Raw genomic sequence first — 54,576 nt, forward strand, 5'->3', positions numbered from 1 at the left:
GAATTGTTAGAATTTTCAGGGTTTGTGTATTATTCAGTCTTTAATTCTCAAGGTACTTGCAACTTGCGTTGCCAACGCAGAAGGAGGGATTTGAACCCTCGCGCCGCTACTAACGACCTACTCCCTTTCCAGGGGAGCCCCTTCAACCACTTGGGTACTTCTGCTTGGTTGATCTTTTAATCTTTATTCTGTTCAAGACAAATCTCAATGTTTGTCCCAAGCGGAGAGAGTGGGATTCGAACCCACGCGCCCTTTCGGACAAACGGTTTTCAAGACCGCCTCGTTATGACCACTTCGATATCTCTCCAAACGTGCTTTTCTATTTTACAAGATGAAAAGCATTTTGTCAAGAGTTTTTTTTGATTTTTTCAAAAGTTTATTTTCTCTTGTGTGTTGCATCTGCCGTATCAGCGACAGCTCAGTTATAATACCACGCCATTCGACAGATGTCAACACTTTTTTACAATTATTTTTCATTTTTTATATTGAGTCAAAATAGCCTCTGCAACAGCCAGGTCTTCCGGGGTTGTAATCTTAATATTGGTATAGCCGCCTTCAGTCATATGCACCTTAACACCCATCTGGTTTTCCACTATCATACTGTCATCCGTAACACGTCTGCAGTCCTGGGACAGCTGCCGCTGAAATGCCTCCACAATAAGGGGAACCGAAAAAACCTGAGGTGTCTGCGCCTGCCAGATTCTGCTGCGATCCGGAGTATCCAGAATCACACCATTTTCATCCGTCTGCTTAATGGTATCCTTAACCGGCATTCCCACTACACAGGCATCCCATTTTTCTGTATCCTTATATACTCTCTCAATTATATCCTCCGTAATAAAAGGCCTGGCCCCGTCATGAATGAAAACATAACCGTCTCCGGCCGAAGCCCCAGCTTCATTCCGCGAATTTTTCCCGCAAAGAAGACAGAGAGCCTTCCATACACTTTCATAGCGTTCCTTTCCTCCCGGAGCAACTGCTGTTACCTTGGTAATCCCATATGGATGAACCAATTTTTCCCAGCAATATTCAATATGGTCTTTATCAGTAATAAGAATAATCTCATCTATAACAGGAGATGCCTGAAAGGCTTCTAACGAATAGACCACAACAGGCTTATCTCCCAATGTCAGATACTGCTTCGCCACTGCAGTTCCCATTCGGCTGCCTCTTCCTGCCGCCAGTACAACTGCTGTACAGAATTTTTTCATCTATCTCTCCCCCAGTTTCAAATTGGGTACGGCATTAAGATCCCAGCCAGATCTGTTTCCTCGAATATATTCATAATAAGCAGCCGCACCGATCATAGCCGCATTATCTGTACAAAAAACAGGAGATGGATGATAAAATGCAATTCCATTCTCTTCACAGGCCTTTTTCATTGCTGCGCGAAGTGCTGTATTTGATGCCACTCCTCCTGCAATAGCAAGCTTGCTGTATCCGTATTCCTTTGCCGCATGAATAGCACGGCTTACCAGGGAATCCACTACCGAATTCTGGAAAGATGCCACAAGATCCGGTACACAAATCTCTTCACCCGTCATTTTTGCATGATTGATGTGATTCAAAACAGCCGACTTTAAACCACTGAAGCTAAAATCATAGGGTGAATCTGCCACTTTACCCCTTGGGAATTCAATAGCATGGGGATTTCCTTCTTTTGCTACCTTATCAATCTTTGGGCCACCAGGATACCCCAGTCCCACTGCACGGGCCACTTTATCAAAAGCTTCCCCAGCAGCATCATCTCTGGTATGGCCAATAATTTCAAATTCCCCATAATCCTTTACAACTACAAGATGGGTATGTCCTCCTGACACAATCAGACAGATAAATGGTGGTTCCAGATCTTTATTTTCAATAAAATTGGCCGATACATGGCCTTCAATATGGTGAACACCTATAAGTGGCTTTCGGGCTGCATAAGCAATAGCTTTAGCCTCTGCCACTCCTACCAAAAGAGCCCCCACCAGACCTGGACCATATGTCACTCCAATTGCTGTAATATCATCCAGTGTTGTTTCTGCCTCTGCCAATGCCCGCTCTATCACATAATTAATTGCCTTAATATGTTCTCTGGAGGCAATCTCCGGCACCACACCCCCATATACCGTATGGGTTGCTATCTGAGAGGAAATCACATTGGACAGCACTGTACGCCCGTTTTTTACCACGGAAGCTGCCGTTTCATCGCAGGAACTCTCAATTGCAAGTATCAGTACATCTTCTGTATGATTCACGTTCATTTTTCACTCCTCATCAAATTCCAGTTCCATGGTCCACCCGTCTCTTGCAGCCTTAGCCCGCGGAAAAATCTTGCGGACCTCGTCCATATAATCATCCGGACGGGTAAGAGACGGGCTGTAATGGGTCAGCCAGAGCTGTCCCGGTTTCGCCTCTTTCGCCAGAGCAGCTGCCTCATAAAAGGTCATGTGCTTATATTCTCTGGCTTTGGAAGCCTTTTCCTTTTCTCCGTACATGCCCTCACAGATAAAGAGATCTGAACCGGCGGCGTACTCTGCAATCACAGGAACAGGGCGCGTATCCGTACAGTACGTTACCTTGAGTCCCCTGCGGTCGGGCCCCAGAACCATATCCGGTGTAAGCAGGCGGCCTTCGCACTCAATCTCTTCGCCCTTCTGAAGACGGTTCCAGAATTTCTGTGGGATCTGCTGCTCCTTTGCACGTTCTACATCAAAACGGCCTTTTCTGGGAATGCGAATCGTATACCCATAGCAGAGAACATTGTGGTTAACCTTATATGCATCAATGATATAAGGGCCGGCTGTAAGCTGCTGCCTGTTTTCTGTCAGTTCAATCATCCGAAGCTCAAAGGGAAGCTCTGGAGCTATCATACGCAGTGCATTTACTACTCTTTCCAGTCCTCTGGGGCCAATCAGGGTCAGAGGCTCTGTACGCTCTGCGTTACCCATAGTTAAAAGCAGACCCGGAAGACCACTGATATGATCCGCATGGTAATGTGTAAAGCAGATAGTATCAATGGGTTTAGGGCTCCAGCCCTTTTCTTTTAACGCAACCTGTGTTCCCTCTCCGCAGTCAATAAGAAGATTACTGCCGCCGCATCTGGCCATCATGGATGTAAGCCATCGATAGGGCAGGGGCATCATCCCCCCCGTTCCCAGCAAACATATATCAAGCATATTATTTTCCTCATTTTCTATGTCAAGTCGCACCGTTTCGGAACATTTTCACCGTTCCGCAAAACCGGCTTTTTCAAATCATAACACAGATGCAGCCCAATAATCAAGAGCCCTGAGAAAAACGCCCGTCCGGCTTCCTTTTACAGATATTCTGTCTGTTCCTCTATGGAAACAGGAATCCGAAACCTATTTATCACCTGGTCATAACATTCCTCACACAGATCAAAATGATGAACCTGCCCGTCCTTTTCGGAAAAATAATCCCACACATGGTCTATGGATATGGCTCCCTCTCGTATAATCCCTTGGCTCACTGCCAGTTTCTTCCCGCAGCCGTTACAGATCAGTGTCTCTAACTGTCCATTCTTATTGTACTTTTTCATCAATATACCTCGCCTTTCTCTTTCATGATCCTCGCTTCCTTCTTCCGGCCATAATACGCAAAACGGAGAGGAATGTTCGATTCCTCTCCATTATATACACAGGATTCTGTAATTTTAAGTGGGAATTGCTGTATATTTTCCTCCGCAATTCCAAAAGACCAGTCACAAACTGCGGTTCCACATGATCACTGCATCTTCCTCCGGCTCCTGGTAATACTTTTTGCGGACTGCCTCCTGACAGAAACCGTATTCTTCGTAAAGACGCATGGCTCCTACATTACTTTCTCTGACCTCCAGGGAAACAGAGGATGCGCCCTCTTCCCTTGCGGCTGCTAACATGGCTTCCATCAGTTTCCTGCCGACTCCCTGCCTGCGGTATTCTGAAAACACCGCAATCCTCTGCAGTTCTCCCTCATCTGCCAGGACACGCAGAACGCAGTAGCCCGCGATTTCATTTTCACAGGTACATACAAAATATGTATCCAGAGGACTGTTTAAGCCCTCTGCAAGCAGCTTTTCAGACCAGGGCTGAGAAAAACTGCTCTGCTCCAGTGCCGCTGCCCGTAAAAGGTCTCCGGCTTCCATCCGGCGTACCCTCAGATTCTGATTCATAACGACTCCTTTGCTAGCAGAAATGATATTTTTAATAATCTCCCGGAAGCTTTCCGGCAGCGCCCTCTGGCGACAGTTCAGCCTCCCTCTGGCGTTCTGCCTGTGATTTTCTCAGATAATCGGGATTGAATTCTCCGGCAGACACTAAAAACGCACTATGGTATCCGCAGCCGTCGCCCTCTTCCTTCAGAGCAAGGCTTCCAAGCGCTGCCACACTGGCTGCCCTCTGGCGGTTCATCTGAGCCGGAGCAAATTCAAAGGGAACCTTTACCATTTCCTGTATCATTTCCCTATAGGCCGGAACTCCGTCTCCCAGAAAAATCACACGTTCTCCCCTGCGGTTTAATTCTTCCGCCAGATCTCCCATATCCATAGGCTGCTGTTCCATCTGAACATGAATCCCCTGTTCCATCTGATACAGACCCGTATAGACCTGACGGCGTCTGGCATCCATAATCGGGCAGATCAGGCCAGAGGCTCCCCACATATTATATGCCAGAGCATCGACGGTAGGAACATGGATCAGAGGCTTTTTTAATGCCAGTCCAAGGCCCTTGGCAGTGGCCGCACCAATTCTTAAGCCTGTAAATGAACCCGGTCCTCCTGCCACAGCAATGGCGTCAACGGTATTAAGATCCAGCTCCAGAAGCTTTGCCAGCTCATCCAGCATGGGAAGCAGAGTCTGAGAATGGGTCTTTTTAAAGTTGGCCGTATATTCTCCTGTAAGAATATCATCGGTCACAAGAGCCACGCTGGCTACCAGAGATGAACTTTCGATTCCTAACACTCTCATTCTTTCTCCTCCACACGGATTCGTCTGTAGTCGAATCCTTTTTCCATATCCTTTTCTATGGTCACTTCCGTCACATGTTCCGGCAGGATTTCCCGGATCAGCTCCGACCACTCGATCAGTGTCACTCCCTGACCGTAAAAGCAGTCTTCATAGCCGATCTCATCCATTTCGCTGATATCACCAATCCGATATACGTCAAAATGATACAGCGGCAGACGCCCGTCCTCATACTGCTGCACAATGGTAAATGTAGGGCTGTTTACAGGCCCTGCGATGCCAAGACCGGCTGCAAACCCCTGAGTAAACACAGTTTTTCCCACACCCAGGTCACCGTTTAAGCAGATTACCTGTCCGGCCCGGGCCTGCTCTCCCATTTTCACGCCAAGATCATAGGTTTCCTTTGGATCAAATGTTTCAATTACCATCCTTTACCCCTTTCATGGTGAGAGAAATCCGTTTTTTCTCCAGATCCACTGCCAGAATCTTTACATCAACCACATCTCCTACGCTCACTGCGTCCATAGGGTGACGGATGTAGCGGTCTGTCATCTGTGAAATGTGCACCAGCCCGTCCTGATGGACACCGATATCCACAAAGGCTCCAAAATCAATTACATTGCGTACTGTTCCCTTTAATACCATGCCGGCTTTTAAATCCTTCATTTCCAGAATATCGCTGCGCAGAACCGGCCTTGGCATCTCATCTCTGGGATCTCTGGCCGGTTTTTCCAGCTCGCCCGCAATGTCTCTGAGCGTGATTTCTCCAACTCCCACTTCCTCTGCCATTTTCTTATAGTCACGGATTTTTCGGCTGATACCGGGAATTCCTCCACGCGCCAGCTCCTCTTCCCTGTATCCAAGGCTCTGTAAAATGGCCTTAGCTGCGCCATAGCTTTCCGGATGGACACTGGTACCGTCTAAGGGTTCCGCTCCCCCTGTAATACGCATAAAGCCTGCGCACTGTTCAAAAGCCTTAGGCCCCAGCTTGGCTACCTTTAAAAGCTGCTTTCTGCTCTTAAATGCGCCGTTTTCCTCACGGTACGCCACAATGTTTTTTGCCAGCGTCTTATTGATGCCTGAAACGTATTCCAAAAGGGAGGCAGATGCGGTATTTATGTCCACACCTACCCTGTTTACACAGTCTTCTACCACACCCTCTAAGGCAGCTCCCAGCTTTTTCTGATTCATATCATGCTGATACTGGCCTACGCCAATGGATTTGGGGTCAATCTTTACCAGCTCCGCCAGAGGATCCTGCAGGCGGCGGGCAATGGACACTGCACTTCTCTGGCCCACATCAAATGCCGGAAATTCCTCTGTGGCAAGTTTGCTGGCAGAATATACGGAAGCTCCGGCCTCATTTACGATCACATACTTCACCGGCTCCTTGATTTCCTTTAACAGTTCCACTATTACCTGCTCCGATTCTCTGGAAGCTGTACCGTTTCCTACCGATATCAGGGAAATGTTGTATTTGTGGATCATTTCCTTTAAAATCTTCTTTGATTCCTCTACCTTATTCTGAGGCGCTGTGGGATAGATTACAATGGTATCCAACACCTTTCCCGTGCTGTCTACAACTGCCAGCTTGCAGCCTGTACGGAAGGCCGGATCCCAGCCTAAAACCACACGGCCTGTAATGGGAGGCTGCATCAGAAGCTGCTCTAAATTCTTTCCAAAAACACGGATTGCTCCGTCCTCTGCCTTTTCTGTGATCTCACTGCGGATTTCACGCTCTATGGAAGGTCCTGTCAGACGGTCATAGCTGTCCTTCACCACCGCCTTTAACACCGGAGTGGTATATGGATTATTCTTTACGATCACCTGCTTTTCCAGATATCCCATGATCTGATCCACAGGAGGAATCACCTTTACTGTAAGGATTTTTTCGCTTTCTCCCCGGTTTAACGCCAGAATTCTATGGCCCGCAGCCTTTTTTACAGGCTCCTCATAATTATAATAGGTCTCATAAACGGACTTTACCTTCTCATCCTTTGCACTGGACTGAAGAAGTCCCTTATTCATCGTTATATTACGGATCCAGGTGCGGTACCCCGGATGATCGGAAATCCGCTCCGCCAGAATATCCATGGCACCCTGAATGGCAGCTTCCGGCGATTCCACTCCCTTTTCCTCTGAAACATAGGAAGCCGCTGTCTCTTCAAGAGGTTCCTTCGCCTCCTGTAAAAAAATCAGGTCTGCCAACGGCTCCAGCCCCTTCTCACGGGCAATCATCGCTCTTGTGCGACGCTTTGGCTTATAGGGGCGGTATAAATCCTCCACTGCTACCAGGGTAGCTGCACTGCGGATCTGCTGCTCCAGTCCAGGCGTCATCTTTCCCTGATCTGTAATCGTGGCGATCACCTGGTTTTTGCGGTCTTCCAGTCCCCGCAGATATCTTAAACGTTCATCCAGAGCACGCAGGATCTCATCATTTAAGGAACCTGTGGCCTCCTTGCGGTATCTGGCAATAAACGGAATGGTATTTCCTTCATCGATCAGCTTTACGGCAGCCTCTGCCTGATGGCGGCCGATCTGTAATTCTTCGGCCAGTGTTTTTATAATATCCATTAATTTTCCTCGCTGTCTTTATTCTCTCAGTAACTGTTTTATTATAATTCATCCTGCCTTCTTATGCAAGACTCACCAGGATGTGACACTGGACAGGATGATTTTTTCATGTTAGAATAAGCCATGTTGACTATCACTATCTCAAAGAAAGGCTATTGCATTTAATATCATGAACAATATCTATAAAAAACAAAAGAATGCACCTGCTCCCTCGGAGAAATTTGCCGTATGCTCTCTGATCTGCGGTATCATCGGCGTTGTCTTAAGCCTGTTTTATCTGCCTGTTTCTCTTTTAATCGGCGGTAATTATCCTGCAGGCCTGATCTGCGGCGCAGGCGGCATTGTCCTGGCCCTTATGGCCCGGAATGCAGATCCCAGCCCCCGCAAAACCCTTCCGCCCAAGGCCATTGCCGGAATCCTTTTAAGCGGTTTTGCTATTATGCTGACCTTTTTCTTTTTCTCTCAGCTGATCCAGTTTTATGATCTGCTGCGCGATCCGGTGAAGGGTCCACAGATCAATCAGTTCCTCTACCAGTTCCAGCAGCGCCTTATGGAACAGCTCCAACAGGCACAGCCTCCGGTACACTGATTTTTAAAAATGTTTAAAAAAACTTCTGCCGTTTTCACATTGGCAGAAGTTTTTATTATCTGTATTCAACTCTACATCATAGCCCGGATGGTCTGTTTGATTCCAAAATCCGAGTGTGCCTCTGCAAGCGCATCATAGGCCGCTACAGCCTGTCGGAACGCGCCCTCCTCCATCTCCGGGGTGAGAACGGCAAATTCATCCATTCCGTAAAGCTCGATGACTTCCGTATGGCCGAAAATACGCCTGATATCCTGTTCCTTATTGCGGAAGGAACCTGCCAAACGGACAAAGTAACGAAAACGCATATTCTCCATTGGCTCTATGGTCTGCTTTTCATTTCCCCATCCCATAGGAACATTTTTCTTCAGGTTCTGAGCAGCCTCAATGATATCTGCAATCACTGCGCTGGCTGTAGGGAGCTTTCCCGCTCCGCTGCCGTAAAACATAGACACGCCAAGCATATTTCCGCGGACCATAATACCGTTAAATACGTCTCTTACTCCATATAGAGGATGACTGCTGTTTATCATTACCGGAGCCACATAGGCACTTACCTTTCCGTCTCTGATGCGGCTGGTGCCGAACAGCTTTATGGAAACGCCCATTTTCTCCGCATATTTAAAATCAACATCTGTGATCTTTGTAATTCCTTCTGTGTAGATATCCTGATAATCCACCTCTTTGCCTGCAGCCATGGCTGTAAGAATGGCAATCTTGCGGCAGGTGTCATAGCCTTCTACGTCCGCCTCCGGATTGCGCTCCGCATATCCCAGATTTTGAGCCTCTCTTAAAGCATTTTCAAAAGTATCTCCCTCTTTATCCATCTTTGTGAGAATATAGTTGGTCGTACCGTTTAAAATGCCCGTAATCTCCTCAATGCGTTCTCCCATCAGACAATGATACAGAGGACGGATAATAGGGATTCCGCCTCCCACGCTGGCCTCAAAAAAGAAATTTACCTTCTTTTTTCGCGCAATGGCAAGAAGTTCTGTGCCGTGAGCAGCTACCAGAGCCTTATTGGAAGTAACAACATGCTTTCCTGCCATCAGGCAGGCCTTTACAAACGGATACGCCGGATTTAGACCTCCCATGGTTTCCACCACGATCTGAATCTCCGGATCCTCTTCAATGAGCTTAAACTCATGGATCACCTTATCTGCGATGGGGCTGTCGGGAAACTCCCGCAGATCCAGCACATACTTCAGCTCTATCTCCTGCCCTGCCTGTGCAGCGATCACATCCCGATTTTCTGCCAGAATCTCCGTCACACCGGAGCCAATAGTTCCATATCCCATTACTGCTGTCTTAATCATAATCCTCTGCTCCCTGCCTTTTTATACTTCTCCCTGAAAATACAGGCCTATTCTCTTGCCAATATTTTTACATAATGGATTCCATTTAGATTTTCAAGCTCCTCGATCATACCGGAAACATTTCCCGTATTCTCGCGGATCTCTACACTAAGCGTCAGCGTAGCCACTCCATTTACAGGAATACTCTGATGGATTGTCAGAATATTGGCCCGGTAAACAGCAACTACATGAAGAAGGTCGCTTAAAAGCCCCTGTTCATCATCCATCTGTACCACCAGAGTGATGGTCTTTCCCTTCGTATTATCATAAAAAGGAAAAATATCATCCTTGTACTTGTAGAAGGAGCTGCGGCTGATCCCCACCTTGTCTGTGGCCTCCTGAACTGTAATCGCGCGTTCGCTTTCAAGGAGCTTCTTCGCCTCCACCACCTTTAAAAGTACCTCAGGAACAGCTTTCTGCTTCACCACAAAATACTTGCTTTTGTCTTCCATGTACTCTTGTCTTCCTTCCTTTTTTGTGTCCGCATCAGATGTACATATGTACCCACGTGGAAGATGGTATCATATTTTCCATAGAAATGCAACTGTTTTTCTCCGGAATTTAAATGAAGTCAGAAAAAAGCCGGACTATTGCCCGGCTTTTCCAGTATTATTCTCTGTTTTTAATCTTCTGTGCGTGAATTCCGATCTGGACATCCCAGACTCATCCAGCGCAGGTAAGCACTGATAAAGGGATCCAGTCCACCGTCCAGCACGGCGTCTACGTTGCCCGTTTCCTCTCCGGTGCGCAGATCCTTTACCATGGTATAAGGCTGGAGCACATAGGAACGGATCTGGCTTCCCCAACCGTTGTCCTTTACGTCTCCGCGGATACCTGCAGCCTTAGCTGCCTGCTCCTCCTGGCGCAGCATATACAGCTTTGCCTTTAACATCTGCATAGCCTTATCCTTATTCTGGAACTGGGAACGCTCATTCTGACAGGTTACCACAATTCCGGTGGGATAATGAGTAATACGGATAGCTGAAGATGTTTTATTGATATGCTGTCCGCCGGCACCGCTGGAACGGTAGGTATCGATACGGATATCATCGGGATTGATCTCAATATCAATATCTTCTTTGATATCCGGCATCACATCACAGGATACAAAGGATGTCTGGCGTTTTCCCGCCGCATTGAAGGGAGAAATGCGCACTAAGCGGTGGACTCCGTGCTCGGAACGCAGATAACCGTAGGCATTGTCTCCGCTGATCTGGATGGTAACAGACTTAATGCCCGCCTCATCGCCGTCCAGATAATCCAGAACTTCTAACTTAAATCCCTTTTTCTCTGCCCAGCGGCAGTACATACGGTACAGCATACTGCACCAGTCACAAGACTCTGTGCCTCCGGCTCCCGCATTCAGACGCAGGATCGCGTCATAGCTGTCATACTCGCCAGAAAGAAGGAGCTTCATCCGCATTTTTTCCAGAGTTTCTGTAAAATGATCCAGCATCTCCTGGATATCCGGGATCACAGAAGGGTCATTTTCCTCATACCCCATCTGGATCATAACCTGAATATCCTCATACTCCTGCTCCAGCTCGCGGAAGGTTCCCACCTCATCCTTTAAATTCTTTGCTTCTCTCACCAGTCTGGTGGAACGGTCGGGATCATCCCAGAACCCCGGCTCCTCCATCGACCGGTCTAATTCGTTGATTCGTCTGACCTTGTTATCCAGGTCAAAGTGAATCCCTCACTTCCACTAATGGTTTGTCATACGTTGATAACGTATATTTGAAATTATCTAACTCAACCACAGCTTCACCCGCTTTCTTTTTATATTTTAATGGCAACTATTCAGTTCTCCCATCGGAGGAATAGTTACTTTTGATCATTTATAAATGACTGCGCACTATTTAATGCGTCCGCAGCACTGCTTATACTTCTTGCCGGAGCCGCAGGGACAGGGATCATTCGGATAGATCTTCTGCTCAGCTCTCTTCTGGGGCGCTACAGGAACCGCATCCTTATTGGTACCTGTCACCTTGGCAGCAGGCTCGCGCTCTACCTTCTGCTCTACGCGGATATGGAACAGGATGCGAACAGTCTCCTCCTGAATGGAAGCCATCATAGCTTCATACATTTCATAGCCCTGCATCTTATATTCAACCACCGGATCTCTCTGACCGTATGCCTGAAGGCCGATGCCCTCGCGGAGAGCGTCCATGTCATCCAGATGAGCCATCCACTTATTGTCAATTACCTTTAAAAGGACTACGCGCTCGATCTCACGGATCTGCTCGGCATCCGGATACTCTGCCTCCTTTGTTTCATACAGCTTAATGGCAGCTTCCTTGATGCTGTGCTTTAATTCATTTTTCTTCATGGACTTCTTCTGCTCATCCGTAAGCACCACCGGCTTTAAGGGAATCACAGGGAGAAGAAGGCTGTTTAATTCCTTTAAATCCCACTTATCCGGAGTCTGATCATCTGCAATGGACATATCCACGGCATTTTCTACGATCTCTGTGATCATCTTAAGAATCAGATCGCGCATATTGTCGCCGTCCAGCACCTTACGGCGCTCCTGATAAATAACCTCTCGCTGCTCATTGTTCACCTCATCGAACTTTAAGAGCTGCTCACGGATACCGTAGTTATTGCCCTCGATCTTCATCTGTGCCTTCTCAATGGCATTTGACAGCATCTTGTGCTCAATCTGCTCGCCCTCCGGCACGCCCATGGCCTCAAACATATGCATCAGACGGTCTGAACCGAAGAGACGCAGCAGGTCATCCTCCAGAGACAGATAGAATCTGGACTCACCCGGATCGCCCTGACGGCCGGAACGGCCGCGGAGCTGATTATCAATACGGCGGGACTCATGGCGCTCGGTACCGATGATCTTTAAGCCGCCCAGAGCCTTTGACTCGTCATCCAGCTTAATATCCGTACCACGGCCAGCCATATTCGTAGCAATAGTAACGGAGCCGTGGATACCTGCATCTGCCACGATCTCGGCCTCAAGCTCATGGAATTTAGCGTTAAGGACTTTATGAGGAATGCCTCTCTTTGTGAGCATCTTGCTTAAAAGCTCAGAAGTTTCAATGGTAATGGTACCAACCAATACAGGCTGTCCCTTTTCATGGGCTTTTACCACCTCATCTACAACTGCTTTGTATTTTTCCTTCTTTGTCTTGTATACCGCATCATCCAGATCCTTACGCTGAACGGGACGGTTAGTTGGAATAGCAATGGCATCCATGCCATAGGTATTGCGGAATTCTTTCTCCTCCGTAAGAGCAGTACCGGTCATACCTGCCTTCTTATTGAACTTGTTGAAGAAATTCTGGAAGGTGATGGTAGCCAGTGTACGGCTTTCACGGCGCACATTTACATGCTCCTTTGCCTCGATTGCCTGATGAAGTCCGTCGGAATAGCGGCGGCCCGGCATGATACGTCCTGTAAACTCATCTACGATCAGTACCTCATCGTCCTTTACCACGTAATCCTTATCTCTGAACATCAGGTTATTGGCGCGCAGAGCCAGAATGATATTGTGCTGGATCTCCAGATTTTCCGGATCTGCAAGGTTATCAATGTGGAAATATTCCTCTACCTTTTTCACACCCTGCTCCGTAAGGTTTACTACCTTATCCTTCTCATCAACTACGAAATCGCCGGTCTCCTCAATCTCCTCACCCATAATGGCATCAATCTTGGAAAATTCCTTGGAAACCGTTCCGCGCTCCAGCTGACGGGCCAGTACATCGCAGACCTCATAAAGCTTTGTGGATTTTCCGCTCTGTCCGGAAATGATCAGAGGGGTTCTCGCCTCGTCGATCAGCACAGAGTCCACCTCATCGATAATACAGTAGTCCAGATCGCGGAGCACCAGCTGCTCCTTGTAAATGGCCATATTGTCACGAAGGTAGTCAAATCCCAGCTCGTTATTTGTCACATAGGTAATGTCGCAGGCGTATGCCTCCTTGCGCTGGGCGCTGTTCATGTCATTTAAAACCACGCCTACACTCAGTCCCAGGAAACGATGTACCTGGCCCATCCACTCTGCATCTCGCTTTGCCAGATAGTCATTAACGGTTACGATCTGTACACCTTTTCCGGCCAGCGCATTTAAATAAGCAGGACAGGTGGATACCAGCGTCTTTCCCTCTCCTGTACGCATCTCGGCAATACGGCCCTGATGAAGTACAATACCACCGATGAGCTGTACAGGGAAATGCTCCATATTCAGCGTTCTTCTTGCAGCCTCCCGCACAGTAGCAAATGCCTCCGGCAGAAGATCATCCAGTGTTTCGCCCTTTGCCAGTCTTTCTTTAAAAATCCGGGTCTGGTCGCGCAGCTCTTCGTCTGACTTTGCCATCATCTCAGAACGCAGTCCCTCAATCTTGGCAACGATCGGCCGGATCATCTTAAGTTCTCTTTCACTATGAGTCCCGAACAGTTTCTCAATTACGTTCATGGTCTACTCTCCTAACTTCTTCCTTATATAAAAGTCTATACTCTCCCAAACTGCGGCTGTCGTGCCGGGAAAGCTGCTGTCTGTTTATAATCTGTCTGAAAATACTCTCTATTCCCTGATAAATGCACGCAGTATGCTATGATATAATCCAATATATTGTATCACCAGACGCTGATTTATTCAACTCATTCATAAAAAATTTACATTTCCCGGCAATCAGCCTCCCCGGTACTGCGAAGCATCCTGTTTTCCCCTCCGTTCCTGTACATTCCTGCCCTTTTAACAATATGCACAAACCACACGTTCGTTCCTTCTTCTATCCACATTATCCACAGTTATCCACACACATTTCCCCCAAAGTTATCCACACCTCATTTTCCTTTTATTTTCGTTGTTTTTTACTTATGCACCGACTTATCCACATTATCCACAAGTTTATAAGTCCCCGCTTTTACCAATTTTCTTTCCATTTCAGATCCTGTTTTTTTGTACACATCTGATAAATTTACACGTTTTTTACATTTTTTCTGCTTTTCCTCTTGACATTTATAAGCCTGCCCTATTAGTAATTCAATATTCTGCTTATGAATCCCAAAAACAATTTTTATAAAAAATTTATAGTAATTATTAGTCAATTTATCGTATTATGATTGTAATTTCACAACAAATATGTTATAATATGCATATCTCAGAAAAAGGAGTTGATTTTATGCGTTATACCATTACAGGAAGAAACATCGAGGTAACTCCAGGCTTGAAAGCTGCCGTTGAAAAGAAGATCGGCAAGCTGGAACATTTCTTTACTCCCGACACAGAAGTGTTCGTTGCGCTCAGCGCCCAAAAGGATATCCAGAAAATTGAGGTCACTATCCCTGTAAAGGGAAATACCATCCGTGCGGAAGAATCCAGCACTGATATGTATGTATCCATCGATCTGGTAGAGGAGATCATTGAACGCCAGATCCGCAGATATAGGAAGAAACTCATTGACAAAAAGCAGGCGGCCCTGTCCTTCTCTCAGAATTTCATTGAAGAAGAAGAGGAAGTTCCATATGACGATGAGATCCAGATTGTTAAAACAAAGAAATTTGCCGTAAAACCTGTCAATCCCGAAGAAGCCTGCCTCCAGATGGAAATGCTGGGACATAACTTCTATGTTTTCTTAAATTCCGAAACCGATCAGGTAAACGTAGTGTACAAACGTAAAAATGGTACATATGGCCTGATTGAACCAGAGTTTTAAATGCAATAAAAGGCCGGTCCTTCCAACGCGGAGGATCGGCCTTTTATTATGCTGCAAGATATTCCTGTCTAATTTTAAAATCTATGGATCAGTCAAAAAAGCTCACTGCCTTGCAGGGGGTTCTGTAGTTAGCAGACGCATAGCAGATACCTGTAGCGGGATTGCTGGAATGGATGATCTTTCCATCTCCCACATAAATCCCCACATGATTGATATAATCGCCGCTTGCATAGAACAAAAGATCTCCCGGCTGCACCTGATCGACCGGAATCGTCTTTCCCTTGCCAGCCTGTTCTCTGGAACTTCTGCCTGTATTGATACCGAAATGAGAAAATACACTCATGACAAAGCCAGAGCAGTCTGCACCGTTTGTAAGGCTTGTACCGCCATAAACATAGGGGTTTCCAAGAAACTGCTTGGCATAGGCAACTACTGCGTTGCGGGAGGCAGATACGACCTTGGAACTGTCCTTTTCTCCCGGACTGTCAGGTTCTTTATTGGAAGACTCCTCAGGTTTTGCAATCGTAGGCGCCGCCACATTCTGCTGAGTTCCCTTTTCTGGATTCGCCTCAATAATCGGGATCCCGGAACCATTTTTAGAAGCAGAAGCAAACTGTGCGGACTTCTGCTCTGTTTTCGCTTCCTCCAACGCCTGAATGGCAGCATCCGCTTCTTTCTGAGCCTGGGCCTTTTCCTCTGCCTGGGCCTTTTCTTCCTCCGAAGAAACAGCTTCCTTAAATTCCACCTCTGTCTCTATGTACTCGCTGGATACATAGCCTTCCAGATCCGTATCCACTGCCACCTTTACAAAGCTTCCCTCCTGTCCCACAACAGAGCATCTGGCGCCTTCTCCCAGAAGAGTTAAGGTCTTTCCATTTAAATCCGGTGTTGCCCGCAGACGGACGGTAGCAGCGCCTTTTATAATTCCATAGGTATGTCCCACTTCCTTTGCCCTGGCAGCTGCAGCCTCGCCGGTAACAAAATACTCTGCCTTGATATAACCGGTAACGGAGCCGGAACGGATCTTATACCATTTTCCGCCCTCACCGTCTACCGTTTCCAGAATCTCGGCGGCACAGTCATTTTGTATCTTTCCCGTGACAGCGCTGGTTGTATTGGCCTCTGTGCGGATATTTACCGATCCGCTTACCTTTGATACCGCAATATTGTCATAATTGGGTGCGGCAAGGACGGTAAATGCCCCTGCCAGCGTACACAGGCTGCTGATGATCAGTACCTTCTTCCATTTTTTCATCTGAATACATCCTCCTAATGCGCCGTAAGATAGCGCTCTGCACTGGTCACCGCGTTTGCTCCGTCTGCTGCAGCTGTGACGATCTGCCTTAACAGTTTGGTTCTCACATCTCCTGCTGCGAAAATGCCGGGAACAGACGTAACTCCGTCCTCTCCCGCCTTAATATAACCGTGATCCATGTCCACCAGACCTTCAAATGCACGGCTTTCCGGTGAAATACCCACAGCAATAAATACACCCTGAAGGGCAAGCTCGCTCTTCTCTCCGGTCTTTACATTGGTTATCTTCAGACATTCTACAGAGCCTTCTCCCTCAATGGAATCGGCTACTGTATCCCAGAGGATCTCTACATTTTCCTGCGCAAACAAACTTTCCTGAAGGCTCTTTGCTGCTCTGAGTTCATTTCTTCTGTGAATGAGATACACCTTGCTGCACATACGCGCCAGAAAAATAGCGTCCTCTACTGCCACATCGCCTCCGCCGATAACTGCTGTTACCTTATTGCGGAAAAAAGCCCCGTCACAGGTTGCGCAGTAAGATACACCCGCTCCTCCAAGCTCCTCCTCTCCGGGAATCCCAAGTTTTCTGTGAATGGCTCCTGTAGCCAATATCACTGCCCTTGCCTCATAGATGCCGCCAGAGCAGACTACTCTTTTAACCGGGCCATCCTCTACGGAAATCACCTCATCCTCCTTAAACAGAGCTCCCAGGCGGTCTGCATGCTCTCTGAACTTCAGTCCCAGATCGTAGCCGCCGATTCCGGGAAGGCCGGGATAATTATCTACTTCATAGGTAGTAAGCACCTGTCCACCGCTTACCATGGCTTTTTCCAAAATCAATGTGTTCAGCCGTGCTCTCTGCGCGTATACAGCTGCTGCCAGCCCTGCGGGGCCGGAGCCGATGATGATCAGATCGTATAATTGAGTCATATTTTCTATTCCTTATCTTATTAATTGGTCTACAGTTGGACATTTTTTTACATATTACCTATTATTATAACACAAATTACAAATCTGTTACAGAAAAAATTTCTTACAATTCCTGTACACGCATCTGATGATGTTAAAATGGCGTTATCCCATTGGAAACTAAAATGGGATACATGGTTTTCCCTGCCAAAATATGATATAATAGGGTAAGATTTGGAAAGGATGGTTTTGCGTATGGCAAGAAAAACAGTACTGGTCACCGGAGCATCCCGTGGCATCGGGAAAGCAATCGCAGTCAAATTTGCAAAAAAGGGATATAATGTAGCCATAAGCTGTGTGCACAGCAAAGAACGTCTTTTGCAGACGCAAAAGGAAATCCAGAGCTATCAGGTGCCCTGTCTGGCCTATATGGGAGATATGGGCGATATGAAATGCTGTGAAGAATGGTTTGAACAGGTAAAAAAACAGTTTGGAGGAGCAGACATTCTGATCAACAATGCCGGTATCGCCTATATCGGTCTCCTTCAGGATATGAGTACAGAGGACTGGGAAAAAATGCTCCATGTCAATCTGACCTCTGTCTTTAACTGCTGTAAACTGGCAATTCCTTATATGGTCCGTCAAAAACAGGGTAAAATAGTAAACATTTCTTCTGTATGGGGTCTTGCAGGGGCTTCCTGCGAAACCGCCTACTCAGCTACAAAAGGTGGAGTCAACGCATTTACAAAGGCGCTCGCCAAGGAGCTGGCCCCCAGCGGTATCCAGGTCAATGCCGTAGCCTGCGGAGCCATTGACACAGAGATGAACCAGTGGCTGGAAGAAGAGGAGCTGATTTCCCTGGTAGAAGAAATCCCGGCCGGCCGCCTGGGACGGGCAGAAGAGGTAGCTGACCTGGTGTACCATCTCAGCTATAAAGACTCCTATCTTACCGGACAGGTAATCGGTTTGGACGGCGGCTGGATTTAGAAGCCTTACATTTTCTCCTATTTCATTTTCCTTACAAAAGCTTACAAAAGGCTTACATGCATTGACCTTGGAGTTACTCCAGGGTATAAACTCTTGGTATAAGGAATTAATCCTCAGTCCCGATGTGAAATCGGAGATTGTAATCATAAGAAACAGGAGGAATGAATTTTATGAAGAAGCGTTTCGCTATTGTAACTCTGTCTCTTGCCCTTGCAGCAGGCAGCGCCATGACATCTTTTGCAGCAGGTTTTGTAGGAACAAAAGATGGTGTAAAATACCAGTGGGGCGACGGAGCCTACTGCACTAATAACTGGGTACAGTACAAAAACCACTGGTTCTTTTTCGGCAACGATCAGTTGATGCGTACCGGATGGATCCAGAGAGACGGTACCTGGTATTATGCAGCCGATACCGGCGAGCTTCAGGGCGGCATCATGAAAATCAATGGAAATGTATATTACTTTGACAACAACAGCTGTAAAATGCAGACAGGTGTACGCAATTACAACGGCGTAAACCATGAGTTTACTGAAAACGGCACAACTGACGGCGGCCCATACGTTTATACCGAGTGGAACAGCAATGGTACCATCCGCAGAGGAACTAAGTTTGGGGTGCGCTGATCGGCTTAAAATGAATCATATGAATGCAGGAACCGCTGGAGATCGATTTTGATTTCTGGCGGTTTGTTTTATTATATAATCCTGTCTTTGACAGTTGTTAGAAGAAAAAAATCGCTGTATCCCTTGATTTTACGCTGATAAGGAAGTATTCACAACAACTTATCACTAACGCTGACAGACAGGTTTCTGGTACAGTTCCTCTCTCGTTCTTGCATATAAGGAAACCTGCCGTCCCTCTTGATGCTTTCATTATTGTGGATTCATCAATCCCACGCATCTGCCCCTTACTTACCCGCCCAAGATAGCGGATCACGCATACCTTGTCGCAGGTGTCGAGCTGTTCTGCCAATACCATAGAAGATTTTGCCAGTCCCTTTGCTTTACAGAGGAAGAAATGCGTTGGCTGCTTTCGCTTCTTCTCAATTTTCGATGTCAGCGGAGCAATCGTGATCGTCGGCGCATAATAATTGCCGACATCGTTCTGAAGAACCACAACAGGACGAACACCGCTCTGCTTTGATCCAACCGGAACACCGAGATTGGCGAGATATAAATCACCTCGCCGATAAAACCAGTTTTCTTTTATTTGCTGTTTTCTCCAATCTCCATACACTGATATGGATAAAGCCTGCCAGGTATCATACTGATACAGCACCCAGCAGTGCTTTCTGAAAATATGGTTTATCTGTACTTTTTCTTATCCCCCCAGAGATGTAGAATTTCTCACAGGCGGCAAGTGTGCTTCACTGCTCCATTGGAATTTGACCATCCCGCCTTCCTTATGGCCGGACCGCGAATTACGGAAGTATCATTGTCCCTGTCTGGTTTTAACACCACCGCCGGTTGCAATCCGGCATTTGCTTCTGCGAAACCGCTATCGCCCCGAAGGGCTTCATGGCGTGCAGTCGAAGGTTCGACCAAACAGGAATGTATCTGAAGAATGAGTATTCAGTTTTCAAGGGACATCCGGACTTTTGTCCTTACAAAGTAAGTTTAACAAGAATCCTCCGATTTCGTGTTGGCCTTGTAGGCGCACTTTGGTTGTCCTTGCAGGACTACCTGCGGTTCGTTTTGACTTTTCAGTGTTCTATACAGCCGGATTGAGGCAAAAAAATACCCCGTTGGTTTCCCAACGAGTCACATGATTGTTGCTGCTCTCTAACCTGTTTCCAAAGTCATCTAAAACAAAAACGGACAGCGTATCATGTGATTCATTCCACACAATACGCTGGCTATTCGTTTCTCTTACTGCTTGTACCGCAGCATACCATTTTTTAGTTCAATAAATTTTCCGTCAAAGATTTCCTGCAACACCTGCCTGCATGGTATCCGTTGCAATCTTCTGACCTCAGACGCTTCCATTACGCGGAAAGTGGTTTGATGATGATCCTGATAAAATGCAATGAGTGATTCAATGTACGGCTCGGCATCGGCAAGTGTCCAGTTTGATTCTTCTTTTAAGCGTGAGAATACTGATACCAGACTGATGCACCTTCTGAACGACCCCCTCGCGTTTCGTTAGGGGGCCTCTGCAATGGCGTTTCACTGCGGCGTAGGAATTCACATACCCCAACGCTTTTGCCACGTCACTTGCACAGAAGAATGTCTTGCCCGCCTCCTGCAACACGCGGATCGAACCAAACTCCTGGTTCTCAAACACCTCCATCATCTGCCTCGACAGTCCGCCATGACTGCCCACATCGGTGTCATGGGTCTTCTGATTGAAATCCGTCATACCTGTTTACCTCCTACTCAAATTTGTCTCGCCGGCTTTCGGGCGAAAAAAATAGAGCCTCGACCCATTCTCGTTTTCAAAGAATGAGCCAAGGTTCTATGTAACAGGATACCTGATATTATTTTTTTGCAGAATTCGTCAGAACTCGCCAAACGACCCTGACACTGTTTTTCATTCCATTTCAGCCGGATTTTTACCAAAAATCCGTCAAGGATATGGGGCTAATTTCCCCTCCAAAATGGCCTTCTGTAAACCCATCAAAATGGGCTAATTTGAAGTCAAATTTCCTCAAATTTCACCATCGGAATCAGGTGATTTCAGGCATAGAAAAAGCCCGGAAAATAGCGTATTCCCGGGCTTTTTTAGCATTTTTAAGTTGTAGATTATCGCTTGCTGAACTGAGGAGCGCGACGTGCAGCCTTTAAGCCGTACTTCTTTCTTTCCTTCATTCTTGGGTCTCTTGTTAAGTAGCCTGCTTTCTTCAGAACAGGTCTGTAATCAGCGTCAGCCTGAAGAAGAGCTCTGGAGATGCCGTGACGGATTGCACCAGCCTGTCCGGTTGTACCGCCGCCGCGAACGTTTACTAATACGTCAAACTTATCAGTAGTCTCTGTAGCTACTAATGGCTGACGAACGATCAGCTTTAAGGTCTCAAGACCAAGATACTCATCGATATCTCTCTTGTTGATAGTGATCTTACCAGTACCTGGTACTAAATATACTCTGGCGATGGATTTCTTTCTTCTGCCTGTTCCGTAAAATTTTGCGCTAGCCATGATACTTTCTTCCTCCAATCCTCATTAAAATGTTAAAACTTCTGGTTTCTGTGCTGCCTGCTCGTGGTTCGGGCCTGCATATACATGAAGCTTTGTGATCATGCTTCTTCCCAGAGGTCCCTTTGGAAGCATACCCTTAACTGCTAACTCTACAACCTTCTCAGGCTTCTTAGCCATCATCTCGCGAAGAGTAGTCTCTCTCATGCCGCCTACATAATCAGAGTGATTGTAGTAGATCTTCTGATCTAACTTCTTGCCTGTAACCTTTACCTTGTCAGCGTTTACAACAATTACGTAATCGCCGCAGTCCATGTGTGGAGTAAAGATCGGCTTGTTCTTTCCTCTTAAAACCTTAGCAATCTCAGATGATAAACGTCCTAATGTATATCCTGTAGCGTCAACTACATACCATTTTCTCTCAATTGTCGCTGGACTAGCCATAAAACTCTTCATTGGTCAACCTCCTGTTAATCTCAACCTGTTATATATGGGGTGCTTGTACCCCTGCTATATGTGATAAATATGGGAAGTATTTATCAATGAAATGCTCCGCTCCGGGGCTTTGGATGAGCATTTACCCTCAATGTCACAGTTTCTTATTATATAATATCTGAATGTTTGTGTCAACCGCTTTTTTGCAGGTTTTCCGCGGTTTTCAGGCTTTTCCTGCGTTTTCTTCATATTCCATCCCAATCAATGTAAGTCCTCTGGCCGGAGCAGTCGGACCTGCCGCAGCCCGGTCTCTGGCGTTTAGGATATCCTCGATCTGATCTGGCGGAATATGTCCCATTCCCACACTGATAAGTGTTCCCGCAATAATGCGTACCATATTGTAAAGGAAACCGTTTCCACAGATGCGGATAGTGATCATTCCATCCTCTGTACGGCTTAGGCTGATCTCATAGATGGTCCGGACAGTGTCCTTTACCTGGGTTCTTACATTGCAGAAGCTTTTAAAATCATGTTCTCCCACTAACAGGACAGCTGCCTGCTGCATTTTTTCAAGATCCAGATCAAAATAACAGAAATGGGAATACAGGCGTTCTGTTGGAAGCTCTATTTTCCTGTTTAAGATCTTATATTCATATGTCTTTACACAGCTGCATCGTCTGGGATGCCAGTCTGGCGCTACCGTCTCAGAAGACTGAACACGTATATCCTCCGGCAGCCGCTGGTTTAAGGCAAAGCAGATCTTATCCGCAGGCATCCTGTGGCTTGTGTCAAAAACAGCCACATTTCCTCTGGCATGGACGCCAGAGTCGGTCCGGCTGGCTCCGATAACCTGAATGGGTTCGCCCAAAAGCTCTGTCAGTGTTTCATTTAATACCTGTTCAATGGTAACGGCTCCCGGCTGCAGCTGCCAGCCGTGATAAGCGGTTCCGTCATATGCCACCCGAAGGCGGACACGCTTTGTCATAGTATTTTCCTCCTACAGATAGACCCGTGATGCGATCATTACCACAAAATAAAGGGCAAAAATCATGTAAGCGTCATGATCTCTCTGGCTGTACTGCAAGGGCTTCATCTTGGTTCGTCCCTCACCGCCCTGATAGCATCTGGCTTCCATGGCCATGGCCAGATCAGTGGCCCTGCGGAAGGCAGATATAAACAGAGGCACTAACAGCGGCACCATAGCCTTTGCCTTCCGAATTATGTTACCGGTTTCAAAATCAGCGCCTCTGGCCATCTGGGCCTTCATGATCTTATCGGTTTCCTCCACCAAAATAGGGATAAAGCGAAGGGCAATGGACATCATCATGGCAATTTCATGCACTGGGATCTTAAGGGCCTTTAAACAGCCCAGTCCCTTTTCCAGACCATCTGTAAGCTGATTGGGAGTGGTCGTCAGGGTCATCAGAGACGAACCGATCACCAGATAGATCAGACGCACTGCCATAAAGGCTGCCAGCCGCACACCTTCCTTTGTAATCTTGAAAATCCAAAACCGGAAAATCTCTTCTCCCGGTGTCAGAAACAAATTAAAGCTGACGCTGATCAACAGCAGGATCACAATGGCCTTTAGGCCTTTAAGGATAAAGCGGACTGGTACCTGGGTAAGACGGATTATGGCAGCCAGCACAAAAGTGGCAATCAGATATCCCCAGATATTATCTGCAATAAAAAGGGAAGCGATAAACACCATAGTAGCAAACAGCTTTGTTCTTGGATCCAGCCTGTGGACAATGGAATCCGCAGGATAATACTGTCCCAGTGTAAGTTCTCTCAGCATTTTCCTGTCCCCTCTTTCGTTTTATTTCTCCACAGAGTCAAAATGGCTTCTCTGGCCTCCTCCACGGTAGTAATGCTCTCGTCAATGGCAATTCCCTGCGCTTTCAGATCGTGAACAAGATAAGTCACCTGAGGAGCCGCCAGTCCCATTGCTTCCAGCTCCTTATAATGGGAAAATACTTCTCTGGGCGTTCCGTCAAAGACCTTCTTGCCATGGTTCATAACAAGAAGACGATCCGCATACCGGGCTACATCCTCCATACTGTGAGACACCAGAATAATTGTCATATGGCGTTCTCTGTGAAGTCTGGAAATCTGATCCAGAATCTCATCCCTTCCTCTGGGATCCAGACCTGCTGTGGGCTCGTCCAGGATCAGCACCTCCGGCTCCATGGCAAGTACACCGGCAATAGCCACCCGGCGCTTCTGACCGCCGGAGAGTTCAAAGGGTGATCGCTTATAGTAGCTTTCATCCAGTCCTGCCAGGCGCAGAGCCTCCTTTGCCCGGATCAGAGCCTCCTCCTTCGTAAGTCCCTGATTCTGAGGGCCAAAACACACGTCGGTCAGCACGTCGATTTCAAAAAGTTGATGCTCCGGGTACTGAAACACCAGACCTACCCGAGTACGCAGCTTCTTCATATCATAGCCGTCCTCGTAAATATTTTCTCCATTGTAATAGAGAGCGCCTGAACTGGCACGAATCAACCCATTTAAATGCTGGATCAACGTTGATTTGCCGGAGCCCGTGTGACCGATAATCCCCACAAATTCCCCATCTTTAATTTCAAAGTTTACATCAAAAAGTGCGTGCTGCTCAAAGGCAGTCCCGCCTCCGTATACATAATTTAAGTCAACTGCTTTTATTGACATGGTCTATTCTCCTAACCGTTATCTGACAGCGCTCAAACAGCTCGTAAAACCGTCCGGCGCACCTGTTCGTTATAAAAGGGGTAATAGCTCCTTAACCAGTTCCTCACGGCTCAGTATCCCATCTGATAACGGCATACCCGCTTCTTTTAATTCAAATGCCAGTTCTGTAGCCTGGGGAACATCCAGCCCATACGTCTTTAACTCTCTTACTCTGGAAAATATTTCCTTGGGCTTCCCATCCATCACGATTTTCCCATCGTCCATCACGATAATACGGTCTGCATCAATGGCTTCTTCCATATAATGGGTGATCAAAAGCACAGTGATTCCTTCAGCCTGATTTAACTGGCGAATGGTACGGATTACCTCTTTTCTGCCGTTTGGATCCAGCATGGCCGTAGGCTCATCCAGAATAATGCACCTGGGTCGCATAGCCATGACTCCGGCGATGGCTACCCGCTGCTTCTGGCCACCGGAAAGCTTATTTGGCGACTGCTTCCTGTATGCCGTCATCCCGACAGCCTTTAAGCTCTCATCCACCCGCTTCCAGATCTCATCTGTGGGAACACCGATATTTTCAGGACCAAAGCCCACGTCTTCCTCCACGATATTTCCAATGATCTGATTATCAGGATTTTGAAAGACCATTCCGGCTGTTTTGCGGACATCCCAGATACGATCCTCTTCCTTTGTATCTATCTCTCCTACCCATACAGTTCCCTCTGTAGGCAGCAAAAGACCGTTGATATGCTTTGCCAGAGTGGATTTTCCTGAGCCATTATGACCCAGAATGGCTGTAAATGAGCCTTCTTCGATTTCCAGGTCTACACCGTCAATGGCACACTTTACTTCCGCAACTTTCTCCTCTTCATCATGTCTGATGTATTCATATATCAGATGGACTGTCTTTATGATTCCCATAGGCTTCCTCCTGCCCTCTAAACTTGTTACATTTTAGTTTATATCATACCATAAGTCAATACCCGGAACCTCAAAAGGAGCGGCCGTTCATTTGCCGCTCCCTTTGAAAAATCCTGTATATAAGCAATATCTTAATGCTGCCATACTCCGTTTGCATCCAATACAAAACCGCTGATGGAGGTACTGACTGCCTTAGAACCATCTCCGGGATAAAAGTAATAGTAGTTTCCCTCAATCTGATACCAGCCCTCTACCATTATGCCGGATGCATTCACAAAATAAGTCTTTCCGTTAATCGTAAGCCAGCTGTTGGTAACCATTGCTCCTTCCGGACCACCGTCATTGGGATTCAAATAGTACCATATATTTCCAGACTGGAGCCAGCCCTTTTTCATATCACCGTTTTCCCCTAAGTAATACCAGTAATTATTTTTCTTCTGCCAGCCGGTAAGCATCCTTCCTGAACTATCAAACAGATACCATTTGTCATTCCATTTCAGCCAGTTATCCTTAATATAATTTCCATCCGGATACTTAAAATACCAGGTATTTCCATCCTGCCGCCAGCCTACGTCTGTAGTGCCTCCGCCCGGTGTGGTACTGCCTCCCGGAACACCATTACTATTATCCTGTCCCATTCCGTCAGATACCTCATCCTCATCTATATATTTGCTGTCTGATTCCGTCCAGTCGCTTTTCTTTCCATAGCGTTCCTCTGTGTCGGAATTGGGAACAGTGCGGACCTTAAAGGTATAATCACCTTCTTTCGTCATATAGGGATAGAAATTGTAGGAGGTTCCGTTGTATTTTTCCAGCTTCTTTACTACGGTAGAACCTCTGTACAGAATTACATCGTAATGTCCTGAGGTATCATCCGGCTCTTCCCAGGTTGCTTTGCCTTTTCCGCTGCCCCATTCAGCATTTTCAGGAGCTTCGTACGTACCCTTTACGCCCTTAACTCTCAGGACTACCTTTAAATCACTGCCGCTTTTCTTGGCAGAAACATACTCGCCTCCGCTGATATTTACATTTCCAGAGCTGTAGCTGCTTCGGAAACGATAGTCATACTCGCCGTTTGAAGAGTAATTTGGCTCCAGCCATACGGTAATCTTGGGCGTATCTCCAATCCCCACATCCTTATCATTACTCCACTCAGCGGAAGCAACATCATATTTGTCCGATGTGGTATAAACTCTGGTGCCGGAATCATCTTTAGACGTACCCAGACTGTCTCCGCTGTTAATCTCATCTCCTGCATCCAGTTCAACTTCGACTTTAAGCGAAATACTGGTGATATATTTATAATCCGATGATGCCTGAGCCGGAAACGGCACCGCCACAGTCAGCGCCGCTGCCGTCAATGCCAGACATACAAAACCCTTAAACCCCTTCATCAACGCAACCTCCTTATAAAAACGCTTTTCTTTTCTTATTATCATTATAGTTCAATCGGCATACCAGCGTCAACTTACGATATTCTGACTATTCTGTCTGAATTCTAACACTCACTGTCACAAACCGTCTTTCCGCGCTCCGAAAAACAAAAAAGGCTGCAGATACCTTTGACCGTATCTGCAGCCGCCTGCATAACTATATTCTGATTAAACTAACTCAAGCAGAACTTCCATAGCAGCGTCGCCCTTACGCTGACCAATCTTTACGATTCTGGTGTAACCACCGTTACGGTCAACATACTTTGGAGCAACTTCATCAAATAACTTTGCAACCAGGTCAACAGACTTGGTGTTCTTCTTCTTTCCCGCAGCCTGAGCAGGAACCTCAGTTACTCCGTAAAGAACCTTTAACATCTGTCTTCTTGCATGAAGTCTGGAAGGCATATCCTTCTTGATCTCCTTCTCTACTTCATCATAAACAGTAACCTTCTTGCCGTCTACAACTTCCTTTACGCGCTTACCGTCTTTGTCCTTGCGGGCAACCTTAGCGGTAACCTTAACAGTTTCGAAGTTATCCTTCTCTCTTACTGCCATTGCGATCAGACCCTCAGCAACCTTGCGGATCTCCTTTGCACGAGTCTCAGTTGTCTTGATGTGACCATGATATAACAGAGCAGTAACCTGGCTTCTGATCATAGCCTTTCTCTGATCGGATGTTCTTCCTAATTTTCTGTATCCTGCCATTATTCATTTCCTCCATATCTGACGGAACACCTGCATCATGCTTCCTTGGACTTACTGATCCCGGCGTTTTCTCCCGTCTCTTTTATTTTATAGTGGCAACCCACGCCATGCTTCTTTGGACTTACTGGCTAAGGTCTATCAAGCTGTCTTATGCTTCGTCGCTGGGATTTAACTGTAAGCCCAGCTCCTTTAACTTGGCAAGCACTTCCTCTAAGGACTTACGGCCCAGGTTACGAACCTTCATCATATCCTCGGATGTGCGGTTGCACAGTTCCTCTACGGTATTGATTCCGGCTCTCTTCAGACAGTTGTAAGAACGAACGGAAAGCTCCAGTTCGTCAATATTCATCTCAAGCACTTTCTCTTTCTCGTTGTCTTCCTTCTCTACCATGATCTCAGCAGTCTTGGCATTTTCAGAAAGATCGATAAACAGATTCAGATGCTCGCTTAATACCTTTGCAGCAAGGCTGACAGCCTCATCGGGAGCCAGTGTGCCGTTGGTATAAATCTCCAGTGTCAGCTTGTCATAGTCAGTCTGCTGGCCCACACGGGTATTGGCAACTGCCATATTGACACGCTCAACAGGAGTATAAATAGAATCAACCGCGATCACGCCGATAGGCAGATCTGCGTTTTTATTCTTATCTGCGCTTACATAGCCACGGCCCTTTGTGATCGTAAGTTCCATATAGAACTTGCTGTCTGCGCCGCCGCTTAAGGTTGCGATTACCTGTTCAGGATTCATGATCTCGATATCAGCATCTGCCTGAATGTCAGCTGCTGTGATCACGCCCTCGCCTTCAAATTCAATGTATGCAACTTTGGGCTCATCGGTATCGCTGTTGTTCTTAATTGCTAAGCTTTTGATGTTCATAATGATCTCAGCTACATCTTCCTTAACTCCGGGGATGGAACTGAACTCATGTAAAACGCCATCGATTTTTACCTGACTCACTGCGGCTCCGGGTAAAGAAGAAAGCATGATCCTTCTTAAGGAATTGCCCAGTGTAGTACCGTAACCTCTCTCAAGTGGTTCAACTACAAACTTGCCGTATCTTTTGTCTTCTGAAATCTCTGCGATTTCAATATTTGGTTTTTCAAAATCGAACACTAATAGCCCCTCCTTTTTGGGTATATGTCAAATATCGAGGGTTTAACGCAGGGGAAAACACCTTAAGCGCACCCCCTGCATACCGGTGCATTCCAGCAAAGTACGCCTGTCCAAAATTTAGACAGGCATACCTTAAATACTTTATATACAAGCGGATTATTTGGAGTACAGCTCGACGATAAGCATCTCGTTAACGGGAACGTCGATCTCATCTCTGGTTGGCAGCTCCTTAACGGTGCCGCGCAGGTTCTCCTGATCAGCCTCGATCCATGCAGGAACCATACGGCCTGCAGTTACTTCCAGGATATCCTTATATCTCTGAGCAGACTTGAACTTCTCTTTGATTTCGATCACATCGCCAGCCTTAACCTGGTAGGATGGGATATTTACGAGCTTGCCGTTTACTAAAACGTGCTTGTGATCAACGATCTGTCTAGCCTCTTTACGGGTACGTCCAAGACCCATACGGAACAGTACGTTATCCAGTCTGCACTCCAGAAGGATCATCAGGTTGGTACCAACCATACCGTTCATCTTGGAAGCCTTTGCATAGTAGTTACGGAAAGGTTTCTCTAATACGCCGTAAATGAACTTTGCCTTCTGCTTTTCTCTTAACTGAAGACCATACTCGCTGATCTTCTTGTTTGCTCTCTTAGATTCTCTGTTAGACTTTTTATCAATTCCTAAATAGATTGGATCCAGTCCGAGGGATCTGCATCTTTTAAGAACAGGAACTCTATCTACTGCCACTTTAATTACCTCCTAGATTAAAATCATCAGACTCTTCTGCGCTTTGGCGGACGGCATCCATTGTGTGGAACCGGAGTTACGTCCTTAATGCTGGTTACTTCCAGACCGCATGCCTGAAGGGCACGGATCGCTGCCTCACGTCCTGAACCAGGACCTTTAACCATAACGTCTACTGACTTTAAGCCATGTACAAGGGCTGCCTTTGTAGCAGTTTCTGCTGCCATCTGAGCTGCATAAGGAGTAGATTTCCTTGAACCTCTAAATCCCAGACCACCGGCACTTGCCCATGATAAAGCGTTACCCTGCGCATCAGTTAATGTAACGATCGTGTTATTAAAAGATGACTGGATATGTGCCTGTCCGCGTTCAACGTTTTTCTTTACACGCTTTTTTGTCACTTTTTTTGCTGTAGTGGACACTTTTTTAGCCATTTTAAACTAACCTACTTTCTCATTGATTATGAATTCGTTCTTCCTGTTTTTAAAACATGTAAATCCGAATTCGGTTACGGTGTTATAAATTATTTCTTCTTGTTTGCTACTGTCTTTCTCGGACCCTTGCAGGTTCTTGCGTTGGTCTTTGTCTTCTGTCCGCGAACCGGCAGGCTCTTTCTGTGACGGATTCCTCTGTAGCATCCGATTTCCTGAAGTCTCTTGATGTTCATAGCGATCTCTCTGCGCAGATCACCTTCCACAGTCTGAGTTTCAGCAATGATGTTAGCCAGCTTCTTTACCTCATCATCGGTTAAATCCTTAACGCGAGTGTCTGGGTTTACGCCAGCGTCTGCTAAGATGCGGTTGGAGCTTGCTCTACCAATTCCGTAGATGTAAGTAAGACCGATCTCAACACGTTTTTCTCTTGGTAAGTCAACACCTGAAATACGAGCCATGTGTGTAGTACACCTCCTAAAAATAATTAACCTTGTCTCTGTTTATGCTTTGGATTTTCGCAAATTACTCTGATACTGCCTTTTCTCTTGATGATCTTGCACTTTTCGCAGATCGGCTTTACGGATGATCTAACCTTCACAGTAATTCTCCTTTCTATAGACCACAAAGTTGCTAAAGCATTATACCAAAGTTTTTTTGGAAATGCAAGCATTTTTAGGCCCAATTTTTGATTTTTGTCAGTGTTTATTTATCTCTCCAGATGATCCTGCCCTTTGACAGATCGTATGGGGACATCTCCAGGGTTACTTTATCGCCCGGAAGAATACGGATATAATTCATGCGGAGCTTTCCGCTGATGTGTGCCAGAACCTGATGGCCGTTTTCCAGCTCTACCTGGAACATGGCGTTTGGAAGCTTCTCAACTACGGTTCCTTCAATTTCGATTACGTCTGCTTTTGACATTTTCTTTCCCTCCTACTGCTTATGCGGCTGCGGATCCACCGGGCAATCTCTTCGTCCTCTACGCGGCTGCCCATGATCAGCTTTTCTCTCAGTCCCTTATCATATTCCTTAAGGGGCTGCAGATGTTTGATGTTCTTGCGCTTTGGCCGGTCCAGCGGGTGCTTTCTGCCGTCTGACAGATAAGCATATTCGCCCTGAACGCGGATTATGATATAAAACTCATTTTTATCATGGCCTGCCAGGCTTTTTACCAGACAGGCCGTTTTCATTTCCGCCATGCTGCACCTCTGTTACAGAGACAGGATCTCTGGTTCGCCGTCCGTAATCAGGATGGTGTTTTCATAATGAGAGGCCAGAGAACCGTCTTCTGTTACAACGGTCCAGCCGTCATCCATCCATGCTACATCATAACGTCCTGCGGTGATCATAGGCTCAATAGCAAGTGTCATACCGGCCGCCAGGCGGATGCCTTTGCGGCGCTGGGCAAAGTTTGGTATCTCAGGCTCCTCATGCATCTCTGTGCCGATTCCGTGGCCAACCAGATCTCTTACTACGCCGAAGCCGAAGCTTTCTGCATATGCCTGAATGGCCTTTGAAATATCATTGAGATGATTGCCGGCTTTTGCAAACTTTATTCCTTCAAAGAAGCTCTGCTGGGTTACTTCAACCAGCTTTCTTGCCTGGGGAGTTACCTCTCCGATCATATGAGTCCTTGCCGCATCCGACTGATACCCTTTCCAGATCACACCTGTATCCAGGCTGACTATGTCGCCCTCATTGAGATAACGGTGTTTGCTGGGAATTCCGTGAACCACCTCATCATTGATGGAAATGCACACGGAAGCAGGATATCCCTCGTAATTCAGGAAGGAAGGGATACATCCATGGCTGCGGATCATCTCTTCACAGATGCGGTCGATCTCCTTGGTGGAAATTCCCGGCTTTACGATCCTGCCAAGCTCCTCATGGACCTTTGCAAGAATCTTTCCTGCCTCCCGCATCAGTTCAATTTCACGCTGAGATTTAATCGTTACCATGGTTATGCTCCTAAAATCTTTACGATTGCCTGGAATACGTCTTCCATATCCAGGGTTCCGTCAACTTCAGCCAGAACGCCTTCATTCTTATAATAATCAATCAGAGGCTGTGTCTGATCATGATATACGTCAAGACGCTTTTTAACCGTTTCCGGCTTATCGTCGTCCCTGAGCACCAGTTCCTGTCCGCAGGTGTCGCATACATTTTCTGTCTTTGGAGCATTGTATACGATATGATAGGTAGCTCCGCAGTTTAAGCAGGCACGGCGTCCGGACATACGGTTAATAATGTTCTCATCTGGAACATCTACATTCACCGCAAAATCAATAGCCTCACCATTCTTTTTCAGAGCTTCTGTAAGACTTTCTGCCTGAGGAATAGTTCTTGGAAAACCGTCCAGTACATAACCATTTTCGCAGTCAGCCTGATGGATTCTGTCTAAAAGCATTCCGATGGTAATCTCATCCGGAACCAGACCTCCGGCATCCATATAGGACTTGGCCTTTAAGCCCAGCTCTGTTCCGTTCTTAATATTTGCACGGAAAATATCTCCGGTGGAGATATGAGGTATGCTGTACTTCGCAGCGATTTTCTTCGCCTGCGTACCTTTTCCTGCGCCTGGAGCGCCTAACATGATGATCTTCATGAGATTTCTCTCCTCTTTCCTATAACGCAATCAATCCGCCCTTGTGGAATACCACAAAGGCAGATTGACTGATCAAACTGTTATGTTAATCGTTCAAAAATCCCTTATAATAACGCACAAGCATCTGAGATTCTATTGCTTTGATCGTCTCCAGCACAACACCTACAATAATGATCAGGGACGTTCCGGAGAATGAGATCTGACCTACATCAAGAAGGCCAGATGCCAGGATCGGAACTACCGCAACTACTGTAAGGCCTACGGCGCCGATGAAAACAATATAATTCAAAATATGATTCAGATAATCGCTGGTGGGCTTGCCAGGACGGATACCTGGGATAAAGCCGCCCTGCTTCTTCATATTGTTTGCCACCTCAAGAGGATTAAAGGTAATCGACGTATAGAAGTAAGCAAATACGAATAACAGTACGATATAGATCACAAGACCGATGGAATAAATCGGCTGTGATGGTCTGCACCAGGAACCGGAATTAAGCATGGTCAGGATCTTACCGCCAATGGTATTATAATCCACCGGGAAGAACTGTGAGATCACAACCGGGAAGGACATGATCGAGGATGCGAAGATAACGGGCATAACGCCGGCGGTGTTGATCTTCAACGGAATGTTAGAGGCCTGTCCGCCTACCATCTTGCGTCCTACCATTTTCTTTGAATACTGTACCGGGATCCTTCTCTCCGCGTTATTTAAAACAACAACAAAGACAACCATCATCACAATAACCAACGCAATCAGAATCGCTGCACCGGCCATTACTGGGATGGACTGACCGAATATAAAACGATAGTAAAGGCTTTTGATGTCATCGGGAATACTGGACAGGATGTTAAACAGAAGCACGATAGAAATACCGTTTCCTACACCCTTTGATGTGATCTGCTCGCCAATCCACATGAGCAGGGCGCTGCCCGTTGTCATGGTGATGACTGCAATGATCACATTCCATGCATTGAAATCATGAAGAAGGCCCTGGCGTCCAAAGCCTATTGCCATAGCACTGGATTCTAAAAGAGCCAGTGCAACGGTTGTATATCGGGTGTATTCCTGAATTTTCTTTCTTCCTTCTTCACCATCCTTCTGCATCTCTTCCAGCTTTGGAATCGCAATGGTGAGCAGCTGAATGATAATGGAAGAAGTGATGTATGGCGTAATGCTCAGAGCAAAAATGGACATATTCGAGAATGAATCACCCGTCATTGCATTGAAAAAGCCAAATACATCTGCTGTCTGCTTTGCAAACCAGTCCTTAAAGAACGTGGTCTCAATTCCCGGGATGGGAAGCTGGCAGCCAAAACGGATGACTACCAGCATCATAAGGGTATAAAGGATCTTCTCGCGAAGCTCTTTTACCTTGAAAGCGTTTCTAATCGTTTTAAACATTAGATCACCTCGCAGGTTCCACCTAAAGCCTCGATTTTAGATTTTGCACCTTCACTGAATGCATTCACCTTAACGGTCAGCTTTTTGGTTAATTCTCCATTTCCAAGGATCTTAACACCATCTCTCGGATTCTTAACCACACCAGCCTCCAGCAGGGTCTCTACTGTAACTACGGTATCGTTATCGAATCTCTCAAGAGCGCTTACGTTAATGCCAACAATGTGCTTGGAATTCATATTTGTAAATCCGCGCTTTGGCAGACGTCTGTATAATGGCATCTGTCCACCTTCAAAGCCTGGTCTCGGTGCTCCGGAACGAGCTTTCTGACCCTTGTGGCCCTTACCAGCGGTCTTACCATTGCCTGAACCATGGCCGCGGCCTCTTCTAAAATTGTCGCTGTGCTTTGAACCTGCAGCAGGCTGTAAATTTGATAACTCCATGACTGCACCTCCTTACTTTATCTAGAATTTAGATCTCTTCTACTTTAACTAAGTGTCTTACACACTGGATCATGCCTCTGACAGAGCCGTTGTCCGGCATCTCAACTGTCTTGTGCATCTTGTTCAGTCCAAGTGCCTCAACCGTTGCTCTCTGCTTTGGAATAGCACCGATAGGGGACTTGACTAATGTGATCTTTAATCTCTCTGCCATGTCTCTTTCCTCCTATTAGCCTAAAATTTCTTCAACAGATTTGCCGCGCAGTTTTGCGATCTCCTCAGGAGTCTTTAAAGAAGTTAAACCTGCAACAGTTGCAAGAACTACATTGGTCTTGTTATTGGAACCTAAGGACTTGGTACGGATATTCTTGATACCTGCTAACTCTACAACGGCACGAGCAGGGCCGCCTGCGATGATACCGGTACCTTCAGGAGCTCTCTTTAACAGAACGTTTGCGCTTCCGAACTTGCCGATGAAGTCATGAGGAATACTGTTGTTCTCATCCATTGGGATCTCAACCAGATTCTTAACAGCAGCCTCTTTACCCTTACGGATTGCTTCCGGAACCTCTCCTGCCTTGCCAAGGCCAACGCCTACATGGCCGTTTCCGTCACCAACTACTACCAGAGCGGAAAATCTCATGGTACGTCCACCTTTAACAGTCTTGGATACTCTCTTGATTGCCACTACTCTATCATTCAGCTCCAACTGACTGGCATCAATAATTGTACGCTTCATGCTTGTTCTCCTCTCTATTAGAAATTCAGACCAGCTTCACGAGCTGCATCTGCTAATGCCTGAATTTTGCCCTGATATATAAAGCCGCCTCTATCGAAAACAACTTCCGTGATACCTTTTTCAAGGGCTCTCTTTGCGATCACTGTACCAACGTATGCTGCAGCTGCCTTGTCGTTTGTCTTCTCCAGTTCAGCCTTGATTTCTTTCTCAACTGTGGAAGCAGCAACCAGAGTGTTACCAACCGTATCGTCGATAATTTGAGCATACATATGATTATTACTTCTAAACACTGCCAGACGCGGTCTCTCTGCTGTGCCAGCAAAACGGTTACGCATTCTGTTGTGCTTCTTTACGCGAATTTCGCTTCTTGACTGTTTGTTAACCATTTTTACACTCTCCTTAATTATTTCTTACCAGTCTTACCAACTTTACGTCTGATAACCTCATCAGCGTACTTGATACCCTTGCCCTTGTAAGGCTCAGGTCTTCTCTTGTCTCTGATCTCAGCAGCGTACTGGCCAACTTTTTCTTTACTGATACCTTTAACGATGATCTTGTTCTGTCCTTCAAGAACAGTCTCGATGCCTTCAGGATCTTCCATCTCTACAGGATGAGAATATCCCAGGTTCAGAGTAAGCTTCTTGCCCTGCTTTGCAGCTCTGTAACCAACACCATTTACTTCCAGAACCTTCTCATAACCCTCAGTTACACCGTGGATCATGTTGTTGATCAGAGTTCTGGTCAGACCATGTAAGGATTTCATTCTCTTTAAATCGTTTGGTCTGCTTACGATAATGTGACCTTCCTTCTCCTCGATGGTCATCTCTGGAGCAAGGTCTCTCTCAAGTGTTCCCTTTGGACCCTTTACGGTCACTTTGTTTCCTTCTGCGATCGTAACAGTTACACCTGCCGGGATCACAACTGGCATTCTACCGATACGTGACATGCCTATTACCTCCTACTTAAATTCTCGGAGAGACCGCAAAGGTCTCTCTGTTTTCAGTTGCATTGAGCACTTAGCGCCTGTCATGTGGGCGCTTACGTGCGAAAGCACTTCGCAGCACTTAGCGAGGTTTTTAACGAGCTTAGTGCTGTCGAAGTTTCCTTACCAAACGAAAGCCAGAACTTCGCCGCCTACACCAAGTCTGCGTGCTTCCTTATCGGTAATCACGCCCTGGTTGGTGGAGAGGATGGCGATACCAAGACCGCCAAGTACTCTTGGAAGCTCCTCCTTGTTTGCGTATACACGCAGACCGGGCTTGGAGATTCTCTTAATACCGGAAATGATCTTCTCGTTCTTGTCTTTGCCGTACTTTAAGGTGATGCGGATGGTCTGGAAACCGCCGTCCTCTACCATATCGTACTTTGCAATATATCCTTCATTTACCAGAATGTCAGCAATAGCTAATTTCATCTTGGATGAAGGTACATCTACTGTATCGTGCTTTGCAGTATTTGCATTACGGATTCTTGTAAGCATATCTGCAATCGGATCGCTCATTGTCATTGTTGTGTGCCTCCTTTTCTAAATTCTCTAAAGCTTACCAGCTTGCCTTCTTAACACCAGGAATCTGACCCTTATAAGCCAGTTCGCGGAAGCAAATTCTGCAGATGCCGTACTTTCTCAGGTAAGCATGTGGACGGCCGCAGATTCTGCAGCGATTGTACTCTCTGGTAGAGAATTTAGCAGGACGCTGCTGTTTGATCTTCATTGAAGTCTTAGCCATGAAAGTTTCCTCCTAACTATTTTGCAAAAGGCATATTGAATAATGTCAAAAGTTCACGAGCTTCCTCGTCTGTCTTAGCAGTGGTAACGAAGATGATATCCATACCTCTTACCTTGTCAACTTTATCGTATTCAATCTCAGGGAAGATCAGCTGCTCTTTGATACCAAGAGCATAGTTTCCTCTGCCATCAAATGCGTTAGGGTTAACACCTCTGAAGTCACGTACACGAGGCAGTGCCAGGTTGATCAGACGATCCAGGAATTCATACATTCTCTCGCCGCGAAGAGTAACCTTGCAGCCGATTGCCATGCCTTCACGGATCTTGAAGTTTGCAACAGACTTCTTAGCCTTTGTTGTTACAGCCTTCTGACCGGAGATGATCTCCAGATCCCGAACTGCGGAATCCAGAACCTTGGCATTTTCCTTAGCTTCGCCTACGCCCATGTTGATAACGATCTTATCAAGCTTCGGCACCTGCATAACGTTCTTATATCCAAATTTCTTCATCAGAGCGTCTACGAATTCGTTCTGATACTGTTCTTTTAATCTAGCCAACGTTTTTTTCCTCCTCTCCCGAATTAGTCAACAACCTTGCCAGTCTTCTTAGCTACGCGGACTTTCTTTCCGTCTCTAACCTCGAAGCCAACTCTGGTTGCCTTGCCGTCAACTACCAGCATTACATTGGAGATATCGATGGGAGCTTCCTGGTTTACGATGCCACCCTGTGGGTTGGCCGGAGACTGCTTTGTATGCTTTGTGATCACATTGCAACCTTCAACTACAACCTTGTTCTTCTTTGTATCAACAGAGAGTACTTTTCCCTGTTTGTCTTTATCTTTACCTGCGATTACAACTACTAAATCGTCTTTCTTGATTTTCTGCACAGTGGACACCCTCCTTATAATACTTCTGGAGCCAGGGAGACAATCTTCATGAACTGCTTGTCTCTTAATTCTCTGGCTACAGGCCCAAAGATACGAGTTCCTCTTGGAGTCTTGTCATCCTTAATAATTACTGCAGCGTTCTCATCAAACTTGATGTAGGAACCGTCTTTACGACGAGCGCCCTTAACAGAACGAACAACTACAGCCTTTACAACATCGCCCTTCTTTACAACACCGCCTGGTGTTGCATCTTTAACGGAAGCAACGATGATATCGCCGATATTTGCATATCTTCTGGTTGAACCACCCATAACGCGGATGCAGAGAAGTTCCTTTGCACCGGTATTGTCGGCAACCTTAAGTCTTGTTTCCTGCTGAACCATACCTGTTAACTCCTTCCTGAATTATCTTGCTTTCTCGATAATCTCAACAAGTCTCCATCTCTTATCCTTGGACAGTGGTCTTGTTTCCATTACTTTTACAGTATCACCGATGCCGCACTCATTGTTCTCGTCATGAGCCTTCAGCTTAACGGTTTTCTTAACGATCTTACCGATCAGTGGGTGTTTTACGTGGTCCTCGATTGCTACAACGATGGTCTTATCCATCTTGTTGCTTACCACTTTACCGGTACGGGTTTTTCTTAAATTTCTTTCCACGGTAAGTTCTCCTTTCATTAAGCATTAGCCTTCTCAGTGATAACAGTCTGGATCCGTGCAATATTCTTGCGTACTTCCTTGATCCGGGATGTGTTGTCTAACTGATTGGTCGCATTCTGGAATCTTAAATTGAACAGTTCCTTCTTCGCAGCTACTAACTCATCATTCAGCTCATTTGCTGACTTATTCTTTAACTCTTCTACAAATTTATTAGTTTTCACTGTTATCACCGCCTTCTAAATCTGCTTTAGAAACAATCTTACACTTGCATGGCAGCTTGTGCATAGCAAGACGAAGTGCTTCTCTGGCTGTTTCCTCTGGTACACCAGCGATCTCAAATAATACGCGGCCTGGCTTTACAACTGCTACCCAGTACTCCAGAGCGCCCTTACCGGAACCCATACGGGTTTCTGCTGGCTTTGCTGTTACAGGTTTATCGGGGAAGATCTTGATCCAAACCTTACCGCCACGCTTGATGTAACGTGTCATGGCAACTCGGGCTGCCTCGATCTGGTTTGACTTGATCCAACATGGTTCAGTAGCGACTAAACCGTACTCACCGTTAGAGATCGTATTACCTCTTAATGCCTTACCGGCCATAGATCCACGGAACTGTTTACGACGCTTTACTCTCTTAGGCATTAACATTATTTATCGCTCCCTTCCTTGTTTCCTTTAGTAGGAAGTACCTCGCCTTTGTAGATCCATACCTTAACGCCAATCTTGCCGTAGGTGGTATCTGCTTCTGCGAAACCATAGTCAATATCTGCTCTTAATGTCTGAAGCGGGATAGTACCCTCGCTGTAGAACTCTGTACGTGCCATATCAGCGCCGCCCAGACGGCCTGCAACAGCAGTCTTAATACCCTTAACGCCAGCCTTCATGGTTCTGCCCATGGTGGACTTCATAGCACGACGGAAGGAAACACGGTTCTCCAGCTGCTGTGCAATAGACTCTGCAACCAGCTGAGCATCTCTGTCCGGTCTCTTGATCTCTTTGATGTCTACAAACAGCTTCTTAGAAGTCATCTTCTGAACTTCTGCCTTCAACTTCTCAATCTCAGAACCGCCCTTACCGATAACTACGCCTGGCTTAGCAGTGTAGATGATAACCTTTACACGGTCAGATGCGCGCTCAATTTCGATCTTGGAAACACCGGAATTCTTTAATCTGTTCTTTAAGAACTTTCTGATATCATAGTCTTCAACCAGGCAGTCTGCAAAATCAGCTTCTGCATACCATCTGGAATCCCAGTCTTTAATAACACCGACTCTTAAGCCGTGTGGATTAACTTTCTGTCCCATATTTGCCTCCTATCTTTCATTGAGAACTACAGTGATGTGGCTCATTCTCTTCTCGATTCTGTAAGCGCGGCCCTGAGCTCTCGGTCTAACTCTCTTCATAGTTGGTCCCTGGTTTGCGTAGCACTCTTCTACGTACAGCTTTGCGGGATCCATGTTGTTATTGTTCTCAGCGTTTGCTGCAGCTGATTCCAGTAACTTCTTAACTAAGCTGGAAGCATATCTGGGATTATATGTTACAATACCAAGTGCGGTCTGTAAATCTTTGCCTCTAATGGCATCTAATACAAAGCAAGCCTTCTGGACAGATACTCTAGCGTAAGACAGTGTTGCGCTGGGTCTGTTGTCCTTCTGAGCATTTCTTTCTCTCTTGATTTGGGATCTATGTCCTTTTGCCATTGGTAAAAACCTCCTTTCAATCTTACCCGTGGATTACTTTCTAACGCCGGACTTCTTCTCGTCTTTACCGTGGCCTCTGTAGGTTCTGGTTGCTACGAACTCACCCAGTTTGTGTCCTACCATATCCTCAGTAACGTATACCGGAACGTGCTTTCTTCCGTCATGAACGGCGATTGTGTGACCAACCATCTGCGGGAAGATTGTTGAACGGCGGGACCAGGTCTTGATTACCTGCTTCTGTCCTGCTGCATTCATAGCGTCTACTTTCTTTAACAGATGCGCATCTGCAAATGGTCCTTTTTTCAGTGAACGAGCCATGTGTTCTTAACCTCCTTAATTATTTGATGGTTTTGCCATCACGTCTTCTTACGATCAACTTGTTAGACTGCTTGTTCTTCTTTCTGGTCTTCAGACCCAGAGCAGGCTTGCCCCATGGTGTGCATGGACCTGGACGGCCGATACCGGTCTTGCCCTCACCACCACCATGTGGATGATCGTTGGGGTTCATTACGGAACCGCGAACGGTAGGTCTGATACCCATGTGACGTTTTCTACCAGCTTTACCAATGTTGATCAGGGAGTGTTCGCCATTGCCAACAACACCGATTGTTGCGCGGCAGATGATCGGAACCATTCTCATTTCACCGGAAGGTAAACGTAAGGTTGCGTACTTGCCTTCCTTAGCCATCAGCTGTGCGGAATTTCCTGCGGAACGAACCAGCTGGCCGCCCTTGCCAGGATATAACTCAATATTGTGTACCTGTGTACCTACAGGAATGTGATACAGAGGCATGCAGTTACCAACCTTAGCTTCTGCATGGTCGCCGCTCATAACCTTCATTCCGTCAGTTAAGCCCTGAGGAGCGAGGATATAGGACTTTGTACCATCTGCATAGCAGATCAGTGCGATGTTAGCGCTTCTGTTAGGATCGTACTCGATACCGATAACAGTTGCGGGGATTCCATCCTTGCTGTTTCTCTTAAAGTCGATGATTCTATATTTTCTTCTGCTGCCGCCGCCTCTGTGACGAACAGTGATTTTACCCTGATTGTTACGACCAGCGTTCTTGTCCAGAGATACTACCAGAGACTTCTCTGGAGTTTTCTTTGTGATTTCCTTGAAATCAGAACCGGTCATATGTCTTCTGGAAGGTGTATAAGCATTATACTTCTTAATTCCCATGACATTGTACTCCTTTTCAAATTCTTTTCACGGTTTTAACAGCCGTATAAGTTCTCCGGCCGGGGCAAGCCCGGCGGGTGATATTGATGGACTTTTTATTACAGTCCCTGGAAGATCTCGATCTCCTTGCTGTCCTCAGTCAGCTTAACGATAGCCTTCTTGGTAGCAGCAGTCTTTCCGAAAGTCATTCCTCTTCTCTTTGTCTTGCCTTCGCTGTTCATGGTGTTTACGGAAGCAACCTTGGTGCCCGGGAACATCTTCTCAACAGCTTCTTTGATCATAGACTTGTTAGCGTCTACGTGTACCATGAATGTGTACTTCTTCTCACCCATGGCGTTCATGCTCTTCTCGGTGATAACCGGCTTTAAAATGACGTCATAGTACTTGATATCTGCCATTATGCGTACACCTCCTCGATGGATGCAACAGCTGCCTTAGTAGCAACTAAAGTGTTGTACTTCAGAATGTCGTATACGTTGATGGTTCCAACCTGAGCTGTCTTTACATCAGCAATGTTTCTAGCGGATAATACAGTGTTCTGATCGTTGTCAGCCAGAACTACCAGAGCCTTGGAAACATTTAAGTTGTTCATAACATTCTTGAAGTTCTTTGTCTTGATCTCGTCAAACTTTAACTCATCAACTACGATGAACTTGCCAGCCTGAACACGACTTGTCAGAGCAGACTTAAGAGCAGCTCTCTTCTCCTTCTTGTTCAGGGTGATGGTGTAATCTCTTGGTGTCGGTGCGAATACTACGCCGCCGCCTGTCCACTGGGGAGCTCTTGTGGATCCCTGTCTTGCATGACCGGTTCCCTTCTGTCTCCAGGGCTTTCTTCCGCCGCCGGAAACCTCAGAACGTGTCTTTGCCTTCTGTGTTCCCTGACGCTTATTAGCAAGCTGTGCAACAACTGCAAGATGTACCAGGTGCTCGTTTACTTCTACGCCGAACACTGCATCGTTCAGTTCTAATGTGCCAACTTCCTTACCTTCCATATTGTAAACAGATACGTTTGCCATCTGTGAATTCCTCCTTTCCTATAAAAGCTTACCTTTCAACCTTAACGGCTTCTCTTACAGTAACCAGGCACTTCTTTGGTCCTGGAACTGCACCCTTAACCAGAATCAGGTTGTTCTCGGCATCAATCTTAACTACCTCAAGATTCTGAACAGTGATCTGCTTGTTGCCCATCTGTCCAGGCATTCCCTTGCCCTTGAATACGCGGCCTGGGGTGGTAGCGGAACCATTGGAACCCTGATGACGATGGAACTTGGAACCATGAGCCATAGGTCCTCTGTGCTGTCCATGTCTCTTGATCGCGCCCTGGAAGCCTTTACCTTTGGAAATAGCGGTTGCATCGATCTTATCGCCTGCTGCGAAGATGTCTGCCTTAATCTCATCCTTTACGGAATACTCTTCCGCATTCTCTAATCTGAACTCTCTTACATATCTCTTGTAAGATACGCCGGCCTTATCAAAGTGGCCCTTTACTGGCTTGCTGACTAATTTCTCTCTCTTGTCAACAAAACCAACCTGTACTGCTTTGTAACCGTCATTCTCTTCTGTCTTAACCTGTGTTACTACACAAGGGCCAGCCTGAAGTACGGTTACCGGAACTAATGCACCATTTTCATTGAAGATCTGGGTCATTCCGACTTTTGTTGCTAAAATCGCTTTCTTCATTGTCTTACCTCCTGTTTTCTTGATCTACAGCGGAATGCTTTCGCATTCATCCTAGAACAGTCTGATATAGGTGGAACACTATGAACCGTTTCCGGTATGTTGATTCCTACAGGAATGTAGTGTTGCTTTTATATAAAACCCTTCAGGATATAAACTAATTTAATTCGCTCGCTCCGGTTGATTATTTGGTCTTCATCTTGATGTCGATGAATACGCCAGCGGGCATTTCCAGTCTGGACAGTGCATCTACTGTCTTCTGGCTTGGAGCAGTGATGTCGATGAGTCTCTTGTGAGTTCTCTGCTCAAACTGCTCTCTGGAATCTTTGTACTTATGAACCGCACGCAGAATGGTTACAACCTCTTTCTTAGTTGGTAACGGCACCGGTCCGCTCACCTGAGATCCTGTCTTTTTTACTGTCTCGATGATCTTTCCAGCGGACTGATCTACTAACTGATGATCATAAGCTTTTAATGTGATTCTCATTACTTGACTTGCCATAAAAAAAGTCGCCTCCTTTTCGCACTTTATAAACCAAGTACGACAAGCGGTGACTGTACACGTTTCCGTGTGTGTCCTCACGGAACCCCACACTGATTCTGCTCTCTTTGCTGCAGTTTCTTTAATTGGTACAGTGACTTGTCGCCAGTTTCCTAACTTGACATTCGCTCCACGGAAAACCTGCCTTATGGTGGGCAGCAACCTCTCGCTTCTTTGCTATCATGTCACAGCTTTTCAAGGATAGCATATGTTTACAGGAAATGCAAGTACTTTTTTAAATTTTTTTAAATTTCCCCCAGACGGGGAAACAGCTGAAAAAACTCCCTTTCTGAAGGATCCCGGCTTCATCCCGGATCTTCTGTCCTATCAGAAAAGGAGTTTCTTCTATAATAATACGTTTCTCTTTAAAATCAATCCTCAAGACACAGCGGTTCAAGAGGCTCTGTCACATAGGAATCAATATCAGGATCATCATCTGCCGTACTTAAGATTCCCGATGAAGTCGTCTTAAACTTTACTCCGTCGCTATTCTTCACCGTGGTTCCCTTCATAAGCTTTCCCGAACCGTTGACTACATAATTTCCACCGTCCACCCGATAGCAGACATACTTCTGGCCGTCCTCAGCCGTTTGAAGCTTTCCTTTATAATAGAGACGGCCGTCCCGTACTCCCGTATATCCCCGTCCGTTATCGCTGAAATAGTAATCCGCTTTGGTTCCGTCATCCTCCTCTACGCTCATCTTTCCCTTCTGCACGCAGCTCTCGCTCTTGCTTCCAAAATAATAAGCAGTCCAGTCATCCTCACCGGAGCCTGTATAAACCTTTCGCAGTCCGTACACCGGATTTCCTTTTTCATTAAACAGATAAGTCTTTCCATTGATACGCGTCAGATCCTGTGTATCCAGACGATCCGAATCTGCCGCCTTTGGCTTTCCGTTATTGGAAAAATAAAACCATTCCACATCGCCGTCATATCCGTCCAGATCCTCCGGCGGCTCGATGGAATACCAGCCGATCCGCGCCTTTCCGTCAGAGCCAAAATACATATAATCCTGAATCCCGCCGTCCCCATTATCCCGGACGTCCTTCCAGCCGATCTGCAAAATGCCGTCCTCGTCAAAGCAGTAATACGTTCCGTCAATCTTGCGGGTACCGTAATCATCTCCGGAATTGTCATCACTGGGAACATATTTCTTTCCATTGGTGCCAAAATAGAACCAGTAGCAGCCGTCCTCCTCGTACTCCACATTTCCCGTATCGTATCCGGGAACTACCTTGTTGATCTCTTCATCATATTCATCCGGAGGAATCAGCTTCTGCCAGCCTGTACGCATCACGCCGTCATCACCGGTATAATAGGTGTCATCCAGGATCCACCCCCGCTCCATGGCGCCGTTGCTGTCAAAATGATACCACTTGTCCGAAATTTTTTTCCAGGTATCCTCTACCTTCTTTCCGGAAGCCGAGAAATAATACCATTCGTCTTCTCCATCATCCTCAGGCACATGAAGCCATTTTTCTGTAACCATGATACCGTTGCTGTCTACATAGTATTCTCCGTCCACCCAGGAGTTGACCGCCATGGTCCCGTTTCCGTCCAGATAACGCCTCTGCCCATCCGCTCCCTTTTTCCAATCGTTGTAGACTTTATTTCCATTACTGTCATAATAGACCCAGTTTCCCTCTGCTTCCGCCCAGCCTTCTGCCCACGCTGTCAGATTGACTGTACCAGCCGACAGAAGAACCGCCGCAAGACACATTGCCGTCATCTTCCTCTTCATACACGCCTCTTTCTCCTTAAACGCCCTTCTTTCTTGAAAGAAATGCTTCTTTAAGGCCCTCATCTGCCTTCTATTGTATCAGGGGTTCTGCGTTCTTTCAACCGGAATTACCTTTCAATTCTATTACGAAAAACGTCTGCGGCATTTGAATCTCCCCCGCGGTCCGTTTTTAACATATTCCCCTCAAAAAAGAAACGGGCCGGACTCCCAGACGGAAGCCAGCCCATTTTCTATTAAATACTTTGATGAACGATTCGATTATTTCAGCATCTTCTTCATCTCATCTGCAACGAACTGTACCTTTGTACCCACAATTACCTGAATGGAATTCTTGCCTGGGCGGATCACACCAGCTACGCCTGCGGATTTGATCTTCTTCTCATCTACCACACTCTGATCCTTGATCTCCAGTCTCAGTCTTGTGATGCAGTTTTCCAGAGATTTTACATTTTCCTTGCCGCCAAGTCCTTCCAGAATCACAGAAGCAACCTCTGTATAATTGTTGTTTGCCAGAACAGCAGACTTCTCAGCCTCCAGATCATCATCATCCTCGCGGCCCGGAGTCTTTAAATCAAACTTTACAATAGCAAAGCGGAATACCACATAGAATACCAGGAATGCTGCGATACCCAGCGGAAGGATCATCCATGTCTTCTGAGCTGCCGGAAGGGATGCGGAGAAGAACAGGTCAGTTGCGCCCGCGGAGAAGCTGAAGCCTGCGCGGAATCCAAGAATAGTTGTAACTGTGGTGAAAATTCCGTACAGCAGAGCGTAAACTACATACAGGCCGGGAGCCAGAAACATAAATCCAAACTCAAAGGGTTCTGTAACACCGCAGACAAATGCGCTGAGGGCTGCAGAAGCAACCAGACCGATCGCAACTTTTTTCTTTGTACTCTTTGCTGTCTGAACCATAGCCAAAGCAGCGCCTGGGATACCGAACATCATACATGGGAAGAAACCGGACATATACATACCAAGGCTCCATGTAACATCTGCAGATGTCTCGCCTGCCCAGAAATGGGACAGATCGCCCAGACCAATGGTATCAAACCAGAATACATTGTTTAATGCGTGATGCAGACCGGTTGGGATCAGCAGACGGTTTAAGAATGCATAAATACCTGCGCCGATCGCGCCCATGCCTGCAATGCCGTTTCCGATTGCAACCAGACCGCCGAACAGAACCGGCCATACGAAAAGCAGGATAACAGAGGTGATAATTGCCACTACGCCTGCAATGATGGTTACGCAGCGCTTGCCGCTGAAGAAGGACAGCCAGTCTGGAAGCTGTGTTCCCTTAAACTTGTTGTAGCAGGTAGAACCGATGATACCGGAAAGAATACCGATAAATGGGTTTGCGATCTTGCTGAATGCCAGAGTCGTCTGCTGATCCTCAGCGATCGACGGCATCAGGGTAGTCACTACTCCTGTGGATAAAAGAGAGGTGATCATCAGCCAGGAAGCCAGAGCTGCAAGTCCGCCTGTACCGTCATGATCCTCAGATAACCCAACACCCACACCGATTACAAACAGGATCGCCATATTGTCAATCAGAGCGCCGCCTGCCTTTACCAGAAGGAAACCAATCTGCTGAAGGATTCCTTCAACCTCGCCGCCCTGCATGGTAGACGGGCAGAGATAATATCCGATTCCCATCAGGATACCACAGATCGGCAGACATGCTACAGGAAGCATCAGGGCCTTACCCAGTTTTTGTAAATACTTCATACTATGTACTCCTTTCTTTTATGGGAAATTTCCTTTTCGAATACTCTCCCATACTTGACCTAATGGATGATCCATTTGTGAAAATAAAAAACCGTTTTATCTGATGGACGGACACGAATTAACAATTCATTTATAATTCCTCAACAAATACGGCCTTTTTACATTGAAAAAATTTTCTTTTTAATCAATAACTTTCACTGGATTTTTCCATTTCTACTGACATAATATCAACATTTTATAAAAAAGTCAATCTGATTTTATACTTTTTTAATAATTCATACAGAAACTTTCAATTGTCTTTTCTTTATCTTTTGAAACCCACAGCACAGCGCTTGACGATGCAGTATTATTTGGACTATACTCATTAGGAATCAATCACAAAAACAGCGCCGTGCGCCGACACGGGCACTATATAATTCTGAAAGAAATGAGGTTTATCAATTTATGTGGCTTGCAGATGGATGGAACGATTATGAAGTGATCGACTGCTCTAAGGGCGAAAAGCTGGAGCGCTGGGGGGACTATCTCTTAGTGCGTCCCGACCCCCAGGTAATCTGGGATACGCCAAAAACTCACCGCGGATGGAAAAAAATGAACGGGCATTACCACCGCAGCAGCAAAGGCGGAGGCGAATGGGAATTTTTTGACCTGCCCCAGCAGTGGACCATTAATTACAAGGAACTGACCTTCAATTTAAAACCCTTCAGTTTTAAGCACACTGGCCTGTTTCCCGAGCAGGCTGCAAACTGGGACTGGTTTGGTGAAAAGATCCGCAGGGCCGGACGCCCTGTCAAGGTCTTAAACCTGTTTGCCTACACCGGAGGCGCTACCCTGGCAGCCGCCAAGGCCGGAGCCAGCGTCACTCATGTAGACGCTTCCAAGGGCATGGTAACATGGGCCAAGGAAAACGCCCATTCCTCCGACCTTGCAGACGCCCCCATCCGCTGGATCGTAGATGACTGCGTTAAATTCGTAGAACGCGAAATCCGCAGAGGGAACCACTACGACGCCATCATCATGGATCCGCCCTCCTATGGGCGCGGTCCAAAAGGAGAAATCTGGAAAATCGAGGATGCGATCCATCCTCTGGTAAAGCTGTGCGTACAGCTCTTATCCGAAGATCCCCTTTTCTTCCTCATCAACTCCTACACCACCGGCCTTGCCCCTTCCGTTCTTTCCTATATGATGGGCGTAGAAATCGTACCGAAATTCGGCGGAACCGTCAAAGCCGACGAAGTAGGACTGCCCGTATCCCAAAACGGACTCACTCTCCCCTGCGGAGCTTCCGGACGCTGGGAGAAGTAAGAGAAATGCTGGAGAAATGCTGGAGAAACGCCGGAAGAAACATATCTCCGTTCAGGCGCGCTCTCGCTCGAGGAAATACGCAGCGGTACTAAGCTCGAAAAAACCTCGCTAAGTACCGGCGTCTTTCCACGGCCTTCACCAGAGATATGTTTCTTCCGGCTGGTGGCTCCTTGAATAGAGTAATAAGGTGCTCTCTGGCATAGGTTTTTCAGAAAGTCAAGGGAATTACCATCCCTCCCGAAGGGTATTCCCAAGCAGAAGCCATCCTCTCCAGGCGCATTGCGGAGGGGCGTGTCTGTCTTGGGGGGGGTGGATGGGTGTTAAGGGGAAGGATGGCAACTGTCTGAGCGAAAGCGAGTTTTGCCATCCTTCCCCTTGTTTTTAACCCATTCCCGGCCTCCTAGACAGGACTAGTGTACTGTCCCATTTACTTTCAGTATAATGACGCAGAATGAATTTTCAGCCTGCAAGGCGGAGGAATGAGGCGATGCGGTGGCATCGTCGATTGACGACAACGCAGCAGATGGAAATTCAGGCAAGTCATTATACGAAATGTGAGTGAGACAGCACACTACCCCCGTAGCCCCAGTGCCTGGAGGGGATGGCTTCTGCGGCCCCTACTGCAGCAGCTTCTGCACATCCAACGCCCCCCATCCCTGCTGATTTCTGGGAAGACCCAGATCTATGGCCCGTTCTCTGAGGCGGAGTTTTACATCCCGGTTGGTCATATCTGGGTATTTTTCCAGCAAAAGGGCAATGGCTCCTGATACCAAAGGCGTAGACATACTGGTGCCTGATTTGGCAAAATATGCTCCCGCCTCGTTCCCGCAGCTTACGATCCCGCATCCCGGCGCTACGATATCCGGCTTGCAAATGCAGCTGGCAGTAGGGCCACGGCCGGAGTAATCTACCATCCTGTTTCCCATCACCTCTACTTCCTTATGGTCGTCTGAACAGCCTACCGTTATGACTTTTCGGCTGATTCCCGGCGTGGTGACTGTCATAGGGCCGGGGCCGTGATTTCCGGCTGCCACAACGACCACCAGGCCATCATCCCAGGCCGCGTTTACCCCTTTAACAAGGGCAGAATTTTCCGTCATATCTCTCTTTGACAGAGAACCTACCGAAATATTTACAATCCGGATTCCCAAAAACTCTTTGTGGGAGCGGATCCAGCGGAGTCCGGAAAGCACATCTGAAGCATATCCATTTCCCCGATGGTCTAATACCTTTACGGAGATAATAGAGCAGCCAGGAGCCACTCCCCGGTATTTTCCTTCCATGGAAGCCCCGCTCCCTCCGATCATGGCGGCAACATGGGTTCCATGGCCATTGTCATCATAGGGTCTGTCTTTCCTGCGGACAAAATCCGCAAATCCCTTTACTCTATCCTTTAAATCCTCATGGAGAAAGATTCCCGTATCCAGGACAGCTACGCCTATGCCCCGTCCTGTGATCCCCATGGAATAAACCTGGTCGCAGTGAATATCCACTCTGGCTCGATTCACATCTTAAATACTCCTTTTTTGTTAGCCTATTCCACAGAGACATTCCATGTGCAGCCTGCACTGTTCCCTGAAACAGAAAAAACTCCGTACACCTGGTACGGAGCTTTTTTCTTAGGATTTAGGATTTTCAAAAAGGGTTGAAGGATAGTTATTAAACTTTCGTGCATTTCTTATGTACTTAGTATATCATGCCATCCCTGAAAATGTTTGAATGTTCTTTGAATAGATTATTAAGAAAATCTTAATTATCCTTTCTTAAGGGAAGCCAGACGAATTTTCAGCCGCTCTCTGTCACCGTCTGCAAAACAGTATCCATCCATGCCACAGGCTTTTGCACCCTGAATATTCCGTTCCAGATCATCGATAAAGAAACATTCCTCAGGCTTTAAACCAAAACGTTCAAAAAAATGCTCATACATTTCCTTCTGAGGCTTCATGCATTTTACTTCTGCGGAAAAGAAAATACCGTCAAAGCAGTCAATGGCCGGGATTACCTGATGATAGCAGGTCAAAAGGCGCACCGATGCATTGGAACAAAGATAGATGCGGTACCCCTCTTCCTTTAATTCCCTAACAAGTTCTTCCATCCCCTCTTTATGGTACATATTGTATTCATGCCAGTGGGCAAAGCTTTTTCTCGCCAGTTCCTTCTCCTCCTCCGTATCCAGCCGCGCCAGTATCTGGCTTAAACCTTCTTCCTCGGAAATAATCCCCATATCCAGCATAAGCCATTCCGGAGATACAAATACAGCCGTGCTGACCTTGCGGATCAGAGCCTCGTCCTCTGAAAAATGGCGGCAGACCCGGTCTCCCTCATATTCCACCAGTACCTTTCCCATATCAAATACGATATTTTTGATCATGATTCCTCTCCTTATTTACGTAAAAAGGGATGCCGAAAACCCGTAAGCTTTCCGGCATCCCCCTCAGTGACATTTATTTTGTCTCCGGCTTTTCAACCTGAACGATAGCAACCTTCTGCATCGGAATACGGCAGTTTTTGTTGCTGCCAAACTCTACGATCACTGTGTCATCAGTCATATCGATGATCACTCCGTAAAATCCGCTGCTTGTCAGGATGGTATCTCCAACAGCAACGCTTGCAAGCAGCTCCTGCTGTTTCTGTCTCTCTTTTTTCTGGGGACGAATTGCCATAAAATAAACAAGTGCTCCCAGGAAAATAATATAGAGAATAATTCCTCCCATTCCAGCCATGGTGTTTCCTCCTTCATACCTGCTGCTACATTGCCCCAGCAGTTTCTTTTATCAATCCTTCTGACCTGCCATGCCGGCCAGCTTAGCGGCTTTGTACTCGCTGTAGCGGTGTTCTTCAATGGCTTCCCGGATCTCTTCCATCATTTTATTATAAAAATACAAATTATGCAAGGTACATAATCTCATTCCCAGCATTTCTTTTGCCTTTAACAGATGGCGTATATATGCACGGCTGTAGGAACGGCAGGCAGGACACTGACAGCCTTCCTCAATCGGCCGGTGATCCAGCTCATATTTCTGGTTGAACAGATTCAGTTTGCCATGATTGGTATACACATGACCATGACGTCCGTTTCTGGACGGATAAACACAGTCAAAAAAATCAACCCCTCTGTCTACAGCCTCTAAAATATTGGCGGGAGTACCTACTCCCATAAGATAAACCGGTTTTTCCTCCGGCAGATGAGGAACAGTTACATCCAGAATGTGGTACATTTCCTCATGAGTCTCGCCTACGGCAAGTCCGCCGATGGCATAGCCGTCCAGATCCATCTCACGGATCGTTTTGGCATGGTCAATACGGATCTCATCAATCACACCGCCCTGGTTAATACCAAACAGAAGCTGTTCCCGGTTTACTGTATCCGGAAGAGAATTTAAACGGGTCATCTCTGTTTTACACCGCTTCAGCCAGCGTGTTGTACGGTCTACAGACTTTCTGATATAGTCATAATCTGCATGGCTTGGCGGACATTCGTCAAAGGCCATGGCAATGGTAGAACCCAGATTGGACTGGATCTGCATACTCTCCTCAGGGCCCATAAAGATCTTATGTCCGTCAATATGAGAGCTGAAATATACGCCCTCTTCCTTTATCTTTCTCAGATCTGTCAGAGAAAATACCTGAAAACCGCCGGAATCTGTAAGAATAGGCTTGTCCCAGTTCATAAACCTGTGCAGTCCTCCAAATTCCCGGATCAGCTTATCTCCGGTACGTACATGGAGATGGTATGTGTTGGACAGCTCTACCTGAGTGCCGATCTGGCGCAGATCGTCTGTAGATACAGCACCCTTGATCGCGCCTACTGTTCCTACATTCATAAACACCGGAGTCTGGATTGTACCGTGAACTGTTTCCATCACCGCACGCTTAGCCCGCCCATCCTTTGTAATTACCTGATATTTCATAAATTATTCCTCGTCAGCCAGAGCTGCTTTGATCATGATCGCGCACTCGATCCGTTTTTTCTGCATCTCGCAGCCGATCTCATATGCGCCGTTAATGGAACCGCTGAAATTGTAGGAATTGGCACTGCAGCCGCCGCTGCAGTAGAATCTGGCAAAGCAATCCTTGCAGCTTTCCTTTGCATATACGTTGCAAAGCTTAAACTCATTGCGTATTTCCTCATTTACAATGCCCGTATCTACGTTGCCCAGAAGGAACTCCTCATTTCCTACAAACTGATGGCAGGGGTAGAGATCACCCCATGGAGTAACTGCCAGATACTCTGTACCTGAACCACAGCCAGCCATACGCTTTGCAACACAGGGGCCTGCATTTAAATCAATCATAAAGTGGAAGAAATTGAAGCCTCTTCCTTCTTTTTTACGCTTGATGTATTCTACTGCCAGCTTATCATACTCCTCAAGGATCTGGGGAATATCTTCCTCACGGATAGCGTAGTCCATCTCAGGTTCTGCAACAACCGGCTCCATGGACATCTGCTTAAAGCCCAGATCTGCATAGTGAAGCACATCCTTTGAAAAATCCAGGTTGTTTCTGGTAAAGGTGCCGCGGACATAGTAATCCATCTGGCCTCTGCTCTCAGCAAACTTCTGGAACTTTGGTACGATCAGGTCATAGCTTCCTGAACCGTTTCGGAAAGGACGCATCTTATCATTGACCTCCGGACGTCCGTCCAGGCTGAGAACCACATTACTCATCTCGCGGTTGCAGAACTCCATAATCTCATCATTCAGGAGCACGCCATTAGTAGTAAGCGTAAAACGGAAACGCTTATTGTGAGCCTCCTCCTGGGAGCGGCCGTACTCTACCAGCTGCTTTACTACCTTCCAGTTCAAAAGGGGCTCGCCGCCGAAGAAATCAACCTCCAGATTCCGTCTGTTTCCAGAATTGGCAATCAGGAAATCCAGAGCCTTTTTTCCCACCTCAAAGCTCATAAGAGCACGGCGGCCGTGATACTCGCCCTCGTCTGCAAAGCAGTAGCGGCAGGCCAGATTGCAGTCATGGGCAATGTGCAGGCAGAGAGCCTTTACCACTGTCTTTCTCTTCTTAAAGTCCATTACAAAATTCTTGTAAATGTCCTGAGTTAAAAGCTGCTCTGCATCAATGAGCTGCTGGATGTCCTCCAACGCCTCTGTCACTTCTTTTTCACTGTAAACTGCATCCAGTGTCTCATGAACCTTTGCAGTCACTTCTGCCGGAAGAGCCTGTGGCTTTTCCAGCTCCGGAATCTGCTCTGCCACCGCCTTGATGGCGTCATAGACAACCGGATCTACCACATGGACGGAACCGCTGTTTACGTCCAGAACAATATGATAACCATTGTTAATATACTGATGAATCAAAATTTATACTCTCTCTTTCTAAGGGCTGTCTGCCCCATATCTTTTACAGCAAAGGAAAGCCCCTATAATCCCGGTGACCATAGGGGCTTTGCAGCATAGGAAACGGACGCCGGATCAGCGGTCAGCGTTCTCGCAGCTCTGGTTTCCAACTGTACAGGAAGTCTTGCATGCAGACTGGCAGGAAGTCTGGCACTCGCCGCATCCGCCCTTCTTCATCGTATCCTTTAAGGTATTGGTATTCAAAGTCTTAACGTGCTTCATATCAGAGTACCTCCTTTTTTCCTTGTTTCTGTCCCTGAGGATATGCCCCAGAAACCGTTATCGTATGAATTATAACACAGCTTTCAGGGGCTTGCAATGGGATTTTGCTCCTGCCTGTCATATTTGTCTTCTCAATGGGATATATTTACACCATATCAATCATACCAGGAGGGATCCCTATGGAAAACGGCATTGTAAAACCCATGCTCCGCTCCCTTTTGATCTCCTACGTCCTCTCAGGGCTTCTGCTCGGCGCTCTGGCCTTTGCCCTGTATAAGCTGCGTTTAAAGGAAGGACAGGTAAATCTCATGGTCTATCTCGTCTATCTGGCCGCCTGTCTGGCAGGCGGAGCAGCAGCAGGAAAACGTCTGCGCCAGAGAAGGTTCTTCTGGGGACTGCTGTCAGGACTTTTTTACTTTCTCATCCTCTTCGCGGTCTCCTGGGCCATGAACCCCTGGTCCGCCCTTGACACAGAACGCTCCGTCACCGTAATGGCTGTCTGCGCCCTGGGAGGGATGCTTGGCGGAATGTTTTCTGCCTAAATCAATCTACTTTCTTTTTAAACTCCTCTCCCATTTCGCCTAAAAGAAACAAAGCTGTACCCAAAAATACAAACAGATCCCCAAGATTAAATACCACCTTCTTAATCCCTGGTAGTGAAAATGAAAAATAGTCCACCACATATCCCCGTTTAAAACGGTCATACAGGTTGCTTAACGCGCCTCCCAAAACCATAGAAAGCCCCACCTTCTGAATCCCGCAGCCCTTTCTCACCAAAAGCATGGAAAGCGCGCCGGCCACAGC

At 46.6% G+C, this 54,576-nt stretch carries 70 protein-coding genes and 2 tRNA genes (1 of these 72 only partly in view); 6 read left to right on the forward strand and 66 right to left on the reverse strand.

Annotated elements, in window-relative coordinates:
- Positions 1-75: 75 nt before the first annotated feature.
- The 10 genes from WKT10_RS04000 to WKT10_RS04045 form a co-directional block, all read right to left on the reverse strand.
- Positions 76-164, reverse strand: a tRNA-Ser gene (locus tag WKT10_RS04000).
- A gap of 57 nt (positions 165-221) precedes the next feature.
- Positions 222-307: transfer RNA gene (locus WKT10_RS04005), tRNA-Ser, on the reverse strand.
- Positions 308-473: 166 nt separating this feature from the next.
- The gene (ispD, locus tag WKT10_RS04010) at positions 474-1,211 is read right to left on the reverse strand and encodes a 2-C-methyl-D-erythritol 4-phosphate cytidylyltransferase (RefSeq protein WP_337433761.1); all 738 of its coding nucleotides are present in this window, start codon (positions 1,209-1,211) and stop codon (positions 474-476) included.
- On the reverse strand, positions 1,212-2,246 hold the full coding sequence (tsaD, locus tag WKT10_RS04015; protein WP_340275612.1) for a tRNA (adenosine(37)-N6)-threonylcarbamoyltransferase complex transferase subunit TsaD: 1,035 nt from the start codon (positions 2,244-2,246) through the stop codon (positions 1,212-1,214).
- A 3-nt stretch (positions 2,247-2,249) separates the two neighbouring features.
- Positions 2,250-3,161 carry a ribonuclease Z gene (locus WKT10_RS04020; protein WP_317439543.1) on the reverse strand — a complete coding sequence of 304 codons (912 nt, stop codon included), beginning with the start codon at positions 3,159-3,161 and terminating at the stop codon, positions 2,250-2,252.
- Positions 3,162-3,301: 140 nt separating this feature from the next.
- On the reverse strand, positions 3,302-3,544 hold the full coding sequence (locus WKT10_RS04025) for a hypothetical protein (RefSeq protein WP_340275616.1): 243 nt from the start codon (positions 3,542-3,544) through the stop codon (positions 3,302-3,304).
- 162 nt (positions 3,545-3,706) lie between these two features.
- Positions 3,707-4,156: a ribosomal protein S18-alanine N-acetyltransferase gene (gene rimI / locus WKT10_RS04030; RefSeq protein WP_066549965.1), complete on the reverse strand. Its 450-nt coding sequence runs from the start codon at positions 4,154-4,156 to the stop codon at positions 3,707-3,709.
- 31 nt (positions 4,157-4,187) lie between these two features.
- The gene (gene tsaB / locus WKT10_RS04035; RefSeq protein WP_317439545.1) at positions 4,188-4,949 is read right to left on the reverse strand and encodes a tRNA (adenosine(37)-N6)-threonylcarbamoyltransferase complex dimerization subunit type 1 TsaB; all 762 of its coding nucleotides are present in this window, start codon (positions 4,947-4,949) and stop codon (positions 4,188-4,190) included.
- The gene (gene tsaE / locus WKT10_RS04040; RefSeq protein WP_317439546.1) at positions 4,946-5,374 is read right to left on the reverse strand and encodes a tRNA (adenosine(37)-N6)-threonylcarbamoyltransferase complex ATPase subunit type 1 TsaE; all 429 of its coding nucleotides are present in this window, start codon (positions 5,372-5,374) and stop codon (positions 4,946-4,948) included. The genes tsaB and tsaE overlap by 4 nt, the downstream gene beginning before the upstream one ends.
- Positions 5,364-7,520, reverse strand: a complete 2,157-nt coding sequence (locus WKT10_RS04045; RefSeq protein ID WP_066549973.1) for a Tex family protein — start codon at positions 7,518-7,520, stop codon at positions 5,364-5,366. The genes tsaE and WKT10_RS04045 overlap by 11 nt, the downstream gene beginning before the upstream one ends.
- Before the next feature lie 169 nt (positions 7,521-7,689).
- On the opposite strand from WKT10_RS04045, the gene WKT10_RS04050 reads away from it, so the two are divergent.
- Positions 7,690-8,109: a hypothetical protein gene (locus tag WKT10_RS04050; RefSeq protein ID WP_066549977.1), complete on the forward strand. Its 420-nt coding sequence runs from the start codon at positions 7,690-7,692 to the stop codon at positions 8,107-8,109.
- A gap of 71 nt (positions 8,110-8,180) precedes the next feature.
- Here WKT10_RS04050 and WKT10_RS04055 read toward each other — a convergent pair whose 3' ends face one another.
- From WKT10_RS04055 to secA, 4 genes are all read right to left on the reverse strand, one after another.
- A complete protein-coding gene (locus WKT10_RS04055) occupies positions 8,181-9,422 on the reverse strand; it encodes a homoserine dehydrogenase (RefSeq protein WP_066549985.1) in 1,242 nt (413 codons plus the stop codon).
- Between the two features lie 47 nt (positions 9,423-9,469).
- Positions 9,470-9,913, reverse strand: coding sequence for an ACT domain-containing protein (locus tag WKT10_RS04060; RefSeq protein ID WP_066549988.1), 444 nt, complete (start codon positions 9,911-9,913; stop codon positions 9,470-9,472).
- Positions 9,914-10,083: 170 nt separating this feature from the next.
- Positions 10,084-11,221 (reverse strand): peptide chain release factor 2 gene (prfB, locus tag WKT10_RS04065; RefSeq protein ID WP_096807437.1). Its coding sequence is split into 2 segments (ribosomal slippage): positions 10,084-11,145 and positions 11,147-11,221, totalling 1,137 coding nucleotides; the frame shifts between segments, so codons are not numbered across the junction.
- A 95-nt stretch (positions 11,222-11,316) separates the two neighbouring features.
- Positions 11,317-13,887 carry a preprotein translocase subunit SecA gene (gene secA / locus WKT10_RS04070; RefSeq protein WP_340275621.1) on the reverse strand — a complete coding sequence of 857 codons (2,571 nt, stop codon included), beginning with the start codon at positions 13,885-13,887 and terminating at the stop codon, positions 11,317-11,319.
- Between the two features lie 709 nt (positions 13,888-14,596).
- Here secA and hpf point away from each other — a divergent pair.
- Complete coding sequence (hpf, locus tag WKT10_RS04075) at positions 14,597-15,130, forward strand: ribosome hibernation-promoting factor, HPF/YfiA family (protein ID WP_066549996.1); 534 nt, start codon at positions 14,597-14,599, stop codon at positions 15,128-15,130.
- Positions 15,131-15,218: 88 nt separating this feature from the next.
- On the opposite strand, the gene WKT10_RS04080 is transcribed toward hpf, so the two are convergent.
- Positions 15,219-16,385 carry a C40 family peptidase gene (locus WKT10_RS04080; protein ID WP_296039000.1) on the reverse strand — a complete coding sequence of 389 codons (1,167 nt, stop codon included), beginning with the start codon at positions 16,383-16,385 and terminating at the stop codon, positions 15,219-15,221.
- Between the two features lie 14 nt (positions 16,386-16,399).
- The gene (gene trxB / locus WKT10_RS04085) at positions 16,400-17,314 is read right to left on the reverse strand and encodes a thioredoxin-disulfide reductase (protein WP_066550005.1); all 915 of its coding nucleotides are present in this window, start codon (positions 17,312-17,314) and stop codon (positions 16,400-16,402) included.
- 234 nt (positions 17,315-17,548) lie between these two features.
- On the opposite strand from trxB, the gene ymfI reads away from it, so the two are divergent.
- Together ymfI and WKT10_RS04095 are read left to right on the forward strand one after the other, a co-directional pair.
- Entirely contained in the window at positions 17,549-18,280 is a 732-nt protein-coding gene (gene ymfI / locus WKT10_RS04090) for an elongation factor P 5-aminopentanone reductase (protein WP_066550009.1), read from the forward strand.
- 170 nt (positions 18,281-18,450) lie between these two features.
- Entirely contained in the window at positions 18,451-18,903 is a 453-nt protein-coding gene (locus WKT10_RS04095) for a hypothetical protein (RefSeq protein ID WP_296039004.1), read from the forward strand.
- A gap of 97 nt (positions 18,904-19,000) precedes the next feature.
- Here the strand turns inward: WKT10_RS04095 and WKT10_RS04100 are convergent, their stop codons facing one another.
- From WKT10_RS04100 to WKT10_RS04310, 43 genes are all read right to left on the reverse strand, one after another.
- Entirely contained in the window at positions 19,001-19,558 is a 558-nt protein-coding gene (locus tag WKT10_RS04100; protein WP_445292990.1) for a type II toxin-antitoxin system PemK/MazF family toxin, read from the reverse strand.
- 756 nt (positions 19,559-20,314) lie between these two features.
- The gene (locus tag WKT10_RS04105) at positions 20,315-20,638 is read right to left on the reverse strand and encodes a BRO family protein (protein ID WP_340275627.1); all 324 of its coding nucleotides are present in this window, start codon (positions 20,636-20,638) and stop codon (positions 20,315-20,317) included.
- A 383-nt stretch (positions 20,639-21,021) separates the two neighbouring features.
- Positions 21,022-21,414, reverse strand: a complete 393-nt coding sequence (gene rpsI / locus WKT10_RS04110) for a 30S ribosomal protein S9 (RefSeq protein WP_066550017.1) — start codon at positions 21,412-21,414, stop codon at positions 21,022-21,024.
- 24 nt (positions 21,415-21,438) lie between these two features.
- Positions 21,439-21,867 (reverse strand): 50S ribosomal protein L13, encoded by a 429-nt coding sequence (rplM, locus tag WKT10_RS04115; protein ID WP_066550019.1) that lies wholly within the window; start codon positions 21,865-21,867, stop codon positions 21,439-21,441.
- Between the two features lie 202 nt (positions 21,868-22,069).
- Complete coding sequence (truA, locus tag WKT10_RS04120; RefSeq protein WP_340275630.1) at positions 22,070-22,831, reverse strand: tRNA pseudouridine(38-40) synthase TruA; 762 nt, start codon at positions 22,829-22,831, stop codon at positions 22,070-22,072.
- A 12-nt stretch (positions 22,832-22,843) separates the two neighbouring features.
- The gene (locus WKT10_RS04125; protein WP_066550024.1) at positions 22,844-23,644 is read right to left on the reverse strand and encodes an energy-coupling factor transporter transmembrane component T family protein; all 801 of its coding nucleotides are present in this window, start codon (positions 23,642-23,644) and stop codon (positions 22,844-22,846) included.
- A complete protein-coding gene (locus tag WKT10_RS04130; RefSeq protein WP_066550026.1) occupies positions 23,638-24,513 on the reverse strand; it encodes an energy-coupling factor transporter ATPase in 876 nt (291 codons plus the stop codon). Before WKT10_RS04130 ends, WKT10_RS04125 begins: the two co-directional genes overlap by 7 nt.
- A 69-nt stretch (positions 24,514-24,582) precedes the next feature.
- Positions 24,583-25,434, reverse strand: a complete 852-nt coding sequence (locus WKT10_RS04135; protein ID WP_340275633.1) for an energy-coupling factor transporter ATPase — start codon at positions 25,432-25,434, stop codon at positions 24,583-24,585.
- A gap of 131 nt (positions 25,435-25,565) precedes the next feature.
- Positions 25,566-26,828, reverse strand: coding sequence for an N-acetylmuramoyl-L-alanine amidase family protein (locus tag WKT10_RS04140; RefSeq protein WP_340275636.1), 1,263 nt, complete (start codon positions 26,826-26,828; stop codon positions 25,566-25,568).
- Between the two features lie 207 nt (positions 26,829-27,035).
- Entirely contained in the window at positions 27,036-27,572 is a 537-nt protein-coding gene (locus WKT10_RS04145; protein WP_066550032.1) for a bL17 family ribosomal protein, read from the reverse strand.
- Positions 27,573-27,720: 148 nt separating this feature from the next.
- Positions 27,721-28,683, reverse strand: a complete 963-nt coding sequence (locus tag WKT10_RS04150; RefSeq protein WP_066550034.1) for a DNA-directed RNA polymerase subunit alpha — start codon at positions 28,681-28,683, stop codon at positions 27,721-27,723.
- Positions 28,684-28,839: 156 nt separating this feature from the next.
- On the reverse strand, positions 28,840-29,433 hold the full coding sequence (gene rpsD, locus WKT10_RS04155; protein WP_066550037.1) for a 30S ribosomal protein S4: 594 nt from the start codon (positions 29,431-29,433) through the stop codon (positions 28,840-28,842).
- Positions 29,434-29,459: 26 nt separating this feature from the next.
- The gene (rpsK, locus tag WKT10_RS04160; protein ID WP_002566488.1) at positions 29,460-29,864 is read right to left on the reverse strand and encodes a 30S ribosomal protein S11; all 405 of its coding nucleotides are present in this window, start codon (positions 29,862-29,864) and stop codon (positions 29,460-29,462) included.
- Between the two features lie 89 nt (positions 29,865-29,953).
- Positions 29,954-30,322 (reverse strand): 30S ribosomal protein S13, encoded by a 369-nt coding sequence (gene rpsM / locus WKT10_RS04165; RefSeq protein ID WP_066550040.1) that lies wholly within the window; start codon positions 30,320-30,322, stop codon positions 29,954-29,956.
- Between the two features lie 26 nt (positions 30,323-30,348).
- A complete protein-coding gene (gene rpmJ / locus WKT10_RS04170; RefSeq protein ID WP_003497809.1) occupies positions 30,349-30,462 on the reverse strand; it encodes a 50S ribosomal protein L36 in 114 nt (37 codons plus the stop codon).
- Positions 30,463-30,566: 104 nt separating this feature from the next.
- Positions 30,567-30,785 carry a translation initiation factor IF-1 gene (gene infA / locus WKT10_RS04175; protein WP_021869270.1) on the reverse strand — a complete coding sequence of 73 codons (219 nt, stop codon included), beginning with the start codon at positions 30,783-30,785 and terminating at the stop codon, positions 30,567-30,569.
- Positions 30,767-31,063, reverse strand: a complete 297-nt coding sequence (locus WKT10_RS04180) for a KOW domain-containing RNA-binding protein (protein WP_066550042.1) — start codon at positions 31,061-31,063, stop codon at positions 30,767-30,769. Before WKT10_RS04180 ends, infA begins: the two co-directional genes overlap by 19 nt.
- 12 nt (positions 31,064-31,075) lie before the next feature.
- The gene (gene map, locus WKT10_RS04185) at positions 31,076-31,822 is read right to left on the reverse strand and encodes a type I methionyl aminopeptidase (protein ID WP_066550045.1); all 747 of its coding nucleotides are present in this window, start codon (positions 31,820-31,822) and stop codon (positions 31,076-31,078) included.
- A gap of 2 nt (positions 31,823-31,824) precedes the next feature.
- Entirely contained in the window at positions 31,825-32,469 is a 645-nt protein-coding gene (locus WKT10_RS04190; protein ID WP_066550048.1) for an adenylate kinase, read from the reverse strand.
- Between the two features lie 85 nt (positions 32,470-32,554).
- Positions 32,555-33,871, reverse strand: coding sequence for a preprotein translocase subunit SecY (gene secY, locus WKT10_RS04195; RefSeq protein WP_178276546.1), 1,317 nt, complete (start codon positions 33,869-33,871; stop codon positions 32,555-32,557).
- Positions 33,871-34,311 (reverse strand): 50S ribosomal protein L15, encoded by a 441-nt coding sequence (rplO, locus tag WKT10_RS04200; protein WP_066550054.1) that lies wholly within the window; start codon positions 34,309-34,311, stop codon positions 33,871-33,873. Before rplO ends, secY begins: the two co-directional genes overlap by 1 nt.
- 28 nt (positions 34,312-34,339) lie before the next feature.
- Entirely contained in the window at positions 34,340-34,522 is a 183-nt protein-coding gene (gene rpmD, locus WKT10_RS04205) for a 50S ribosomal protein L30 (protein WP_066550057.1), read from the reverse strand.
- A gap of 15 nt (positions 34,523-34,537) precedes the next feature.
- Positions 34,538-35,047: a 30S ribosomal protein S5 gene (rpsE, locus tag WKT10_RS04210; RefSeq protein WP_066550060.1), complete on the reverse strand. Its 510-nt coding sequence runs from the start codon at positions 35,045-35,047 to the stop codon at positions 34,538-34,540.
- A 17-nt stretch (positions 35,048-35,064) separates the two neighbouring features.
- A complete protein-coding gene (gene rplR, locus WKT10_RS04215; RefSeq protein WP_066550067.1) occupies positions 35,065-35,433 on the reverse strand; it encodes a 50S ribosomal protein L18 in 369 nt (122 codons plus the stop codon).
- Positions 35,434-35,450: 17 nt separating this feature from the next.
- The gene (rplF, locus tag WKT10_RS04220; RefSeq protein ID WP_066550070.1) at positions 35,451-35,993 is read right to left on the reverse strand and encodes a 50S ribosomal protein L6; all 543 of its coding nucleotides are present in this window, start codon (positions 35,991-35,993) and stop codon (positions 35,451-35,453) included.
- A 159-nt stretch (positions 35,994-36,152) separates the two neighbouring features.
- Positions 36,153-36,554, reverse strand: coding sequence for a 30S ribosomal protein S8 (gene rpsH, locus WKT10_RS04225; RefSeq protein ID WP_066550073.1), 402 nt, complete (start codon positions 36,552-36,554; stop codon positions 36,153-36,155).
- A 34-nt stretch (positions 36,555-36,588) separates the two neighbouring features.
- Positions 36,589-36,774 (reverse strand): type Z 30S ribosomal protein S14, encoded by a 186-nt coding sequence (locus WKT10_RS04230; protein WP_002566501.1) that lies wholly within the window; start codon positions 36,772-36,774, stop codon positions 36,589-36,591.
- A 16-nt stretch (positions 36,775-36,790) separates the two neighbouring features.
- Complete coding sequence (rplE, locus tag WKT10_RS04235) at positions 36,791-37,330, reverse strand: 50S ribosomal protein L5 (protein ID WP_066550080.1); 540 nt, start codon at positions 37,328-37,330, stop codon at positions 36,791-36,793.
- A gap of 23 nt (positions 37,331-37,353) precedes the next feature.
- Complete coding sequence (gene rplX / locus WKT10_RS04240; protein ID WP_340275684.1) at positions 37,354-37,659, reverse strand: 50S ribosomal protein L24; 306 nt, start codon at positions 37,657-37,659, stop codon at positions 37,354-37,356.
- A gap of 14 nt (positions 37,660-37,673) precedes the next feature.
- On the reverse strand, positions 37,674-38,042 hold the full coding sequence (rplN, locus tag WKT10_RS04245) for a 50S ribosomal protein L14 (RefSeq protein WP_066550084.1): 369 nt from the start codon (positions 38,040-38,042) through the stop codon (positions 37,674-37,676).
- A gap of 21 nt (positions 38,043-38,063) precedes the next feature.
- On the reverse strand, positions 38,064-38,318 hold the full coding sequence (gene rpsQ / locus WKT10_RS04250; RefSeq protein ID WP_081423019.1) for a 30S ribosomal protein S17: 255 nt from the start codon (positions 38,316-38,318) through the stop codon (positions 38,064-38,066).
- A 17-nt stretch (positions 38,319-38,335) separates the two neighbouring features.
- Positions 38,336-38,539, reverse strand: a complete 204-nt coding sequence (rpmC, locus tag WKT10_RS04255; RefSeq protein WP_066550094.1) for a 50S ribosomal protein L29 — start codon at positions 38,537-38,539, stop codon at positions 38,336-38,338.
- On the reverse strand, positions 38,529-38,966 hold the full coding sequence (gene rplP, locus WKT10_RS04260; protein ID WP_066550097.1) for a 50S ribosomal protein L16: 438 nt from the start codon (positions 38,964-38,966) through the stop codon (positions 38,529-38,531). The genes rpmC and rplP overlap by 11 nt, the downstream gene beginning before the upstream one ends.
- The gene (gene rpsC, locus WKT10_RS04265) at positions 38,966-39,622 is read right to left on the reverse strand and encodes a 30S ribosomal protein S3 (protein ID WP_066550100.1); all 657 of its coding nucleotides are present in this window, start codon (positions 39,620-39,622) and stop codon (positions 38,966-38,968) included. The genes rplP and rpsC overlap by 1 nt, the downstream gene beginning before the upstream one ends.
- Positions 39,623-39,631: 9 nt before the next feature.
- The gene (rplV, locus tag WKT10_RS04270; RefSeq protein WP_066550103.1) at positions 39,632-40,018 is read right to left on the reverse strand and encodes a 50S ribosomal protein L22; all 387 of its coding nucleotides are present in this window, start codon (positions 40,016-40,018) and stop codon (positions 39,632-39,634) included.
- Between the two features lie 33 nt (positions 40,019-40,051).
- Positions 40,052-40,336 (reverse strand): 30S ribosomal protein S19, encoded by a 285-nt coding sequence (gene rpsS / locus WKT10_RS04275; RefSeq protein ID WP_002566510.1) that lies wholly within the window; start codon positions 40,334-40,336, stop codon positions 40,052-40,054.
- Between the two features lie 19 nt (positions 40,337-40,355).
- Positions 40,356-41,201, reverse strand: coding sequence for a 50S ribosomal protein L2 (gene rplB / locus WKT10_RS04280; protein ID WP_066550106.1), 846 nt, complete (start codon positions 41,199-41,201; stop codon positions 40,356-40,358).
- A 98-nt stretch (positions 41,202-41,299) separates the two neighbouring features.
- The gene (gene rplW, locus WKT10_RS04285; protein WP_066550109.1) at positions 41,300-41,599 is read right to left on the reverse strand and encodes a 50S ribosomal protein L23; all 300 of its coding nucleotides are present in this window, start codon (positions 41,597-41,599) and stop codon (positions 41,300-41,302) included.
- Positions 41,599-42,219 (reverse strand): 50S ribosomal protein L4, encoded by a 621-nt coding sequence (gene rplD / locus WKT10_RS04290; RefSeq protein WP_066550111.1) that lies wholly within the window; start codon positions 42,217-42,219, stop codon positions 41,599-41,601. The genes rplW and rplD overlap by 1 nt, the downstream gene beginning before the upstream one ends.
- 28 nt (positions 42,220-42,247) lie before the next feature.
- Positions 42,248-42,883, reverse strand: coding sequence for a 50S ribosomal protein L3 (rplC, locus tag WKT10_RS04295; protein ID WP_066550115.1), 636 nt, complete (start codon positions 42,881-42,883; stop codon positions 42,248-42,250).
- Positions 42,884-43,064: 181 nt separating this feature from the next.
- Positions 43,065-43,382 (reverse strand): 30S ribosomal protein S10, encoded by a 318-nt coding sequence (gene rpsJ / locus WKT10_RS04300; protein ID WP_066550119.1) that lies wholly within the window; start codon positions 43,380-43,382, stop codon positions 43,065-43,067.
- Positions 43,383-43,792: 410 nt separating this feature from the next.
- Positions 43,793-45,163: a cell wall-binding protein gene (locus WKT10_RS04305; protein ID WP_340275698.1), complete on the reverse strand. Its 1,371-nt coding sequence runs from the start codon at positions 45,161-45,163 to the stop codon at positions 43,793-43,795.
- 258 nt (positions 45,164-45,421) lie between these two features.
- On the reverse strand, positions 45,422-46,894 hold the full coding sequence (locus WKT10_RS04310; RefSeq protein ID WP_066550127.1) for a PTS transporter subunit EIIC: 1,473 nt from the start codon (positions 46,892-46,894) through the stop codon (positions 45,422-45,424).
- A 444-nt stretch (positions 46,895-47,338) separates the two neighbouring features.
- On the opposite strand from WKT10_RS04310, the gene WKT10_RS04315 reads away from it, so the two are divergent.
- Entirely contained in the window at positions 47,339-48,199 is an 861-nt protein-coding gene (locus WKT10_RS04315) for a class I SAM-dependent methyltransferase (RefSeq protein WP_340275701.1), read from the forward strand.
- A gap of 617 nt (positions 48,200-48,816) precedes the next feature.
- Here WKT10_RS04315 and WKT10_RS04320 read toward each other — a convergent pair.
- From WKT10_RS04320 to scfA, 6 genes are all read right to left on the reverse strand, one after another.
- Entirely contained in the window at positions 48,817-49,707 is an 891-nt protein-coding gene (locus tag WKT10_RS04320; RefSeq protein ID WP_066550135.1) for a S8 family peptidase, read from the reverse strand.
- Positions 49,708-49,952: 245 nt separating this feature from the next.
- Positions 49,953-50,570, reverse strand: coding sequence for an HAD family hydrolase (locus tag WKT10_RS04325; protein ID WP_317438487.1), 618 nt, complete (start codon positions 50,568-50,570; stop codon positions 49,953-49,955).
- Between the two features lie 73 nt (positions 50,571-50,643).
- The gene (gene yajC, locus WKT10_RS04330; protein ID WP_066550140.1) at positions 50,644-50,922 is read right to left on the reverse strand and encodes a preprotein translocase subunit YajC; all 279 of its coding nucleotides are present in this window, start codon (positions 50,920-50,922) and stop codon (positions 50,644-50,646) included.
- A 51-nt stretch (positions 50,923-50,973) separates the two neighbouring features.
- Positions 50,974-52,110, reverse strand: a complete 1,137-nt coding sequence (tgt, locus tag WKT10_RS04335) for a tRNA guanosine(34) transglycosylase Tgt (protein ID WP_066550142.1) — start codon at positions 52,108-52,110, stop codon at positions 50,974-50,976.
- A gap of 3 nt (positions 52,111-52,113) precedes the next feature.
- A complete protein-coding gene (gene scfB / locus WKT10_RS04340) occupies positions 52,114-53,511 on the reverse strand; it encodes a thioether cross-link-forming SCIFF peptide maturase (RefSeq protein ID WP_066550145.1) in 1,398 nt (465 codons plus the stop codon).
- Positions 53,512-53,625: 114 nt separating this feature from the next.
- On the reverse strand, positions 53,626-53,772 hold the full coding sequence (gene scfA / locus WKT10_RS04345; protein ID WP_066550148.1) for a six-cysteine ranthipeptide SCIFF: 147 nt from the start codon (positions 53,770-53,772) through the stop codon (positions 53,626-53,628).
- 179 nt (positions 53,773-53,951) lie between these two features.
- Between scfA and WKT10_RS04350 the strand changes: the two genes are divergently transcribed.
- On the forward strand, positions 53,952-54,314 hold the full coding sequence (locus WKT10_RS04350; protein ID WP_317438484.1) for a TIGR04086 family membrane protein: 363 nt from the start codon (positions 53,952-53,954) through the stop codon (positions 54,312-54,314).
- Position 54,315: 1 nt separating this feature from the next.
- On the opposite strand, the gene WKT10_RS04355 is transcribed toward WKT10_RS04350, so the two are convergent.
- Positions 54,316-54,576, reverse strand: the 3' portion of a protein-coding gene (locus WKT10_RS04355; RefSeq protein WP_066550154.1) for a signal peptidase II. It continues 216 nt past the right edge of the window; the window shows 261 of its 477 coding nt (coding positions 217-477); the start codon falls outside the window, past its right edge; it ends in the stop codon at positions 54,316-54,318.

The organism is Enterocloster sp. HCN-30185, assembly GCF_037890305.1.
GTDB lineage: Bacteria > Bacillota > Clostridia > Lachnospirales > Lachnospiraceae > Enterocloster.

What these genes read in the sequence shown, in the direction of transcription:
- rplN (WP_066550084.1), bottom strand. Translation starts at nt 38,042, where the DNA reads ATGGTTCAGCAGGAAACAAGACTTAAGGTTGCCGACAATACCGGTGCA.
- rplC (WP_066550115.1), bottom strand. Translation starts at nt 42,883, where the DNA reads ATGAAGAAAGCGATTTTAGCAACAAAAGTCGGAATGACCCAGATCTTC.
- WKT10_RS04230 (WP_002566501.1), bottom strand. Translation starts at nt 36,774, where the DNA reads ATGGCTAAGACTTCAATGAAGATCAAACAGCAGCGTCCTGCTAAATTC.
- rpsE (WP_066550060.1), bottom strand. Translation starts at nt 35,047, where the DNA reads ATGAAGCGTACAATTATTGATGCCAGTCAGTTGGAGCTGAATGATAGA.
- rpmD (WP_066550057.1), bottom strand. Translation starts at nt 34,522, where the DNA reads ATGGCAGAGAGATTAAAGATCACATTAGTCAAGTCCCCTATCGGTGCT.
- WKT10_RS04315 (WP_340275701.1), top strand. Translation starts at nt 47,339, where the DNA reads ATGTGGCTTGCAGATGGATGGAACGATTATGAAGTGATCGACTGCTCT.
- WKT10_RS04055 (WP_066549985.1), bottom strand. Translation starts at nt 9,422, where the DNA reads ATGATTAAGACAGCAGTAATGGGATATGGAACTATTGGCTCCGGTGTG.
- tsaE (WP_317439546.1), bottom strand. Translation starts at nt 5,374, where the DNA reads ATGGTAATTGAAACATTTGATCCAAAGGAAACCTATGATCTTGGCGTG.
- WKT10_RS04140 (WP_340275636.1), bottom strand. Translation starts at nt 26,828, where the DNA reads ATGAAGGGGTTTAAGGGTTTTGTATGTCTGGCATTGACGGCAGCGGCG.
- rplR (WP_066550067.1), bottom strand. Translation starts at nt 35,433, where the DNA reads ATGGTTAACAAACAGTCAAGAAGCGAAATTCGCGTAAAGAAGCACAAC.
- trxB (WP_066550005.1), bottom strand. Translation starts at nt 17,314, where the DNA reads ATGACTCAATTATACGATCTGATCATCATCGGCTCCGGCCCCGCAGGG.
- tsaB (WP_317439545.1), bottom strand. Translation starts at nt 4,949, where the DNA reads ATGAGAGTGTTAGGAATCGAAAGTTCATCTCTGGTAGCCAGCGTGGCT.
- rplB (WP_066550106.1), bottom strand. Translation starts at nt 41,201, where the DNA reads ATGGGAATTAAGAAGTATAATGCTTATACACCTTCCAGAAGACATATG.
- WKT10_RS04145 (WP_066550032.1), bottom strand. Translation starts at nt 27,572, where the DNA reads ATGGCAGGATACAGAAAATTAGGAAGAACATCCGATCAGAGAAAGGCT.
- WKT10_RS04105 (WP_340275627.1), bottom strand. Translation starts at nt 20,638, where the DNA reads ATGACGGATTTCAATCAGAAGACCCATGACACCGATGTGGGCAGTCAT.
- rpsK (WP_002566488.1), bottom strand. Translation starts at nt 29,864, where the DNA reads ATGGCTAAAAAAGTGTCCACTACAGCAAAAAAAGTGACAAAAAAGCGT.
- rpsH (WP_066550073.1), bottom strand. Translation starts at nt 36,554, where the DNA reads ATGACAATGAGCGATCCGATTGCAGATATGCTTACAAGAATCCGTAAT.
- rpsC (WP_066550100.1), bottom strand. Translation starts at nt 39,622, where the DNA reads ATGGGACAGAAAGTTAATCCACACGGCTTAAGAGTCGGTGTTATTAAA.
- WKT10_RS04025 (WP_340275616.1), bottom strand. Translation starts at nt 3,544, where the DNA reads ATGAAAAAGTACAATAAGAATGGACAGTTAGAGACACTGATCTGTAAC.
- WKT10_RS04180 (WP_066550042.1), bottom strand. Translation starts at nt 31,063, where the DNA reads ATGGCGGAAATGAAAACGGCCTGTCTGGTAAAAAGCCTGGCAGGCCAT.
- rplV (WP_066550103.1), bottom strand. Translation starts at nt 40,018, where the DNA reads ATGGCAAAAGGACATAGATCCCAAATCAAGAGAGAAAGAAATGCTCAG.
- rpsI (WP_066550017.1), bottom strand. Translation starts at nt 21,414, where the DNA reads ATGGCTAGCGCAAAATTTTACGGAACAGGCAGAAGAAAGAAATCCATC.
- tsaD (WP_340275612.1), bottom strand. Translation starts at nt 2,246, where the DNA reads ATGAACGTGAATCATACAGAAGATGTACTGATACTTGCAATTGAGAGT.
- truA (WP_340275630.1), bottom strand. Translation starts at nt 22,831, where the DNA reads ATGACAAAGCGTGTCCGCCTTCGGGTGGCATATGACGGAACCGCTTAT.
- WKT10_RS04095 (WP_296039004.1), top strand. Translation starts at nt 18,451, where the DNA reads ATGAAGAAGCGTTTCGCTATTGTAACTCTGTCTCTTGCCCTTGCAGCA.
- WKT10_RS04080 (WP_296039000.1), bottom strand. Translation starts at nt 16,385, where the DNA reads ATGAAAAAATGGAAGAAGGTACTGATCATCAGCAGCCTGTGTACGCTG.
- scfA (WP_066550148.1), bottom strand. Translation starts at nt 53,772, where the DNA reads ATGAAGCACGTTAAGACTTTGAATACCAATACCTTAAAGGATACGATG.
- infA (WP_021869270.1), bottom strand. Translation starts at nt 30,785, where the DNA reads ATGTCAAAAGCAGACGTAATCGAAATTGAAGGAACCGTAGTTGAGAAG.
- rpsJ (WP_066550119.1), bottom strand. Translation starts at nt 43,382, where the DNA reads ATGGCAAGTCAAGTAATGAGAATCACATTAAAAGCTTATGATCATCAG.
- rplP (WP_066550097.1), bottom strand. Translation starts at nt 38,966, where the DNA reads ATGTTAATGCCTAAGAGAGTAAAGCGTCGTAAACAGTTCCGTGGATCT.
- ispD (WP_337433761.1), bottom strand. Translation starts at nt 1,211, where the DNA reads ATGAAAAAATTCTGTACAGCAGTTGTACTGGCGGCAGGAAGAGGCAGC.
- rpsS (WP_002566510.1), bottom strand. Translation starts at nt 40,336, where the DNA reads ATGGCTCGTTCACTGAAAAAAGGACCATTTGCAGATGCGCATCTGTTA.
- WKT10_RS04050 (WP_066549977.1), top strand. Translation starts at nt 7,690, where the DNA reads ATGAACAATATCTATAAAAAACAAAAGAATGCACCTGCTCCCTCGGAG.
- WKT10_RS04350 (WP_317438484.1), top strand. Translation starts at nt 53,952, where the DNA reads ATGGAAAACGGCATTGTAAAACCCATGCTCCGCTCCCTTTTGATCTCC.
- WKT10_RS04060 (WP_066549988.1), bottom strand. Translation starts at nt 9,913, where the DNA reads ATGGAAGACAAAAGCAAGTATTTTGTGGTGAAGCAGAAAGCTGTTCCT.
- map (WP_066550045.1), bottom strand. Translation starts at nt 31,822, where the DNA reads ATGGTAACGATTAAATCTCAGCGTGAAATTGAACTGATGCGGGAGGCA.
- WKT10_RS04310 (WP_066550127.1), bottom strand. Translation starts at nt 46,894, where the DNA reads ATGAAGTATTTACAAAAACTGGGTAAGGCCCTGATGCTTCCTGTAGCA.
- yajC (WP_066550140.1), bottom strand. Translation starts at nt 50,922, where the DNA reads ATGGCTGGAATGGGAGGAATTATTCTCTATATTATTTTCCTGGGAGCA.
- hpf (WP_066549996.1), top strand. Translation starts at nt 14,597, where the DNA reads ATGCGTTATACCATTACAGGAAGAAACATCGAGGTAACTCCAGGCTTG.
- tgt (WP_066550142.1), bottom strand. Translation starts at nt 52,110, where the DNA reads ATGAAATATCAGGTAATTACAAAGGATGGGCGGGCTAAGCGTGCGGTG.
- rplF (WP_066550070.1), bottom strand. Translation starts at nt 35,993, where the DNA reads ATGTCACGTATCGGTAGAATGCCAGTTGTGATCCCGGCAGGTGTAACT.
- secY (WP_178276546.1), bottom strand. Translation starts at nt 33,871, where the DNA reads ATGTTTAAAACGATTAGAAACGCTTTCAAGGTAAAAGAGCTTCGCGAG.
- rplM (WP_066550019.1), bottom strand. Translation starts at nt 21,867, where the DNA reads ATGAAGAGTTTTATGGCTAGTCCAGCGACAATTGAGAGAAAATGGTAT.
- rplO (WP_066550054.1), bottom strand. Translation starts at nt 34,311, where the DNA reads ATGGAGTTATCAAATTTACAGCCTGCTGCAGGTTCAAAGCACAGCGAC.
- secA (WP_340275621.1), bottom strand. Translation starts at nt 13,887, where the DNA reads ATGAACGTAATTGAGAAACTGTTCGGGACTCATAGTGAAAGAGAACTT.
- ymfI (WP_066550009.1), top strand. Translation starts at nt 17,549, where the DNA reads ATGGCAAGAAAAACAGTACTGGTCACCGGAGCATCCCGTGGCATCGGG.
- WKT10_RS04045 (WP_066549973.1), bottom strand. Translation starts at nt 7,520, where the DNA reads ATGGATATTATAAAAACACTGGCCGAAGAATTACAGATCGGCCGCCAT.
- WKT10_RS04135 (WP_340275633.1), bottom strand. Translation starts at nt 25,434, where the DNA reads ATGGGAATCATAAAGACAGTCCATCTGATATATGAATACATCAGACAT.
- WKT10_RS04020 (WP_317439543.1), bottom strand. Translation starts at nt 3,161, where the DNA reads ATGCTTGATATATGTTTGCTGGGAACGGGGGGGATGATGCCCCTGCCC.
- WKT10_RS04125 (WP_066550024.1), bottom strand. Translation starts at nt 23,644, where the DNA reads ATGCTGAGAGAACTTACACTGGGACAGTATTATCCTGCGGATTCCATT.
- rimI (WP_066549965.1), bottom strand. Translation starts at nt 4,156, where the DNA reads ATGAATCAGAATCTGAGGGTACGCCGGATGGAAGCCGGAGACCTTTTA.
- WKT10_RS04305 (WP_340275698.1), bottom strand. Translation starts at nt 45,163, where the DNA reads ATGAAGAGGAAGATGACGGCAATGTGTCTTGCGGCGGTTCTTCTGTCG.
- WKT10_RS04325 (WP_317438487.1), bottom strand. Translation starts at nt 50,570, where the DNA reads ATGATCAAAAATATCGTATTTGATATGGGAAAGGTACTGGTGGAATAT.
- rplD (WP_066550111.1), bottom strand. Translation starts at nt 42,219, where the DNA reads ATGGCAAACGTATCTGTTTACAATATGGAAGGTAAGGAAGTTGGCACA.
- WKT10_RS04130 (WP_066550026.1), bottom strand. Translation starts at nt 24,513, where the DNA reads ATGTCAATAAAAGCAGTTGACTTAAATTATGTATACGGAGGCGGGACT.
- WKT10_RS04190 (WP_066550048.1), bottom strand. Translation starts at nt 32,469, where the DNA reads ATGAAGATCATCATGTTAGGCGCTCCAGGCGCAGGAAAAGGTACGCAG.
- rpsM (WP_066550040.1), bottom strand. Translation starts at nt 30,322, where the DNA reads ATGGCTCGTATTTCAGGTGTTGACTTACCAAGAGAAAAACGTGTTGAG.
- rplW (WP_066550109.1), bottom strand. Translation starts at nt 41,599, where the DNA reads ATGGCAGATATCAAGTACTATGACGTCATTTTAAAGCCGGTTATCACC.